Raw genomic sequence first — 43226 nt, 5'->3', positions numbered from 1 at the left:
CAATAATAAAGAAAGCTTTTTCCAATTCAGAAAAACTGCCTTACAGAGTTCTGATCAGCTTTTCAATTTCAATATTAACCGACTAGACAATCTAGTTAGACAGTCTTCAAAAGAAAAATTAAAGACTGCAAGTGAGACAATCAACTTTATCCATCGAATTGAATCGGGTGAGATTACGATAAAAGCTGCGGCGGAAGAACTTAAGATTTCCGAACGAACGATGTACCGAAGGATCGAAAGCTTCAACAAAAACGAACAGCATATTGCTTCTGTTATACCCAATATACCAGGTAGGGGAAACCGAACTGTTCGGCTATCCGATGAAGTTCAAATCATAATCAAAGAAGTCATCAATGAACACTATCTCACTCATACGGCAATTCTCACCGCAGAGGTATTTAGAAGGGCAAAAAACAGGTGTATCGCAGAAAATGAGGACCCGCCGTCAAAGACCACCATATACGACAGAGTCAATGCTTTACCCCCTGTTTTACAAGCATTCAAACGTGTTAGTGCAAAACATGCGTATCAAATAGACATATTAATAAACGACGATAAAGATTTGGATCTGCCCTTTAGCAGGCCAACTCGTTTCCTCCAGTACTGCCATATTGATCACACCCAAATAGACGTTTTCACAGTTGATGGTAAAAAGCCGTGGTTGACCGCTATTAGGGATGCATATACGCATAAGTGGCTTGGCGCATTCCTGTCCTATAACAACCCTAGTTACCTAAGCGTCATGATGTGTATTCGAAGTATGGTTGTTCAGTTTGGACTACTGCCAGAATACATTTATGTCGACGGTGGGAAAGATTTGACTTGCACAAGCTTTGAAACGTTCTGTGCGTTGTACGGAATTATAATTGCGTCAAGAGAAGGACAACCAAGAAAAGGTGGAATAATAGAACGAGGATTTGGGCTTCTAAACACTACTTTTTTTCATAATCTTGAAGGCAACAATAAAGCGGCTAAGAATGTTCGACAGCTCGATGGAAAATCGCAACCCCAAAGCAATTCAATCTGGTCATTGGATGATCTTAAATCTTTGCTTAACACCGCATTTACCAGCTACAACGAAAACCAAGCTCAAGTTGGTAAGCTCACGGCACTAGATTTAGAAGAAATGTCGATAAGAAACTTTGGAATCAAACCAAAGTGCCAGCAAAAAATGACAGACGAGTTTTATTACTCAACCTTACCTCTTGTAGATACTCACGATAACAAATTATCGGCTAAAAAATCAAAATACGTCAGATACAACAAGATGGATTATTTCTCTAATGAGTTTCACAAGATCAGCAAAGTCTCGACTCGATATGATGCGAAATGGGATCCAGAGGACTATCGATATATCTATCTCTTTATCAAGGGAAAATGGGAACCTGCTAAAACTCGAAAGAGGCACATAAGCAAAATATTATCCTCAACGACTGAATCGGTGCTTCTAGAACGGACAGAAAACCAAAGAGCTAGATCTGAAAATGATCACAAGATTTCTAAGGACATAGAAGAAACAAAAGCGAAGCTTTCAGGTAACAAAAAGTTAGTTCAAAACACCCCGAAAATCAAACCCAAGGAGGTAGAAGCGCTACCAGAGTTAATTGAAGACAGTATTTCGGATGACCCTTGGAATATCCCTATTCCAACTTCAAAACGACGATGAGAGGGACATAATATGTATCATAATCAAGCTGCATTTCCAGAAGAACTCCTTCAACAGGACAAAGAAAACCGCGTTGACTACTTTTCCGAGGGCTTTTTACTAGACCACCCGAAATTCGATCAGATACTCAATGACGTCATTAGTCGTTTATTTGATTTTAAGAAGTACCCGATTATCAAAATAACCGGACCAACTGGAGCTGGTAAATCTGTGGTGTGTAAGGAATCCTTAATCACTTGCTTCAATAAGTCTGCTTCGTCAATGAAAATTGGCGATTTACCGGCTATCTATGTCGAGGTTCCTGCACTAGGTGATGTAACAAAATTTCCTTGGAAAATGATGTACAAGGAAATACTCGAAGCACTGATGCACCCTCCAGTAGATTTGCTTAAACAGGCTAAGCACTCAGACCAGTCAAAGAATTCACCAAATGTATTCTCTTTAAAATCGCTTAGTGAAGACGAACTCAGACAACGAGTTATTGAGCGCATCAGGGAAATGAATGTGCAAGTCATCATTCTTGACGAGATTCAACACATGTTTGTCTATACCGAAGCGAACGTTAAGCACAACCTGGATGTATTGAAGAGCCTTACAAATATTTCCAAATGCCAATTCATTTTAGTTGGGACCTACGAAGGAATCGAAAAAATCCATTGGAACGGCCAAAACTCCCGCCGAAGCACAAACCTACATTTTCGACACCATGACTTATCTGACAGCATTAAATCAAAAGAAATAGCAGCTGAAGAGTACAATGGATTTCTTACCGCTTATTCCGGACTTCTGGCACATGTGCCGTTCCATCTAAGTACCGAGTTACTAGCTGAAAACAATATTGATGAAGCTTACGTCCGCTGTGCCGGATGTATTGGAATCTTAAAAGAGATGATAGAGCGTGCGATTGATTCGATGTCAATAACCTCCACGCTAACCCCATCACTTCTGTTTGAGCACAGCATAAGCAGTGATGATATCGAAACTATCTGGGATGAAATTAAAACTGGAGAGGCAATGTTAGAACGGACGTCGTTCAGTGATATACGGAACCGGATTGGTATGAAAAAAAGGAAACCTGGGAAGAAAACCAATAAACCAGTCGGAGTGCGAGACCCTAAGAGGGATCCCATATGCTGAGACTTAGCCATTTCGAAATTTCGGCCGCTCGAGGTAATAACCCTCAATTATTCTACTTGGATGAACGCCGAGAAACAGGTTGCGAATCAAACACTTCGCGCTTGAGTAGAATCGCCTTCAAATACAACATCCCGCCTACGGCGCTCTACGAACACTACTTCAATGAAGGAAGATCAAAGCGAAGCCGGGAGTTTTTCAACTTCGAAATCGCATCCCAAATTAACTCATGCACCCATGAGACAATTGAATTTGAGAGAAAGCTGAATCGAATGTGTGGAATTGAGAGGGAAAAATTTTATTCATATAGCTATTTGCACTCTGTCATTGATCCCAAATCTCATGGACTCATCGCAAAACACAAGAAATGGTGTTCTAGGTGCTACTCAAACAGAAGAAGCAAGTTTGGCAGCGAAGATGAAAGTGGATGTTTCGATGATCTTTACTGGTCTCTAGATCATGTACAACATTGTATGGTGCATGGACAAAAACTCAGCACCAAATGTCCGTCCTGCCATCGAACACAGCCTTATGTTTCGACGTCCACTGAGCTTGGCTATTGCCATTATTGCCAGGAATTCCTAGGAGACAAATATGAAGCTTCTATTGATCTGGATCTACTTGATAATTTCAAGACGATGTTCACCATGTTTTATGTCCATACGTACGATGAATATCAGTTAAAAAGCGAGCAATTTATAGCCAATATGAAAGCCCTTCGCGAAGCTTACCCTGAGGCAACCAGTAAGTACATCGCGGATACTATTGGTGTAAACGAAAGAACTGTTAGAGCTTGGATCAGTGGGGAGAAGCGACCCCAAATTGAGAATTTATTTGCTATCCAGCGCGCATTGACGCTTTTTGGTCCCCATCAGCTCTTTTACCCGACGAATATATTCATGAAAAAAATCATTTTAAACAAAGGATTGTGCTTAAAATTCAATCAACTTTCGAAATTTGGCGTAATTGTTCTGAAAGACCAGATTAAAGCTTACTTACAGGATATGGCGGCAGGAAAAATAGAACCTACTAGCCGAGAGGCTATTGCAGAACACTTTAAAATCGACAAAAACTATTTGTATCGGCACCACAAAATACTTTGTGAACAGGTCTCCCAAGTATACAACGACCACAACCTCATTTTGAGGGAGAAGCTGGAGACTGACTTAAGTTACCAAATTGAAAGAGCTGTTTCGGATCTAATGTCTAAACAACGAGAACCTAGCATAGAAGCAATCATTCGATACTTCCCTCCGAGTTTAATTGACGAAATAAATGATAAATTTACATTAGATCAAATGGCTATCCGCATTCAAAAAGCGGTAGACAATCAATCAAGAAAAAGAAAAGCTAAGTCTAAAAACAGTAAATATAAAAGAATCGGTAATATGGCTTTTGCTTAGGCAAAAAAAATCAAGCATAAGCTGTCAAAAACAGCTAAGTGCTTGATTTTATTAGAAAGCCCTTAGCCGGTGTCAGGCATAAGTTGTCAATTTTGCCAACTTATGCCCTAAACGACACGGCGTGAGGGCTATTTTGTGTTTTATGGTGGAGGCGGCGGGAATCGAACCCGCGTCCGCAAATCCGCCACTCGCGGTCCTACATGTTTAGTCACTTCTTTAGTTTACCCTTGCCGTTACCGAAGGACAGGTGCGACTCGGGGAGCCAGGGATATAAGTTGTCGGCGATCCGGCCTTGGCAACCTTTTCGCTTATCCTGAATGTTTAACGATCAGTAGGCCCGTTCAGGCACAAACCAGTGATCGCCGGGTAACTAAGACCCAGTTTAGCATTACTTACTTAAGTAGTTTCCTAATTAAGCAGCCAACGCGTAGTTGTCATCATTTGCAACTATAAGTTTGCAGCTTTGGTTTAACGTAATTCGCTACCATTACGACATGCACCTGGAGCTTTGTAATCCGCGTCGAAGCCAGGTCGCCCCCTTTAAACTATTTGCACTGCACTGGCTGCGTTGTTGATTTTCACTTCACTCGGTCATATACCAAAGTACATGCCCTTGCTCGCTTCAAATCACGCCTTGCCAGTACGTCCTCCATAACGCTTAAACACTTAATTGCATAAACATTACTGAGAGCAGAATTCGTTAAGGCACTCTTTCGAGTGTGGCTGGGATTAAAATCACCATTCCCCTTTAATTGGGCGTTACGGCCAAATTTCAAGGGCGGCAGAGTATATCAATGCACGAGCTAAAATCCTACTACGGTCGCTTTTATTTTAAAGGGCGTGGTTATGTTGTTGGGCTATAGGGGCAGTTGCGCAAGGTATTCAAGTGTTGGTTCACCCGTTCCGGCCTTTGACGCGGCTCTGCAGCCTGCCATTTTTTACTCATGACACGTCAATTCACGTTGCTGTAGCTGAACGCGGCATAATCTGCGCTGCATCAAACCACCCGAAAACGATGAGGCTAGACTGAAACTAACCCTTAACGGAGGCATTCATATGTCGCTGTTTTCAGACTTACCCCTCACCAGTGCGGCCGTGCGGCGGTTGTTCCGGCATCAACTGCATTTACAGCCGATCCGCCCCACGCTGCCTCATGCGTTAAAAAGCAAGGTCGCGCTGTACTTGCACATTCCCTTTTGCGAGTCGCTCTGCACTTACTGCACCTTTCACCGGGTGTTGTTCAGTGAACCGTTAGCGAGGGCTTACTTCGCAGCCTTGCGCGAAGACATACGTCAGGCGCACGCGGCCGGTTGGCAGGTAAGCGAGGTGTATATCGGTGGCGGTACCCCAACGGTGTTGGTGGATGAGCTTTGCACAACATTAACGTTGTGCCAAACACTGTTTGCACCAAAGGTGATGTCGGTAGAAACCAACCCAAACCATCTGGTGCCGGCTACGTTAACCGCTTTGCGCGCGGCCGGTGTAAACCGGCTGTCGGTGGGTGTACAAAGTTTGGATAACACCCTGCTGCGCGCTATGAACCGATTTGAGGCCTATGGTTCGGCAGAAGACATTCTGCCCCGCCTGGCGTTAGCGAACGCTTACTTTGACACCTTCAATGTGGATATGATCTTCAACTTACCTGGGCAGTCCGTTGCCAGCTTGCAACAGGATGCGCTTGCGTTGCTAGAGGCAGATATCAAACAGATCAGCTGGTATCCGTTAATGCCTACACGGCAAAAAACTTCGTTGTTGCGGGAATCCATGGGGGCTTATCAACTCAAAGGAGAACACAAAAAATACCAGCAATTGTGCCGGGTGCTGGGCCACCGGTATACCCTGAGCAGTGCTTGGTGTTTTAACCGCAATACGGTGAATGCACACGATGAATACGTAACGCAGAACGAACATTATCTGGGCCTGGGCAGTGGCGCCTTCAGTTATGTGAACCACCAATTGTTGGTGAACGACTTTAATATTGAACGCTATATAGAAACGGTACAGGCTGGCGGTAACCGGTTGGTGGCGGGGCAACATTTTACGCCAGCCCAGGCACTGAGTTACCGCATGTTGTTGCAATTGTTTAGCTTACAGGTGGCGGCCGTAGCACCGGTAGACAGGCGATTGCGGAAACTATGGAGCGCCGATATCGCCGCACTAAAAACAGCGAGAATGATTCAAGTTGCAGATGATGCGTATGTGGTTACCGAGCAAGGGCGTTACCTTGCGCTGGCATTAATGCGTGAATTTTACGTGGCGGTGAATACACTACGTGAACAGATGCGTGAACTGCAGGCATCGGAACAGCGGATACTGCTACAGGAAGTTGAATGAACAAACCTATTGCGTGTGACATACAGGACCACTTTGAGCATGTGTGCGTGTTGGCCTTACCCGTTCGGCTAACGCGGATTGGTGGCGAACGCATCCAGGGCATAGCGGCAACGCTGCGCAAGGTTGAGGGCGACGAATGCCTTGTATTGCGTGTCCACGGCGGTGAGCGAACGGTGCCGCTGCAGCAGGTCGCGACCCTGCGTTACCCACACTCCCAAGGCGATGAAGAGATGGACGGCCAGCGCTGGCGCGTCATCCGGTTGCGTTAATCAGAAACAAAACCGACAGGCAAAAAAAAGCCACCCGAGGGCGGCGAGCTGCTACTTCTCTAACAACAGGGATAAGAAACACATCTGGCTAACTGTTCGCCGGTGAATGGCTGTACACCGAGCGAGATCCAAACAATGCTATAAGTTGAACCGGTTGGCAAAAAAACTGGATAAAATTCAATCAGAATTGCCTTTTTGAGTGATTTTTCGACACGTCCTTGACGAATATCGCCAAACCCACGCCAGAGTCGATGGGAAATTGGCGGTATTTGATCACCAAATCCACCGGCAGGTCAGCCAGCCGCCGAGCTGGTTTACAAACTCATATAAATATCCTCAGGTGTCATACTAATCATTGCGAAAGCAAGGGTTATGGGTCCAACGAACTCAGTTGATGACTTCCCTCGCTCAAATACCTGATCTAAGACTCACAGGGCTCTGTGTTCATGCGGATTTTGTGTGATGAACAGCACATTGTACGGATACCCCGGAAGCGCCCGAAATCCGGGGTTTAGAGTCAATTTTTTGATCATCGCATTTGTGCCCCCAAAACATCGTTGAAATAACCTGAATCCGTCAACTTTCCCACGAATTATCACGCCATATACGCCAAAAACAGCTGTCTCGGCACATTTTTGTCACAACAAAGTACGAATTGAACCCCATCACACGTTTATTTCAGCGCCCTGCGTACCATTTGCTCAACTTTTAACCAAAACGCAGGTAGCACAGAACATGAAATTTCTTCCTTTAATTGTTTTTTCACTTTCATTCGTTGCATTGACAGGATGTCAGATCGAAATAACACCTATCGGCCAGGAAGAAATCATCGTGGATGATAAGGGTCCAACCACCGACAATGGAACGGTTACCGACAATAGTGGTGACACTGGAACCGATACCGGCACGGACACTGGACGCGATACCGGCACGGACACTGGAACAGTAGCCACCAGCGTTACCTTGTATTGGTCCATGCCACAGGAACGCGTTAACGGCGAGTCAATGACCTCAAACGACATTGGCGGTTATGAAATCCGTTATAAGACGGATACCGATGACACTTACCAAACGGTTCAGCTAAATAACCCGGCGCTCGACCAATATATTATCGACGGCTTGACGGATGCGACTCTGTACCAGTTTGAGGTGGCTGCGTACGACGCCGATGGTATTTACAGCGACTTTGTGGTCGCGGCAGCTAATTAAGTCAACGTTTCTAAATTTTTTAAAGACGGAGCCTTCGGGTTCCGTTTTTTTTGCTTTGGTGTTTTTCAAGGCCACTGTAAAAAAAAGAGCCTCTCATGCCTTTCGCTCATCGCACCTGGCTAAAATTTTACGAACACTCTTTGTTCCAAAAAGAAATCTAAAAGATAAACGACACAGTAAATTGGAAAACACATACGCCAATAATTTGATGCAGTGGACCCAGTTCACATTTCATTGTGTCTGCGCCTTTATTACGTCAACGCTTAAGTGCAGATGAGAACTCACCGTGTCAAAAAAAACTTTTTAAACACAATTTTGTGACAACTCAGTACAGCTTGAACCCAGTCACACGAAAAAAAAACCTCCCACACTACCATGCGCAAAACTTCTTAATGCAACACACAGGCGTAACTGGAATGAAAATCCTTAATCTCATTGCAATCTCTTTTTTCATGATCACGTTGACCGGATGCCAACTCGAAACACTTTCATCAGACAATGGCACTGTCGAAACAGATGAGAAAGGAAAGGGTAACGGGAAGGAAACCGGCAGTGGTAACGGCAACGGCAACGGAAAAGGCAACACCGGCACAGATACTGGCACAGATACCGGCACAGATACTGGCACAGATACCGGCACAGATACTGGCACTGATACTGGCACTGATACTGGCACAGATACCGGCACAGATACTGGCACTGATACTGGCACTGATACTGGCACTGATACTGGCACTGATACTGGCACGATGTTTACCAGCGTCACCTTGTATTGGTCTTTACCGCAGCAACGTATGAATGGTGAACTGATGACCATGAACGACATTGGTGGTTATGAGATCCGTTACAAGACGGATGTCGAAGCAACGTATCAAACGGTTCAATTAAACGATCCAGCTGTTTCCCAATATGTTATCGATGGTTTGACCGACGCTACGCAGTATCAGTTTGAAGTCGCGGTGTATGACGCCGACGGTATCTACAGTGACTTTGTCGTTGCGGCGGCGAACTGATAAACCAACTAAAACAAGCCAAGAAACGAAATGGAATTGTCGGTTCCATTTTTTGGTATGTAACGTTGCGAAATTTGATTTCTATTATGAGAAAAGCGACTCCATCACAATCCCATTGTTGATCAGTTCCGCTTCAAAAATTTTGACATCATTATCTTAATTACCAGTCATATTATTGTTAAAACTATTTCCTAAAAATGTGATTCAATTTTCTAAAAATTGCTACTGAGTCACATAAACGCTTGCATCACCAATTGACACAAACCCTTTTTTTCTTTCGCCGAGCGGTAAATGAGCTGGCAATCACAGAGTTATAAATTCAATTATTTTTTTGATCACAGGTTGAATTCCATCACATGAAAAAAACAAATTGCTCTATACCATCCGCCTACCCTTAAGACACACGAGAGCAACGAACACCTTTATGAACATTCTCCACCTTGTGGCAGCGGCTTTATTAGCGAGCCTTTTAACCGGCTGTCAGATCGAGGTGTTACCGTTAGATCAGGATGATAATGTTAATGTCGACGGAACAGACAACACGACAAACACAGAGACTGACACTAACAATGAGAATACAGACCCGGACAATGGTGACACAGGTCCGGGCGAGGGAAACGACAATGGCGATAGCGGTACCGGCGATGGTGATAGCGGTACCGGCGATGGTGATAGCGGAACCGGCGATGGCGATAGCGGAACCGGCGATGGTGATAGCGGTACCGGCGATGGCGATAGCGGAACCGGCGATGGTGATAGCGGAACCGGCGATGGCGATAGCGGAACCGGCGATGGTGATAGCGGTACCGGCGATGGCGATAGCGGAACCGGCGATGGTGATAGCGGAACCGGCGATGGTGATAGCGGTACCGGCGATGGCGATAGCGGAACCGGCGATGGTGATAGCGGAACCGGCGATGGTGATAGCGGTACCGGCGAGATAAAAACATCCGTCACGCTGTATTGGTCAACACCTTTTCAACGAATGAATGGGGAACCACTAAACACAATTGATATTTCGGGTTACGAAATACGTTATCGCAAAACATCTGACACCGAGTTCAAACATGTGTTTATTGATAATGCCGCAACAGAGCAATACCAGTTCACCGGTTTGGATAATGCGTTGATGTATCAATTTGAATTAGCCGTGGTCGATAAAAACGGCATTTACAGTGAGTTCATTACTGCAGTGGAATAAAAGACAAAAAGCCAGCAGATCCGCTGGCTTTTTTGGTTTTGATTGTTCAGCTATTTCAACCAGATCTGCTTGGCGTTGACAAATTCCAGTATGCCATGCGGGCCGAGTTCGCGGCCAAAACCCGAACGTTTAATGCCACCACTGGGCAACCTTGGGTCGGTTTTTACAATGCCATTGACCGATACCTGACCGGCATCGATTCGCCACGCGAGCTGTTCCGCCCGGTCAACATCCGCGCTCCAGATAGCCGCACCCAGACCATAATCAGAGTCATTCGCCAAGGTTATGGCGTGCGCACTGTCTTCAGCTTTAATCACTACCATCACTGGACCAAACACTTCTTCTGCGAAGGCACACATACCTGGCTGTACATCGGCTAGCAGAGTGACAGGATAATAAAAACCGGGACCGGGAACAGGTTCGCCGCCCAATAAACAACGCGCGCCTTGCTCGCGAGTTTCGGTCACCTGGCGATGCAGGTTATCGCGCAGATCCGCCCGCGCGATAGGACCAATGTCGGTGTCCGGGTTGTTAGGATCCCCAACCTTCAGTTTCGCCAACCGTTGCCCCAGTTTCTCGACAAACGCATCATAGACCGGTGCCTCCACAATAATGCGCTTAGCGGCAATGCACGACTGCCCTGCATTAATGGTTCGGGACAGTGTCGCGACGTCGGCCGCGGTATCCAGGTCGGCATCCTGCAGCACAACGAAAGGGTCTGAACCGCCCAGTTCCAACACAGAGTGTTTGATTTCCGACGCAGCCACGGCAGCCACAATACCGCCAGCTTTGGCGGAACCGGTAAAGGAAACGGCCTGAATAGCCGGGTGCCGGATGGCGTGCTCAACATCCTGCGTAACCACCGGCAGGTTGACGACAATGTCGTCCGGCGCACCCGCCTTGCGGAATAGATTGGCAATCGCTTCGGCGCAACCTGGCACATGCGGGTCATGTTTCATCACACAGGTATTACCCGCCATCAGCGCCGGTGCCAAATAACGAAAGGCAATCCACAACGGGGCATTCCAGGGCAACACACCCAGTAAGACGCCCAAAGGTTGATGCCGTACATAACTGCGGCTGGCGTCAGAGGCCAACACTTGGTCCGCCAAATACCCTTCGGCGTGACTAGCATAATGTTCGGCGCACCAGGCCGATTTTTCCACTTCCGGACCGGCTTCTTTGACTGGCTTGCCCATTTCATCGGTCATCAGTTTGCCGAGTTCCGCTTTCTGCGCGCGCAGTTGCTCGGCAACTCGGTTAAGAACAACCGCCCGTTCGCGCAACGGCGTGCCGCGCCAAGCCAGAAAAGCTTTCTGGGCACGTTCGATGTGCGTGTCGATATCGGGTCGGCTCAACACGGCGTAGCGTTTGAGTAACTCCCCATTGCTTGGGTTAATTGCATTCAACATAAATAGCTCCTCACATCGGTTCAGGCTTCGGTAACCTTTTTTGTTTTGGGTGATCGGTTAGGCGACGATTTTGCCGTCGTCTCCGCTCGTGACGCTGCCGTTTCTGCCGAGGTTTTTGTTTGAGCGTCGGTAACCGTTGCCGTGATTTCGGTCACCCGTTCGCTGTTAGCCTTCCGGTTGGGGTGTACGGTGAAGTCTTTCTCCAGTGAAAAGAAGCTTTTAATGCCACTGTCTGTGACGTAAATGGTGTCAGAAATACCACAGGTTTTATCACCGTCGATGCCCCACATCCAGGGAATAATGTGGAAAGTCATGCCCTCGCGCAGAATAGTAGAGTCACCCTGTTTCAAACTGCAGATGTAACCTTCGTCCCAACTGGGTGGAAACGCGATACCAATCGAATAACCAGAACGGGTGACCAGCCGAGCGCCAACATCGTTATGCGAAATGATGTTACGCACCAGGTTATCGACATCAGACACGGTCATGCCCGGCTGCACATAGTCGTGTAACGAGGCCAGCGCCACCTTCATCAGCTCCTGCGCTTTGTACATAGAATCGGTCAGAGTCCCATTTACAGCAGTGCGCATCATGGCAGTATGATAACGACGATAACAGCCACCCACTTCCAGAAACACATGTTCGCCGGGCAACACTTCGCGCCCCTCCCAGGTGGCATGGCCGATCATCGTCCTCGGCCCTGAGGTCACATAAGGCATAACGGCCGGGGCTTCGCCACCGGCTTTAAACATGGCCGCGCTGATTTCCGCGGCAATGTCATTTTCGGTTACACCGGCGTGCGCAATCGCCAGACCGGCTTTCATTCCCGCTTCGGTTGCCAAGGCAGCTTTTTTCATTAATTCAATTTCAACTGGCGACTTGCAGATACGCCCCTCTTCCACAATGCCAAAGCAATCGAGTAGCTTGGCGCGCACCAGTGTGGTGTGAATGAAATCTTGCTGGTAAGCCGGGAAAAAGTAGCTGTTCCGTTCGTAGCCAATGCGTTTGTCATCTAGGTGAAATTCCCGCAAGGCATCCACCAGCATCTGAATCGCATCCCCGGTGTCCGGGTAGGGTCGTGTGCGTTCTACCCAGGTTCGGTGAATCACGTTGGACTCTTCCATGGCGCGAGTGATCATGAACGGTTCTTGTTCCAGCGGCACAATCAAAGCCTGGAAAAACGAATAACCCGTGGTTTGATAATCGGTCAGGTACATAATGTTTTCCGGGTCGGTGATCACCACGGCGTCGAGGCAACGAGCTTCAATCCGTTGGCGTAACTCTGCAATCCGGCGTTCATACTCTTCCGGTGCAAAGGTCATATCGTCTCGTTTTTTCATAAGGCCCCCAATACTTCTCGCGTCGCGTTAATCACAATATTCATGCCTTCGTTTAAATCGGCATCGTCGATGGTCAGCGGCGGTATCAATTTAATGACCCGACCACCGGTGCCACATGCACCCAGCAACAAGCCGGATTCAAAACAATTTGCGACTATTTGTTTGGCTTTAGTACCGTCGCCAATATCGATACCCTGAATCATGCCTTTGCCACGAACTTGCACGCCGTCCATCTGCGCCAGCTCGCGCAGCATTTCCTGCATCACGTTCGTCTTGCGGGCGACTTCGTTCATCAGGTCCGGGTTAGTGAAATACTTCAATGCTTCGGTTCCAGCAACGAACGACAAACTTTGCCCACGGAAAGTGCCGGTGTGTTCGCCGGGTGACCATTGCTGATCGTGTTCTGGTTTCACCAGATTCATGGCCAGCGGTGTACCCCAACCACCCAGCCCTTTGGCGAGGCAGATGATATCCGGGTCGATATCCAGGTCATCGAAACTGAAGAAAGAACCGGTGCGCCCCATACCTACCTGAATTTCATCGACAATGAACAGTGCGCCTAATTCTTTGGCAAGTGCCTGAACATCGTGTAACCATGTTTTATCAGCGACATTAACGCCGCCTTCGGCCTGAATCACTTCCAATAAAAAAGCAGCTGGCTTTTCCAGCCCGGAAGACGAATCCAGATATTGCGCACGCAACGCACGCAACTGTGAACGACCACAGCCCAACTCGCAGTTCAGACACGGCGTGTCGCAACCGAAAGGTTGATGAGAAACATGATTCAATGGCACACCGGAAGCACCGCGGAAATATTCATTCGCAGTAGCGGCGAGTGACCCTAAGGTCATACCATGAAAGGCGTGGTTAAATGCAACGATATTCGTCCGCCCGGTAACGCGACGAGCGAGTTTCATGGCTGCCTCTACTGCGTTGGTACCGGTCGGTCCAACAAACTGCATCACATGTGGCATATTGCGAGGCTTGAGAATGACGTCGGTAAAGGTTTCCATGAAGGTTCGCTTGGCGGTCGTGCTCATATCCAAACTGTGCGTCACACCATTGTTCTGAATGTATTTCACCACGGTGCTGGTCATGCGAGGGTTGTTGTGACCAAAATTCAACACGCCGGCGCCGGCAAAAAAGTCGATGTACTCTTTGCCGTTTTCGTCGGTTTGCCTGGCGTTCAACGCGGTATCAAATACCGTTGGGTAAACACGGCTGTAGGCGCGCAGGTTCGATTCACGTTGATCAAAAATACTCATGCATTTCCTCCCATGCAGACATCGGTCTGCGGTTGTGTTTGACCAAAGGGTGGTGTTTTTACACCCGCGAGTTGCGCGTACCAACGCACAACTTTTTCCAGCAATCGGTCATTGAAATCGTAATAAGCGCTGTGACAGGGGTGAGCGTTCTGCTCGCCGTCATTGGCGCCAATCAGGGCGAAAGCACCGGGTCTCTGTTCCAGGTAATAGCTGAAATCTTCCGATGCCATGATCGGCAACGCGACGTCGCTGCCGAGCGACTGCTCACCAAACTCACGTTGCCAGGCGTGTCTGGCATGGCTTGCCTGGCGGGCATGATTGATGGTGGCGTTGTAACGCGGTTGTATTCGCACATCACAACTCACATCGTAGGTTCGTGCGGTGTCTTTACAGATTTGTATAATCCAGGCGTTGACCTGTTGCTTAGTGTCTGTGTCCGGTACCCGGATGGAACCACGCAACGTTGCCGTTTCAGGAATAACAGTAAGGCCACTGGGCGCGTCAATCGAGGTAACACTGACCACAACTGGTTGTTGCGGGGATGATCGCCGACTGACAATCTGCTGTAGGTTCAAGGTCATGGCTGCGGCAGCCAACACCGGGTCCCGACACGACTCTGGTTGGCTGGCGTGACCTCCGGTACCGTTAAGGATGACCTCGAACGTTCCATTGCCGCACATCACGATGGAATCCGGGCACACAAATTGACCAAAATCGATGGCAGGCCAGTTGTGCCAACCGTACACTTCGTCGACCTGATCCAGCGCGCCGTCGGTGATCATTTCACGCGCGCCGTGCCCACCTTCTTCTGCCGGTTGAAACAATAAGGTAACCGGGCCGGGTAACGCCGCCTCACATTTTTTTAACCAACGAGCGCTCGCTAACAGTGCAGCGGTGTGCCCATCGTGCCCGCAGGCGTGCATCACGCCATCCTGGTCTGAAGCCCAGTTTGCACCGGATTTTTCGTGAATGGGCAGTGCATCCATATCGCCGCGCAGGGCCAAATGGGTTCCCGGTGCGTTTGGTGCCAACCACGCAACCGTGCCCGTTCCAGCACAGGGACGCCACGAAATATCAAGCTCCGTTAAGACTTGGCGAATACGCGCAGCGGTTGCGGTCTCCTGCCAGGCCAGTTCAGGATGGCGATGTAACTCATGCCGAACCTGGCGCGCAAACACCAGTGTGTCATGCCAAAAATTTTGCATAAATCCTGTTTCACTTCGGGTAGCTACGCACCACGCAAAAACGGCGACAGCTTTTGGGGCTGACCGTTTAGCAGCGTGCGAATAGCTGGAATGACAGATGTTGTGGTGCGTTCACCACGCGTTTTGAATCAGTGCGGAACGCGCTGAGGAGACATGAATTCAGGATTCAGTGATGACACTGAATTTTTGGGAATCGCGGTAAAAGTGCGGATGGTTGGTTCCATGACGTTATCCTCCTGGCTGCTTAGTTTGAACAAACAGACTGTTGGTTGACCGTGCTTGGAATACGACGACTAACAAGGGTAGATCTCGTAACCGATGCTGACTGCGACGAACACAAAGCTATCCAGCAATAATGATTCACCTTGGCACAGGGTTCTCATTTTTGCAAATTCAGTAAAACCATGCATATCGCGTTCCGGTCTTGGCAAAATCACAACTTTTGCCACGCGCCTGGGGTTTCCCGGGCCGCGATTTTTTATCGCTACCGGTAGGGTGACCGCTGTGGGCGAACCACCATCTCGCTGACACAGGTTTGCACCGGCATGTTAATAGCCAGGCTGACCATGGCAGCGATGTCTTCCGTTTGGATCATTTTTTCCGGGTCGAGTCGTTCCAGGTTCGATAATGGACTGAACACAAACCCAGGGTGCAGTAACGTCACGGAGACACCGTCTTCACGAACTTCCTCAAACAACGCTTTGCAGAAACCTTCCAACCCATGGCGTCCCGCACAGTGTGCCGCCATACGGCTCATGCCTATTTTTGCGTACATTCCGGCGATAAACAGATAACTGCCCTGCTGTTGTTTCAATACCGGTAACGTTAAGCCAACCAAGCGCATCGGCGCATGCAGAATTACGGCCAGCGTACGTTGCCACTCTTCCAGAGCATCTGGGCCACTGTCGACCGACTTACCGCCACCGGCCGTCCAGACTACGGCCGAGAACCCGCTTTGAGAATTCGCCCACTCCGCGAGTTGAGTCACGCCGGTCGGGTCACTTAAATCTGCGCTGAACGTTGTACAAACGCCGCCCCCCTGTTCTACAGCTTGCTTCGTAGCTTGGAGTTTGCCGTCGTCTCGGCCGTGGGCCAGGATTTGCCAGCCATCTTTAGCCAATTGAGTGGAAATAGCGCGGCCGATGCCGCCACTGGCCCCGACGACCAGTGCACTGTGTGTTTCCATAAACGCCTCCGATTACGGCTTAAGGGTCATCAGAGTTTAGCCCGGATTTTTCACTATCATGCTCAAATTCACTCTGTATCCCAAAGCAGGCATGACATTCAGACCCATGGACTTCGGGTAGCAAAATCATGATGAACAGATCAGTGTCTGAAAAATCCAAAGCAAAAAAAAGCGAAGCACGGTATCGCGGCTTCGCTTTCTTATTTCAACAGTAACGGTTGTTAACGGTTACCCTGCTTGAGAATACGCTGCTTGTTCAAGCCCCATTCTTTTTCTTTCATGGCGGCGCGTTTATCGTGCAGTTGCTTTCCTTTCACCAGCGCCACTTCGGCTTTGATCTTGTTACCCTTCCAGTATACCGCCAGGCACACTGCCGAATAGCCAGTTTGCTTGGCTTCACGCTCCATCTTATCGATTTCGCGGCGGTGCAATAGCAGTTTACGGGTCCGTGACGGATCTGCGATAACATGCGTCGACGCCGTATTCAACGGGGTCACATGCGCGCCAATCAAGAAGGCTTCTTCGTTTTTGAAGATGATATAGCTGTCAACCAGCTGCAGTTTTCCGGCGCGGAGACTTTTCACTTCCCAGCCCATTAACGCAAGACCGGCTTCGAACTTATCGACAATGTGATAGTCGTGACGGGCTTTCTTATTCTGGGCGATGGTGCCACCAGCGGTGGACTTGGATTTCTTTGCTTTACTCATGGCGGCGATTATAAGGGATTTTTAATCTGGTGCACGCGAAACTTCGACCATTGCCCGATAATAACCCTTTGAAATATCGGTTATTATTGCCCAGTCTTTGCTCGCGTTGCCTTTCGGGCATATCCTTTAGCCCGTCATCGTCAGGAAGTGTATTGTGCTCGGTATCTTTGTCTTAATTCTGTATTGGTTTGCCGGATCGGCACTGGTCGCCTGGGCTGACTGGCCTATTCCGGGCAGTGTCGTGGGTTTGCTTGGGCTTTGGTTAACCCTGGTTATTTATGGCAGCGTGCCCGATTGGCTGAAACAACCGTCCAGTCTGCTGCTGCGCTACCTTACCCTGTTGTTTGTGCCCGCAGGTGTTGGTTTGATTGAGCATTGGGCTCGGTTGCAGGAAAACGGCCTGCAGATTCTCGTCATCATCGCAGCCAGCAGCCTATTAGCCGCTTTAGCGATGGTCGCCATCTTTAAACTGGCGCGGGTCAAATAACACATGAGCTTCGAGATTCGCACATTACTGGCGATTAGCGCGACACTGGGCATCTATCTGTTAGCCGAACAGATTTACATCAAATTGCGGCGTTCACCTCTGGTTCACCCGGTGCTGCTCAGCATTTTCACCCTGATGGGATTGTTAACTTTGCTGGGCTGGGATTACCCAACTTACCAACAAGACACCCTGTTTATTCATTTTCTGTTAGGCCCAGCCACCGTGGCACTGGCCATTCCACTCTACGAGCAGATGGCTTTGATCAAGAAGATGATGTTCCCGTTGTTAATTTCGTGTCTGGTGGGCGCCATCGTGGCTGCATTCAGTGCTGCGTTGCTCAGTGCCGTTTGGACGGGAGAAGAATTACTGAGCCTGAGCCTGATTGCGAAATCCATCACCACCCCCATCGCGATGGACATTTCTGCAGTATCGGGCGGCAGCCCGTCGCTAACGGCGGGTATGGTATTACTCACTGGGGCCATTGGTTGCCTGTTGATACCGATAACCCTGAGATTATTGCGCGTGCAGAACGATGCCGTGCATGGTTTTGTTATTGGCCTAACCGCTCATGGTTTTGGCACCGCGCAGGCGTTTGAGAAATCGGTGACTTGTGGTGCGTTTGCCGGCTTGGCGATGAGCCTGACCGGCGTCTTGAGCGCGTTTGTCTTACCCATCACGCCCCTGGCGGATTGGGTGCAGGTAATCGTGCGTTAACCTTTTTTCTTCAGCATCAAGCCCGCGCGCTGTCCTACTGGCACTTGTCGATTTGGGAACACGATGTATTCTGGTTCAGCTCCGACCCGGTATTCGGTCTCGCCGTCTTGCCAAATGCGTGTACCGGGCGCAAAATCCGTAAAGTTTGCGACATCGTCAGCAACATCGAACACCCAGTTGTCACTGGTTTTTATAACGGAATGACACACTTCAAATTCGTCAACAGAATCGGCATGCTCGGCATTGAGCGGCTTGCCTTCGATCAATCCACGCAATGCCTGATCAATGCCGTTAAAACGGCTCAGATCATTTTCACCAAAGGGTTTTACTTTGCCTAACTCCAACGTAAAACTCTCTGCACCATGCTTCAGTGAGGTGAACGAGCTGAAGGTGTTGGCTTCTTTCTGTTGCAGCAGCACGGTATCGATATCAGCGCAGGCCAGGAATGATTTTTGTTCCGCTGGTAACTCACGCCCCGGCACAAAGGGGTACAAACCAAAACGTTCCCGCGCGCTGTCGCGTATCGCGGTGTGGCAATCGTAATGGTAACGTTGTTTGACTGTTACCGGTTCTTCGGCAAAGAAATTCGCGACGTAAGCTTCCAGTTTCGCTGCGCGTTTCACCTCTTTCAGCGACAGGTCCTGTTGCTGCCAATCGCCACAAAATAACCGGTTCATGTTCACGTCCACAAAACGCTCTGCGGCGATCATGGACCAAGGGTTGCCTAAGATAAACAGCACCCGTTGAGCACACTTAGCGTCTTCCGCAAGAAGGTCGTCAATGATCTGCGACACAATCTCAATCGGCGCTGTTTCATTGCCGTGCACACCGCAAGAGATCACTAACGAGGTATCACAGGCGGTATTCGGTTCAAACTTAATAACACCGACATCCAGAAACGTCACTTCTGTTCCGGCAGACAAGATATCGTGGCGGGGCTCCAACGTTTCATCGGCACAGGCCATGGTGTGTTTGATAATGTTTTTATGGGGTGAAAAAAAGAAAGAATTCATCATGGTGTTCAGATTCTATAACTGTTGGATAGGACGTGCCGAAAGAATAGCAAATGAAAATAAAGCCAGTTAAAACTGGCTTTATGAAAAAGAGCAATACGTTAACGCGGTTGCAAATGCCCGAGCAGTCGTTTTTCCAATTGCTTAAATACGGCGAGAATTGCAAAGGTCAAACTCAGGTAAATCAGACCGATCGAAATAAAAGCTTCAAACGGCGCGTAGTATCGTGCATACACATCACGCGCGGCTCCGAGCAGATCGATAATGGTCACCGTAGAGGCAATCGCGCTGGCATGAAGCATAAAAATAACTTCGTTGGAATAAGCCGGAATGGCACGCCGAAACGCACTGGGCAATACGATGCGTTTCATCCGTTTGCCCCAACTCATGCCATAGGCTTTCGCTGCTTCAATTTCGCCGCGCGGCGTTGCTTCAATCGCGCCACGGAAAATTTCAGTTGTATATGCTGCCGTGTTCAGTGCAAAGGCAATTAAACAGGGGTAATAGGCGCGCTTTAAAATCACCCACCAGAAGCTTTCTTGAATGCCATCGATGAGCGTGACACCGTAATAAATCAGGTACAACTGGATCAACAAAGGCGTACCACGAAATACGTAAGTGAAACACCAGACCGGCCAATTAATAAACGGATTACTGGAGGTGCGCATAATGGCCAACGGAACAGCAAGTGAACCACCGATTAGCAAAGCGATGAACACCAGTTGCACGGTCATCACAAACCCATCCCAGTAATGCGCCCAAGTCCAAGGGTTGGAAAAAATTTCTGTAATTGATTCAATCATGACTTAACCCTTCACCACACCGGCACTGTAACGAACATTCAACTTGCGGAAGACAATGTCAGACAACGCAGCAAACAACAAAAACATCAGCGCTACGGGTAATAAAAACTTGAACGGCTGACCGGTTGTTTTTGCGGCCTCAGTGGCTAAGCGGACCATATCCGCCAAACCAATAACACTGACCAGCGCCGTCGTTTTTAACAACACCTGCCAGTTATTGGCGATGCCCGGAATGGCATGACGCATCATTTGCGGAAACAGAATACGTTTAAAAATCTGCCAACCGCTCATGCCATACGCCTTGCCTGCTTCGATCTGACCAACATCCACTGATAAAAACGCACCGCGAAACGTTTCGGTCATGTAAGCACCGAAAATAAAACCGATGGTTAACACACCGGAGATGAATTCATTGAACGAAAAGAAAATGTCGATGCGCCCATCAGTGGCATCATAGAGGCGTTCAAATATGGCGTTGACCATAATTTGGCCACCATAAAACAACAGCATCATCCAAACCAGATCTGGAATACCGCGGATAATTGTGGTGTAGCCAGTTGCTATGCCCTTCGCAAGACGATTGTGGGAAAGTTTACCCAACGCCCCAAGCAAGCCCAGAAAAAAAGCCAGCAGTAACGACAGTACCGCTAATTCAATGGTTAAAATTGCACCACCAAAGATAGATGGACCATAGCCTTCGAAATCAAACATCAGGTAGTCTCTTGTTGTTTTAATTAGATTCGCTTTGTATTCACTGAGCTTTCAGCGCATAGAGAGCGGCACTAACAGAGGTTAAGTAAGAGGGGCGAAGCCCCTCTCGGATTCAGCTCACCGGACCCGGTGAGCGGGACATTCAAACCATTACAGTTTGATGTCGAAATCGAAGTAACGGTTCATAATTTCGTCATATTTACCGCTAGCTTTGATTTTTTCCAATGCTGCAGAAACTTTGTCTGCCAGTTCAGTGTCACGCTTACGGAATGCAGCGCCTACGCCTTCACCGAAAATACGCACAGGCTCTTTCACGAAATCACCCACTTGTTTGATGTCTGCGCTGTCGCCCAACATTTCCAGACCCACTGGTGCGTCAACAAACATAGCGTCTAAACGGCCACCTTTGATATCAACAACCATGTCATCTGCTGTGGTGTAACGAACGATTTCAGAATCCGCCAGGAATTCAGTCAGGTACGTGTCCTGGATGGTGGCACGCTGTACACCGATACGCTTGCCTTTGGCATTCGCAGGATCAAACGCACCAGGTGCGAAGAACGCAGATGGGGTAGTGTAGTATGGGGCAGAGAACAATACGCGCTTCTGACGTTCTTCGTTGATCGACATAGAAGAGAAGATCATGTCGTATTTACGCGCCAACAGACCAGGAATGATACCGTCCCAAGCTTGGATAACCCAATCACAATCTTTGCCAGTGATTTCTTTACAAACTTCATTGCCCAGTTCAATTTCGAAACCGGTCAAAGTACCGTCAGGTGCTTTGTATTCAAACGGAGGATAAGGGGCATCGACGCCGGCACGGATCGTATCCCAATCTTTCGCTTCAACAGCTGAGGTCAGTGCCAGAGCACCAGCGATAGCGACTAGTGTTTTTTTCATTTTCATTGCTCCATGTTGCAAAAAGTTGAGTGTTTCGATTGCTCTACTTGCTCATTTCTAATTATTAAGGTTACTGTGAGCAGATTGTGTTGACCTGTTCACAGTTCCCTGAATCCGCCTGACAGTGAGCATCAGACATCATTTTCTAAACCACCAAAAATTAATATTTCGGTGACAGAAACTGCTTCATTCGTTCAGAAGACGGGTTTTCGAACACTTTCTTCGGATCGCCCTGTTCTTCAATGCAACCTTCGTGCAAATAAAGGACATGGTTAGACACATCTTTGGCGAACGCCATTTCGTGCGTTACCACGATCATGGTCCGGCCTTCATCCGCCAGCCCATGCATCACCTTCAATACTTCACCAACCAGCTCCGGGTCCAGTGCGGATGTCGGTTCGTCGAACAGCATCACTTCCGGATTCATGGCCAACGCGCGCGCAATAGCCGCACGTTGTTGCTGACCACCCGACATATGCGCCGGGTAATAATCTTTTCGGTCGTACAGGCCAACACGATCCAAATGTTCTTTGGCACGCTCCATAGCTTCCGCTTTACTGATACCCAGAACATTTACCGGTGCTTCAATGATGTTTTCCATCACGGTCATGTGTGACCAGAGATTAAACCCCTGAAATACCATGGATAAACGTGAACGCATCTGTTCCACCTGACGATTATTCGCCGGTACCCGAATACCCCGCTTATCGGTTTTGAAATCTATCTTTTCACCATGAACCTGAATATCACCTGAAGTCGGGACTTCAAGCAAATTGATACAACGTAAGAAAGTTGATTTACCAGACCCAGAAGATCCGATCAATGAGATGACATCCCCTTTATGGGCTTCCAGTGAAATCCCTTTAAGCACTTCGTGCTCGCCGAATCGTTTGTGGATATCGCTTACGACCAAAGCGGCAGCGTCTTGTGACATGGAAGTTTCCTCATCTCTCTGGTCCGGTATTCATCTGGGAAATATGACAACCGGCTGGTTCTTGTAATTAGTGAGCTCATTCTGAACAACGAATAAGTTGAATGCAAAACATAATCCCACCCGCCATTTTTGCCAGTGCGACATATTCACATTTGTATGGAGGGCTATTCGTTACACCATTCACTCAACGCGTGACGGGCCTGACGGTAATAACCCAGCGCCATTATTGGAGTCTCGTAACGAAACTGTTTGTAGCCAAATGTCGGTAATTTCAACGATTTAAACCGAAAACTTAGAATTGCGGCTGAGTCTAGCCCTTAACTCCGCCGCGTTTCAAGCATTTTTGGGCGCATTGAAAAAGCTGCACCAACAGACAACATAGATTGCGCAATTAATGTTCATCCGCCCCAAATCGGCGCCAAATAGATCGTTTGGCAAACAATCGACACACCGTCACTGATAAAAAAATCAAAAATAGTCATACGCACTTCTTGCCAGCTATGAAGACCTGCTTTAAGGTAATTTGCCTATAGCAGGCAAACTGCAACACTGTATTGCCGTATAACAATAATTGCGTATGAAGTAGTTACGCGAGTCAAAACTCACTGACGTCGTTCCCTATCCGGTACGGCACAAAGGAGAATCATAATAATGAAGATCGGCCTAAAATTATTAGCCAGCGCTACTATGGCAGCAACACTTGCCACCGGCGCAGCTGCTGCAAATAAGACTTTTGTCTATTGTTCAGAAGCCAGCCCAGAAGGTTTTAACCCAGCCTTTTATACATCAGGAACATCTTTTGATGCTTCTTCGCGGCCAATGTTCAACCGGCTGGTTGAATTTGAACGTGGCGGAACCAGCATTGTGCCAGGTCTGGCCGAAAGCTGGAGCGTTTCTCCAGATGGTATGACCTACACCTTCAACCTGCGTAAGAACGTCAAGTTCCACCAGCGTAAAGACTTCCGCCCATCACGGGATTTTAATGCAGACGACGTTCTGTTCAGTATCAACCGACAGTTACTGGATAGCCATCCATACCATAATGTCAGTGGTCAGGAATACGCCTACTTTGGCTACATGGATATGGCAAACATCATCAAGAGCGTTGAAAAAGTTGATGATTACACCGTCAAGTTTCATCTGAACAGTGCCGATGCAACCTTCATAGCCAACATGGCGATGGATTTTGCATCAATCTTCTCTGCTGAACAGGCTGACATGTACATGAAAGCCGGAACCCCAGAACAATTGGATAAAATCCCCGTGGGAACAGGTCCATTCGTTTTGGCACAGTACAAGAAAGACTCTGTTATCCGTTATGTTGCGCACACTGCGTACTGGGAAGGCAAGTCTAAGATTGACCGATTGGTATTCTCGATTACACCAGACGCTAGCGTTCGTTATGCGAAACTGAAGAAAGGCGAATGTCACCACATGCCGTATCCGAACCCTTCGGATGTTGCAGCAATGAAGTCCGACTCAGACATTAACATTCTGCAGTCTAACGGTCTGAACGTAGGTTACCTTGCCTTCAATACGCAAAAAGCTCCTTTCGACAACCAATTGGTTCGTCAGGCGTTGAACATCGCGACCGACAAAGAAGCGATTCTCGACGCGGTTTACCAAGGTGCCGGTGAAGTAGCGAAAAACCCAATTCCACCAACCATGTGGTCTTACAACGATGATGTTGTCGACTACGAATACAACCCAGAAATGGCGAAGGAATTGTTAGCGGAAGCAGGCTTCCCGAATGGTTTCGAAACCGATCTGTGGGCAATGCCAGTACAGCGTCCATACAACCCGAACGCTAAACGTATGGCTGAGCTGATTCAGGAAGACTGGGCCAAAGTGGGCGTTAAAGCCAACATCGTTTCTTACGAATGGGGTGAATACCTTGATCGTACGCAGAAAGGCGAGCATGAAACCATGATGCTGGGCTGGACGGGCGACAACGGTGACCCAGACAACTTCATGTATGTTCTGTTGGGATGCCCAGCTGCAGAAAGCGGCGGCAACCGTGCTTTCTGGTGTGATGAAGAATTCAACGGCTTACTGGAGCAGGCGAAAACAACTGCCGATGTAGAAACCCGTACTGAACTTTATAAAGAAGCTCAGGTGATCTTCAAAGACCAGGCTCCTTGGATCACAATCGCTCACTCGGTTGTTTTCGAACCAGTGCGTAAAGAAGTGACTGGGTACAAGATGAGCCCATTCGGTCAACATGACTTTTACGCTGTCGATATCACAGAGTAATTAATAGTGTGTTGAAACTAAAGGCGGCCAACTGGCCGCCTGCTTTGTTTGAGTAAAACTGTCATACATCCATTATTGCAGTGGGTCATTCCCTCCAGTGACCTTGTTTCCGGCAAGTAACGGAACACTCAGAGCGCTAGTTTCCCCTCATTCCCATTAATTTAGCTCGTTATTCAGGTAGTCCGATGTTTCAATTTTTTATACGTCGTTTGGGCATGGTGATCCCAACCTTTATTGGCGTTTCATTACTGACGTTTTCACTTATTCATTTAATTCCTGGCGATCCCGTCACCGTTATGGGCGGCGAACGCGGGTTTTCCGAAGAACAACGGCAGGAAATAGAAGCCCTGCTGGGTTTAGACAAACCCCTATGGCAACAGTACATCCGCTATGTGGGTAATGTCGTACAGGGTGACCTGGGCACCTCCTTTATTACCCGTGAACCGGTTATGGACGAGTTTTTAACCCTGTTTCCGGCCACTATCGAATTATCCTTTTTTGCTGCGCTGTTTGCGTTCTGCGTCGGGTTACCTCTCGGCATCATCGCCGCGGTAAAACGAGGCAGTTTCTTTGACCATACCGTGATGACTATTTCACTGGCCGGGTATTCGATGCCCATTTTCTGGTGGGGTTTGTTGCTGATTCTGTTCATGTCTATTCAACTCGACATCACACCCGTTGCCGGTCGACTAGACGTGCTCTATTGGGTCGATGAAGTGACAGGTTTTATGATTATCGACGCTTGGTTGTCCGGTGAGGAAGGCGCCGTTCGCTCTGCACTGTCCCATCTGTTTTTACCTTCCATTGTATTAGGCACCATTCCCATGGCCGTGATTGCCCGAATGACACGTTCTTCCATGCTGGAAGTACTGGGCGAAGATTACATACGAACAGCACGTGCAAAGGGCTTGTCGAAGTTCCGGGTGGTCATGAAACATGGTTTGCGCAATGCCTTGATTCCGGTAGTCACCGTGATTGGTTTGCAAGTCGGTACACTATTGAGCGGAGCGATTTTAACGGAAACCATTTTTGCCTGGCCCGGTATCGGCAAATGGTTAATCGAAGCCATTGGTCGCCGCGACTACCCGGTTGTTCAAGGTGGTTTATTGATTATTGCGACCATCATTATCATCGTGAATTTATTGGTTGACCTGACCTACGGCATCATTAATCCACGTGTTCGTCACAGCAAATAGGAGGCGATATGACACAGTCAAATATTACTGTTCAAGGGCCTCGCACCCCTTTGAATGAATTCTGGTTCTACTTCAAACAGAACCGTGGTGCCGTTATCGGGCTTGCTTATGTGAGCTTCATTGTCCTGTTGGCGGTGTTGGCAGACGTTTTAGCCCCGCACTCCCCAACCGATCAATTCCGGGAATTCATTTTGACCCCACCGGCCTTTTCCGAAGGTGGTTCATCCCAATTCCTGTTGGGCACAGACGGCGTCGGCCGGGATATTCTGTCTCGCTTGATGCACGGCGCGCGACTGTCACTGCTCATTGGTTTGTTTATTGTCAGCATTTCACTGATTATGGGTATCAGCCTTGGCTTATTTGCAGGCTATTTTGGTGGGTTCCTGGATACGGCCATTATGCGTATCAGTGACATTTTGCAATCCCTGCCTGCACTGCTGTTAGCCATTGGTATTGTCGCTGTGCTCGGTCCCAGTATTGTCAATGCGGGACTGGCGTTAAGCCTGGTTTACCTGCCTCATTACATTCGACTCACCCGAGCCTCCGTGTTGGCAGAAAAAAACCGTGACTACGTGATCTCTTCGCGAGTTGCCGGGGCTCGCTCAATGCGTTTGATGTTTATTACCATTCTACCGAACTGCCTGGCACCACTGATCGTGCAGGCCACACTCGGATTCTCCAATGCCATTCTGGACATGGCCGCCCTGGGCTTTTTGGGCCTAGGTGCACAACCGCCATTGCCGGAGTGGGGCACGATGCTCGCCACCGCAAAAGAGTTTATCCAGAGCGCATGGTGGGTTGTCACCTTCCCTGGCTTAATGATTTTAACCACGGTGCTGGCGTTCAACTTAATGGGCGACGGCTTGCGTGACGCGCTTGACCCGAAACTGAAGCAATAGGAGACTGATGTGAGTTTATTATCTGTAAAAAATCTGTCGGTCACCTTTGGCACCGGCGAAAACCCGTTCCGCGCAGTTGATCGTTTGAGTTACGACGTCAACGCCGGTGAAGTTCTCGGTATTGTCGGTGAGTCTGGCTCGGGAAAATCCGTCAGTTCTCTGGCTCTGATGGGGTTGATCGATTTCCCCGGCAAAGTCATGGCCGACACACTCGATTTTGAAGGCAACAAACTGCTGGAAATGAGCGATAAAGCACGCCGAAAAATTACCGGTGACGACATCGCCATGATCTTTCAGGACCCGATGACGGCCCTGAATCCATGTTTTACGGTAGGCAACCAGATCATGGAAGCCATTGAAGTGCATCAGGGTGGCAGCCGCAAAGAACGAAAAGCCAAGGCGATAGATCTGCTTCGTCAGGTTGGTATTCCGGCACCGGAAGAGCGCATTAATGTGTATCCACATCAGCTATCCGGTGGTATGAGCCAACGCGTGATGATTGCGATGGCGATCGCCTGTGACCCGAAACTGCTGATCGCCGACGAGCCAACTACGGCCTTGGACGTGACCATTCAGGCGCAAATCATCGACTTGCTACTCGACCTGCAAAAACAGAAAAACATGGGCCTGATATTGATCACCCATGATTTGGCGTTAGTTTCCGAAGCTGCTGATCGAGTTGTGGTTATGTACGCGGGTCAGGTTGTGGAAACCGGTCCCGCTGCCGAAATTTTTGCCAACCCGCAACATCCCTACACCGAAGCGCTAATGAAAAGTTTGCCGGAATCGGCTGCAGGTAAAGAACGTTTGGATGCGTTGGCTGGTGTGGTGCCGGGTGCGAACGACCGACCGAACGGCTGCTTGCTGAACCCGCGTTGCCCTTACGTGATGGATAAATGCCGAGAGCAGGAGCCTGAACTCATTGCCACCGACAGCCACGCTGTGCGCTGCTTTAAACCGCTGTTGAAACAGGAGGATGCAGCCTGATGACTGCACAGGAAAAAAATATCGTATTGCGCGGTGAAGGTCTTAAACAACATTACGAAGTCAGCCAGGGCTTTCTGAAACCCAAAGGTATTGTAAAAGCGGTTGATGGTGTGAGCTTCGAAGTAGCGGCGGGTAAAACACTGGCCGTGGTGGGTGAATCCGGCTGTGGTAAATCGACCTTAGCGCGCCAGCTGACCATGATTGAAACCCCCACCGCAGGCTCCATTGAATTCAATGGAAAGAACTTGCTTGCCTTAACCGGCGATGCAAAAAAAGAAGCCCGCCAACGGATACAGATCATTTTCCAGAACCCTTATGGCTCGTTGAATCCACGGAAAAAAGTCGGCCATATTTTGGAAGAACCGTTGGTTATTAACAGCGAAATGACACCACCAGACCGAAAAGAACGTGCGTTGTATCTACTCGAAAAGGTCGGTCTAAAAGCGGAACATTATGACCGATACCCACACATGTTTTCCGGCGGGCAACGTCAACGTATTGCCATCGCCCGCGGTTTGATGATGAATCCAAAAGTGGTGGTTGCCGACGAGCCCGTGTCCGCACTCGATGTGTCTGTGCAGGCGCAGGTATTGAATCTGATGATGGACATTCAGAAGGAATTTGGTCTGGCATACATCTTCATCTCACACGATTTATCCGTTGTGGAACACATCGCGGATGAGGTGTTGGTGATGTATTTGGGGCGTGTAGTGGAGCAAGGACCGACGGAGCAGATCTTCAAAAATCCTAAGCATCCCTATACTCGCGCACTGTTGTCGTCGACCCCGAGAATCAAACCGGAACAGCGCATCGAAAAAATTCGCTTACCGGGTGAACTCCCGTCGCCGATGAATCCGCCATTGGGATGCGCTTTTCACGGCCGCTGCAAGTACGCCAATGATCAATGCCGACATATTACACCGGAGTTGATCGCAAAAGAGGACGGTTCAAAAATCCGCTGTTTTGCCTACGAAGAAGGCCGGTTGGACTATTGATGATTCCGCGTTGACAAAAAAATCCCGCTGTTGCGGGATTTTTTTTGGCGAAGATTCAGACTTTAAACTGCAGTTCTTACCAGTAAAGTGTCGATTACCCGCTTATTTTTTTACGGCTTTGACTTCCGGCATACGCAATTCTTGCGCAAGTTTGTCCAAGACACCGTTGACGTACTTATGGGCTTCATTGGCACCAAAAATCTTCGACAACTCGACGCCTTCGTTAATAATAACTTTGTAAGGCACATCGATTCGGTGAATCAATTCATAGGTCCCCATACGCAGTATGGCCAACTCGACCGGCGTCATTTCTTTCGGGCTTCGGTCTGTATGCTTGGCAATGTGCTCATCTAATACGCTTTTAGACGCGGGTACGCCACGCAGTACTTCAGAAAAATACTCGCGGTCAACCTTGGTCATGTCGTTATCGACCAAAAATTCAGCTTCAATCTGCGTGATCGGTGACTCTGCGATATGCCATTGATACAGCGCCTGTAACGCCAGCTTACGCGCTTTACGACGCTGCGTCGGATTGGGTTTATTCATGGTCATTCGGATTTGCCCCCATTACCGATGTTACCCAACAGGTTAACCATTTCCAATGCCACTTCAGCGGCTTCTGCGCCCTTGTTGCCTGCTTTAGTGCCACTGCGCTCAATGGCCTGTTCGATAGAATCGACGGTCAGTACACCGAAGATAACCGGAATGTCCATCGTCAAGGCAACACTGTTTAAACCACCCGCGGCTTCTCCGGCTACATAATCGAAGTGCGGTGTACCACCACGAATCACAGCACCCAAGGCCACAATCGCGTCATAGTCACCCGAGTCAGCCAAACGTTGACACACCAGCGGTAATTCATAAGCACCTGGTGCTTTGACAAGGGTAATCTGATCATCAGAAATGCCATGACGTTTTAACGCATCGATTGCGCCGCTTTGAAGGTGGTCAACCACAAAACTGTTCCAACGGGTGACCACAATTGCGTAGCGGCCGTTATTGGCGGAAAAATCACCTTCAATCGTTTTAATAGTCATTTGCTTTCCTATTGTCTGAGTCTTAACCCTGCGGACAGGGCTGAAAAATAATTAGGCTTTGTTAGCGGTTTCAAGGTTCCACGAACTCGACCACTTCCAGGTCGAAACCGGATATCCCACCAAACCGAGTGGGCGAACTGAGTAAGCGCATTTTGCCGACGCCGAGATCACGCAGGATCTGAGAACCGGTACCGATGGTGTTGTAGGTTCCGTATTTGTCGACATTTGGGTTTTTCGGTTGTTTTTTGCGGCCACTTAACAAGCATAGCTCGGTTTCGACATCTATCGACTCCTGCACGTCCAGCAGTACGACCACGCCAGCGCCTTCTTCGGCGACCTTCGCCATGGCTTTATCTAGTGTCCAGCTGTTACGCCCCGGCACTTCTACGCCCAACAGGTCTTTCAATGTTGAAGTCACGTGTACCCGCACCAGCGTTGGTTCGCTTTCCTTAAACGGTGCGCCTTTGGTCAATGCCAAATGCGTGCCGCCGGTAATACTGTCGTGATAGGCACGCACTTCAAATTCGCCTGCCTTAGTGTGCAGTGTTGGCGCTTCAATTTCATTAATGGTGCGCTCATTCAGAATTCGGTAGTGAATAAGGTCAGCAATAGTGCCGATCTTCAGGTCGTGCTCTTTGGCGAACACTTGCAGATCAGGCAACCGGGCCATTGTGCCGTCTTCGTTCATGATTTCGACAATGGCGGCGGCAGGGATTAAACCAGCCATACGGGCCAGATCGCACCCTGCTTCGGTGTGACCAGCACGGCTAAGCACACCACCAGGCTGCGCTCGTAACGGAAATATATGCCCAGGCTGCACGATATCATCCGGGCTGGACTTAGGGTCCACCGCCACACGAATCGTCCGTGCACGATCCGCAGCGGAAATACCGGTGGTAACGCCTTCGCTGGCTTCAATAGACACCGTAAAAGGTGTGCCGTGGGAAGCTTGGTTGGCGTGTACCATGGGAGGCAAGCCCAAAAAATCACAGCGTTCACCGGTCAGAGTTAAGCAAATCAGACCGCGTGCTTTGGAGGCCATGAAGTTGATGATTTCCGGCGTCACCTTTTCGGCTGCGACGATTAAATCACCTTCATTTTCACGATCTTCATCATCCAGCAGGATGACCATTTTACCTTGACGGATGTCTTCGATGATTTCTTCAGTCGTATTCAGCGACACAGGCACACTCTCTATGGTTGCAATGAGTTTAGCTATTCTGGAAACAGCAGGGATTATGTAGGCAAAGCCACCAAAATCAAGCGTTTACGGCCAATATCCAACGAATATCCTGGCCAATAAAGCGGACATCCTGCGCTTTCAGTTCAATCGCCTCATTCAGCGCGCTTAAATTGAAGCCTAACAGCGGTCGGGTATTGGCGCCCAAAAACTTGGCCGCCTGATACAGAATAAATCGATTGACCAGACCCGATGCTGCGAAAGCTCCCGCCAACGTCGCACCGGCTTCGACCCAGAGATGGTTAAAACTCTGTGTGCCCGCCCAGTCCGCGAAAGCATGCAGATCGATACCATTGCCTTTCAGCGGTAACGCCTGCGTCAGGAATCCATGCTGTTGGTAGGCCTGAATTCGCTCAGCTGCCAATGCCGGGTCGTGAATCAGTATGGTGTCTCCAACGCTCTGGGTGATATCTGCATCTACAGGGGTACGACCAGATGGATCTAAAATTATGCGCACAGGTTGACGGGAGCAGTCTGGCAACCGGACATTCAGTTTTGGATTGTCCGCGAGCACCGTCCCCACGCCGGTAACGATCGCACAACTGCGGGCACGCCATTGCTGGACATCGGCTCGCGCTTCCGGCCCCGTAATCCATTGGCTCTCGCCATTGGCAAGAGCCGTAGCCCCATCCAGGCTGGAAGCCATTTTAACGGTGATAAAAGGCCGCCCCGTACGCATGCGTTGCAGAAACCCTCGGTTCAGGGCCTCGGCATCGGCTTCTAAAATACCTGCCGATGTAGTAATACCTGCGGCTCGCAACTTTGCGAGGCCTTTACCTGCGACCAGAGGGTTAGGGTCTGCCATGGCACAGACTACCCGGGCGACGCCTGCGGCAATTAAGGCATCAGCACAAGGAGGCGTTTTACCAAAATGACTACAGGGTTCCAACGTGACGTAAGCCGTTGCTCCCTTCGCGGCGTTTCCAGCCTCCGCCAGAGCATGTACTTCGGCGTGGGGAGTACCGGCTTTTTTATGATAGCCCTCCCCCACTAATTGATTGTTATTAACAATAACACAGCCAACATTGGGGTTTGGCGTTGTGGTGGTTTCCCCCAAGCGCGCCAACTGCAGAGCGCGGGCCATCCAGAATTCATCGCTGTATTCAGCCGTCACGAATCAGTCATCCTTTTCCAGACGGTCAATTTCACTGCGGAACTCATTCAAGTCTTTGAAACTGCGATAAACCGACGCAAAGCGCACATACGCAACCTGATCCAGTTGCTTGAGCTCTTCCATGACATACTCACCCAGCTTACGGGAATCCAGCTCTCGCTCACCTGTTGCCCGCAAAGCTTGCTTTACCCGCGTTATGGCCGCTTCTATATCATCAACGGAAACCGGGCGCTTCTCCAGAGCTCGCTGCAAGCCGGCTCTGAGCTTCACTTCATCAAACGGTTCCCGGTTGCCGTTTTGTTTGATGACTCTCGGCATCACCAGTTCAGCGGTTTCATAGGTGGTGAAACGCTCACCGCAGGCGTTACATTCCCGGCGACGGCGTACCTGTTCTCCTTCCGCCACCAGGCGGGAGTCAATGACTTTGGTGTCTTGAGCGTTACAGAAAGGACAATGCATGAGTATTTCCAGCAATACGAACTGCGCAGCAGTGTACTGTCAAACCCGGAAAATTGGAAAACCGTGATCGAATTTACGCCTGAAAAAAGCCTTTCTTGTGCCTTAAAAGAGCTTGACATTCGCAAGGCTCGGTAAAAATAGCGGTCTTAGATGAATCGGTTATACACATACTCAGATCTATTCGATTATCAAGTAGTAAAACAACATTTTTCTGAAATATTTTCCTTGATAATCAGCTAACACCCTGATTTATAAGGCTTTCAGCGAAGTCGGTTAGAAAGTGGGCAAAACCGAATAATGCAGGATACCTGTGGCATGGCGCAATCTACACAAAGGCTACCCCCAAAGTTATCCACAGCTTCTGTGGATGCCTGAGGGCTAGTCAGAGGCATGCAAGCCGACTGACAAGATGTGACCATTCAGCCACCGGTTAAAATTCGAAATGGCAAGCTTTTTCCGCGGGAAAACTGATCTGGCTCAGTCAAAAAGTGCCGTAAAAGGTCAGGTTAGCGAAAACCTTTTCGTTCAAAAGCTAGACCCTGTTCAATTTTTCCGCACCGATTATCTCTACAATAAGCACTCCTCAGTCAGTTGTATTAGTTTAGTCATGAGCAAATTAGTCATTGCAAACGCATTCGCGATTCCGCTTGCCTTAATCGCACTGTCAGCCTGCGGCCCTGAATCGAACTCTCGCTATGGTGATAAATTCTGGGACCCACAAGATACTTGGGATGAAGCCGCGGTGGTCTCTCAACCAGAAATGTCGATCGTTTACCGAGATGTTGGCGATGACCCTGACGAATGGGAAGGCTATGTGTCGGTGGATTTTTCCGACATCATCTTGCGCTATGAAGAGCCAGAAACCCCGGTAGGGTTGCTCTCATACCGAGTCGGTACAATGGATAAGGCCACGGTTACAAACTTTGTTCAAGCCGGTTCAACCGATGCCGACTCTAAGTTCTTTTATGACAGTACTGGCATGGCGGATTACCGTTTGAAACTGACCCAACCAGAGAATTACACCTTCTATCTCGACTTTGCAGTTCGCCAACCTAACGGCACACTAAGAACCTACAATTTCAGCTGGTCTGATATCGTACTGCCCGGTCCGGTGTTGCGCGATGATTATTGGGCCAACCGGATAAACGCACTGGTTGTTGATAATTGCGTATCCTGTCATGGCGGCAACAACGCGGATGCCAGCGCGGAATTCAACATGAACAACAACAGTGTCGCCAACTTGCGCACTTCATTCATAGCAGAAATCGACAACCCCACTGATGGGAAAGCGCTGCCCAGCTATCCTTTCAGTTCCGATCACTTTGGGGTTGGCGCAGCCTCGGCCATTGTGGATGAACAGCGCGATGATTTTAATGAATTCGTGAACACGCTGTTGGCACTTAAAGCGGATGGACAGACGATCACCAACAACATCGTTCTGAAAACCGTCGCAACCCCGACCTTGATGGAAAACGACCCTTACGAGTAAGGAACGCCTTCAGCACACCACGACATTCACTGCGAGACCGCCTTGGGCGGTCTCTTTGTATTTACTGACCATGTCTTCTCCGGTCTGGCGCATGGTTTCAATGCATTCGTCCAGTGAGACACAATGATCGCCAGGTTCATTAATCGCCATACGCGCTGCCTGTATCGCTTTTACGGCACCAAAGGCGTTACGTTCAATGCATGGCACCTGCACCAGGCCCGCGATAGGGTCGCAGGTCATGCCCAAATGATGCTCCATGGCGATTTCAGCGGCATGTTCAACCTGCTCCGGATTACCGCCCATAACGGCGGCCATACCCGCTGCGGCCATGGAACTGGCAACCCCAATTTCACCCTGGCAACCCATTTCCGCAGCCGATATAGAGGCGTTACGCTTATACAACCAACCGATCGCAGCACAGGTCAACAAAAAGGTACTGAGCCAATCTTCTGCCATACCTTCATGATGGTGTTCCAGATGCGCCATAACAGCGGGAATGACCCCTGCTGATCCGTTGGTCGGCGCGGTCACCACCCGTCCACCGGAGGCGTTTTCTTCATTTACGGCCAGCGCATAAACAGACACCCAATCGAGTGTCAGCAAATCATCTTTCAGGGTTCTTGCCCGTAATGATTTCGCCATCCGGCTGGCACGACGTTGAACACGAATGCCGCCCGGCAACGGACCTTCGGCAGCCATTCCGCGTTGCATGCATTGTTGCATGGCAGAGCAGATATCCCGTACCCAATCCTCCACGGCGTCCATGGAACCCTGCAGCCGACTCTCATTGCGCGCCACAATGTCGGCAATAGACAGGTTTTGCGCCAGACAATGGGCAATCAATTCTTCAGCATTGGCAAACGGGAACTCACGTAGATCTGGGAATTCTTGCAACAAATCACGCTGCGCGGAATTTTTGGCCAACTCGCTAGCGATGGCACCGCCACCCACGGAATACCAAGTCTGCGCAGCGAGTTCGATGCCATTGCTGTCCAGTGCGCAGAAACGCATGCCATTGGGGTGCTCGGGTAAAAACACATCGCCCAAAAAGCGAATGCATTCATCGACATTAAAACGAATGTGATGATCACCGGCGAGCAACAGCGTACTCTCGGCCTGGGTCACTCGGAATTGCCGTTCGGCTTCATCGGGGTCGATGGTGGCCGCGTCGAATCCAGCCAGCCCCAGAATCACGGCCTTGTCGGTTGCATGCCCGACACCGGTTAACGCCAACGAGCCATAAAGATTAACCCGGACATGCGTCACCTGGTTCAGCAAGCCCTGCTGCACTAGATGTTCAACAAATTTTCCGGCGGCACGCATCGGCCCTAGCGTATGAGAAGAGGAAGGACCAATACCGACTTTAAATAAATCCAAAACAGAAAAAGGTTGCACGTTGAATTCGCCATCCGTAAATGAGAACCACTAAGGTTGCCCAGCTAAGTCCGCTTCGCAACCTTCGCACGGCATAAATGATAGAAAACAGGTGGTCAGTTTCATTTACATGCTGTAAAACGCAGCGTTGATGGGCTGCGGTTGGAGCTAAGCAGTCTTGTCGATTCCATCTGGGCAAGTTTGCCCGAGCTGACTAAACTGCCCCGAAGAGCGTTTTTAACTATTTATTTGGAGGCCTCATGGCGGCTGTAACCTGTTTTGGCGAAGCATTAATCGATTTTCTGAATACCGGACATCAATCGGAAGGTCCCTTAAACATTCCCGATTTCCGACAGTTTCCCGGCGGCGCGCCCGCTAACGTTGCCGTTGCCATTGCCAAGCTTGGTGGGGATGCACGCTTTGCCGGTCAGGTCGGCGATGACACGTTCGGACATTTTCTAAAATCTTCACTGGAAGCGTACGAAGTCAATACAGACAACATGCAGATGCACCCGACGGCAAAAACAGCGTTGGCGTTTGTATTTTTGGATGACGATGGCGAACGCTCGTTTGAGTTTTTCCGCGAGCAAACAGCCGATGTCTTATTGTCGGAGCTGGACGTAAAAGACAAGTGGTTTATGGGAGCGGACATATTCCATTTTTGCTCCAACACCTTAACCGAACCCAATATAGCGAAAACCACTATGGCGGCCCTGGCCAAAGCCAAAAAACAGGGTTGCCTGGTGAGTTTTGACATTAACCTTCGTCATAACCTGTGGCCGAAAGGCAAGGCAGATATTAAGACCGTGACCGATTGTTTTGCCTCGGTTGACCTGATTAAAGTCTCGAAAGAAGAACTTGATTATCTGGAACCTGCCGGTGAACAGGCGTTTGTTAAGGCGGCTATTGAAGCGGGTGTGACTACCGTTCTGATCACCGACGGAGGCAACCCGATTAAAGTACTCGCCAAAGGTGTGTTCTCTGAAATCACACCACCGGTGACCAAGGTCGTCGATACCACCGCCGCCGGCGACGCCTTCACCGGTGGTTTTCTGTTTGCCCTGTCGGAACAAAGCGACATCCGCAGAGCCATTACCGATCAGAAAACTCTGGAAGAAATGGCCTTGTTCGCCAGTAAATGCGGTGCCTTTACTGTGGCTCGTCAGGGCGCATTCACCGCGTTGCCCAGTCTGGATGATCTGGAAGAACAAGCCGATGCCTGAGCTGACGACTCTTGTTTCCACCACAGAAGATGAACCCCGGCGCGAAAAACTGAACGCGTTATTTCGCGCCTATAACGACGAAAAATCCGTTTGGCACAAAGACATTCGTGCCACCAGGGGAGATCCTTTTGATGTGTACCTGGAGGACGAGAACGGCGAGTTAGTTGCCGGACTGTACGGTGAAAGCTATTGGCAATCGATGGAGATTGATCGCCTTTGGGTACACGAGGAATACCGCCATCAGGGTTTGGGTTCACAATTGCTAGGCAAGGCCATCGAGCACGCACAGACGAAACAGTGCCGGTTTATGCACTTAACCACTTTTAGTTTTCAGGCGCCGGATTTTTATCAGAAGCATGGTTTTAACGTGGTCGGGCAATTGTTGGATCTGCCACCGGGCTTCGCAAAATATTGGCTGCGTAAAGATCTGGAGTGAGTATGACGTCACCTTTGAATCTGGTGGTTGAACATCAGGCAGACGATGACAAACGTGATTTTATCTTAAAACAGGTACGCCAGTTCAACGATGAACAATCGACCTGGCATCAGGCGATTCGTGCAGAAGGTGGCCTGCCTTTGGACATTTATGCGGTTAAAGACGATCAACTCATCGGCGGCCTGATCAGCGAAACGTTCTGGGGTTGGCTGGCACTGGACTACCTGTGGGTAGCGCCTGTTCATCGTCGCAATGGGCTGGGCAGTCTGTTAGTGATGGAAGCTGAAACCCTGGCATTAGAGCGGCAGTGCAAGTGGGTGAAAGTGTCTACATTCAGTTTTCAGGCACCGGACTTTTATCACAAGCTCGGTTATGAAACGGTCGGCAAACTGATCGACTACCCGCCGGGTGAAACCATGCACTGGCTGCGCAAGAATCTTGCGAGTGAGCTGCGCTGAAGAGCCTGCGTGCGTTCACCGGCTTAACTGACGATGCACCACACCCGTCATGACACCTGTCATGACTTTCCCTTAGAAGGTTCCCAGAGCAACAGCCAACTCCTATGATGCGACTTCAGTTTGCTGGAGCCGATCATGATTCACGTCGACCAACTTTATTATCGCTATCCAGGCCAACACCACGACACTCTCAAGGGGCTCAGTTTTCAGGTCGCTCCGGGGGAAATGTTTGGTTTTCTCGGCCCCAGTGGTTCTGGAAAAAGTACCACGCAAAAGTTACTGATCGGTTTGTTGCACGGGCATCGCGGCAACGCACAGCTGTTTAATAAAGACATCGCACAGTGGCGCGCAGACATTTATCGCCGCATTGGTGTCGGTTTCGAACTGCCCAACCACTACAGCAAATTAACCGCGCTGGAAAACATGCATTTGTTTGCCAGTCTTTACGGTCTTTCAAAATCGCAAGCGACACCGCGTATTCAACAGCTGTTGGCAGACACCGGACTCAGTGATCAGGCACACCTGCGCACTGAGGAATTCTCCAAAGGCATGAAAATGCGTCTGAATTTTGCACGGGCGCTGTTGCCGAACCCCGACCTGTTATTCTTAGATGAACCCACATCCGGCCTTGACCCGGTGAACGCATCAAACATCCGAAACATGATTCGCCAGCACAAAGAACAGGGAAAAACGATCTTTCTGACCACTCATAATATGTACGACGCCGATGAGTTATGTGACCGGGTAGCGTTTATGGTCGATGGCGAATTGAAGAAAATTGATGCGCCTCGCCAAATGAAAAAACAGTTTGGTGAATCAACGGTTACCCTGGAACAGCGCAACGATGCCGGCCAACTTATTAGCGCCGACTTTCCGCTGCAACAGCTGGCCGATAACCCTGCGTTTTTGCAGCAGCTTGCGCGTTACCCGGTTGAAACACTGCATTCAAAAGAAGCGAGTTTGGAAGACGTATTTATAAAGGTCACCGGAGCACAACTGACATGAACAGTTTCGCGCTACTGTTGCTGACCGAATTTAAATTTCAATGGCGGCATGGTTTTGTTGCCGCTGCGATTATTGTGACCTTGATCTGGGCAGCATTATTGAGTTTGTTACCCGCAGAGCAGCGTCCTTTTTGGTTCTCTATTGTGGCGAGTATCGACGTCTCAGCAATTGGCTTACTGTTTGGTTATGGCTTGGGTATGTTAGACGGCAGTCAACACATATCACCCGCGTTACGTTTAACGCCCATCCGCAGTATCTGGTTGGCCTTGAGTCGTTTAATTGCATTGTCCGCACTGACCATTCTGACACTGAGCTTGCTGGCGGTTGTAATCATGCCTCTGCAACAAGCATTCGCGCTCTTCCCCGGCATTGTGCTGTGCGCCTTTTTTTTCAGTTCCGTCGGCATTACAGCCGCAAGGCGCCTGGCAAGTATCAATCAGTTTTTAATATTCTTTGCCCTGTCCGGTATGGTTTGGGCTGTGCCTATCCTCTATTTGGCAGGACTGCTCGAATCTCCCATCTGGGTTATGCTGCCATCCGGGGGCGCCACCGCACTGCTTAAATTTGGTGTGGAAAACACCCCGCTTGTGATGGGCGTGATAGCCTGCCTTGTTCAACTGTTGTGGACTGTAGTCTGCGTCTATTTCGGCGAGCGTTGGGCAGCGGTTAACTATGAACATCGCTTCGGAGGTCATTAATGATTGCGCTGATATTAAAAGCGGAACAACGTCGAATTATGAGTGACGCCTTTCTGCTGCTGATTCTGCTGTTAACGCCGCTGATTGCGATTCTGGTCAAGGTCTATTGGCCGGTACTGGATGCGACATTTCCAAACTGGCATATGGAACGGTTCACCACGGTCACCTCGATTTTCATCGCGTTGCTAACGCCGATGATGCTCGGCCTGGTGTTGGGTTTCAATCTGTTGACGGATCGCGAACAGGGCATGCTCACTGTCGTTCGTACCACACCGGCAGGGTTGCCTCAATACTTGCTGATCCGCTCATCAGGCTATCTGCTGCTGTCGTTGATCATAACGCCGGTTCTGCACGAGTTACTTGGCTTTGTGGAGCTGGCTTGGTGGCAGCTGGCCGCGATCACGGTAGCGGCGCTGGTGCTACTGCCCTTTTCCGCGTTATTGCTGTTGAGTTTTGCCCATAACCTGGTGGAAGGTTTCGCCATTATGAAAGGCACGGGGTTTCTGATTAGCGTCCCTGTCATTCTGGCCTTATTTGTACCCGCGCCCTGGTACTGGCTCGCGGCACCGCTACCCACCTGGTGGACTTTATGGGGTTACATAGAATTAGCCAACCAAAACCTGATGGGTCTGGTTTGGCTGGCCTTGGGCATGGTGATGCAAATCGGTTTGTCCGCTTGGCTATGGCGCCGCCTAATGCGCGCAACCAATTGACAACAGGATTTTTAATACTTTTGCCAGTGATTATTTTCCAGAGCGCAAGACAGCCACTTTGAAACCACCGCCGACGTTACAGGCAGCTGTGGCGAAAACTGTCATCCAGGTTCAGCGGCAATATCAGTGTACTGAACTGACGCTGGTTTGCAGCGTTACATAAATTGGCTCTGGCGTTGGTGTCGTTCACCCATAGCGACTTGTATTCGGCATTCAACACTGGCTTACCGGACTCGATGAATGGCGTTAAGGTATCGCACTCGTCGTACTCAAAGCATTGTTCATTGACAGCAAAGTCGAAATAACTGACCAGTTCGGCAATTTGATCAAGGTCGTTCTTCAACCCTACCGCCAAACCGAGTGAATGTGCCTTATTCGCAACAAAGCGGTTGAACGCGAGCTGATCGGTCGCGGTGAGAGAGAATCCGGAATCGTTTTGGTAGGCATCCATATTATCCGGCTCGACACCATCGCACCCTTTCGTTTGGGCCAATTGCAGCCGGGATTCGATCACGGCCTGAACCGCCTCGGTGCGGATATCCCACCAACGCTCATCCGCCCAACCATCAAGCGTCTCACCCAGCGTCGACTCTGACAGATCAGAGACATCTTCGCGCCATTGTTCATAACTGCCTGCAGAGAAATAGCAAATTACCCAACGCCCTTGTGCTTGTAATTGCTGAATCTGTGCGGTTGAGGTATCAAAAAGATCAACATCGTACAGATCAACAGAGTAGGCAGTGTTCAATGAGCCGGTCAGTTGCCAATGCCAGGTGCTTTGTAGTGCAGGCTTTGACCATTGCCCCTGTGTTATCGGGGCAACATCGGCGCTTAAATTCATGCTGGGCTCTTCCAGCGTTGCGCAGGAGAGCAAAAAAGCAGTAAAACAAATGGTGGTAATAAGGCTATACTGTGACCGAGATTTAACCGTCATGATGAGTCCTTTCAGGCAACTGGCGTTCATACATGTTTTAACGCACAGGTCATTTAATGAAAATACTGATCCGCAATATCAATCGCGACACTACGGAAGAGGCACTGCGTGACCTTTTCGAAGCTTACGGCGCCGTTCAATACTGCACACTGATTATGGATGCCGAAACCGGCAAGCACAAAGGCTTTGGTTTTGTCGAAATGCCAAAAGCCGGTGACGCAAAGGCCGCGATTGTCAGTTTAAACAACACGCATCTCGACGGTTCCGTTCTGCGAGTCAAACGCGCCATACCAAAAGAGTTAGATACGTCGAACAATGACGAATGATCCATTACATGGCGTAACCCTGAAAGCGCTGGTCACCGAACTCGTCGACTTCTATGGCTTTGAGCAATTGGGCCAGCACATCAATATCCGCTGTTTTACGCACGACCCGAGTATTAACTCCAGTTTAAAAGTTTTGCGCAAAACACCGTGGGCCCGAGCCAAAGTAGAAGCTTTCTATATTGAACACCAGGCTCGTGCTGCGACCAACCCTTGGCTGAGTAACACGACGGCTAAGGGCAAGTGAAGTCAGCGTCCATCCGGTACAGCATTTCTATGACTCGCAAATGCTCCGACGAATTCGGTTGCCACTTGCGACCATCGGAATGACTGTAATTGCCGCCATTCGCTTCTGGCATCGTGTCAAAATTCGCTGCAGCGTGTGCAACGTAATAAAGATCTGAACTGTTCTGAATTTTGTCCCAGGTCTTCAACGCTGCAAAAGATGAATTATCCGGAACATCCGTATGGCAGCCGGTACAACCGTTAAAACTGCTTTGTACATTTGCAGCGAACCAGTTTTCATTTGCACCGGAACACTGATTTCCAACATTTACCGTGATGGCACGTTTTTCACTAACACCCTCTTTGGTCAGGGTGAGCTCTATTTCGTTGTCTCCGGCCTGTCCCAGAGTCACGTAGGTCAGCCGATAATTATCGTTTGTGTCCTGCCCGGAAAAGGGACCCGTCACAATGGCTGTCGCAGGCATATTGCCACCTTCCAACAACTCTCCGTTCAAACGCAATTCATACTGCGAAGCCACCGCACCTCGCATGGTTACGCGTACTGCAAGCGGGAAATCGCCATCTGGCGTACCACCTTTAAGCACGTTTAGCGAGGTGATTAGCTCACCGGCTTCCTGCTCATTATCGTCCGTGGCATCGGTTTTATCGTTGGTCACATCACCAGGGTCTACTTCCACGAAACAACCCTGAAGCAGCAAAGCCAACAATAAAATACTAAACCGAGTCATTCCAAACCCTCAAACAGACACAAATATTGCCATTATTGTCCTTAAACCAGACGTTATGTTCTGTGGCTTGCCGCTCAATTATGTACTGACCGTTTTCACGTTTTAGCACCTAAAACCGATAAATGTGACGTGGTGTGTCACTCTATCCCGATAAAACCGAACCGTGACGCGCTGTTGATTCTTCATTTACGACACAGGTTTCAGTTTTTTACCACTGCGCAGTGAGACACCTATCGCAAAACGACCGTTCACCTTTTGAAATTTCCCGACGAAACCGTAAAAATGGCGCGCTGTGCCAACGTGACAGTGGAAAAGCACTCTCTGACCGATGTTCACCTCGTTGATAAAACAAGGCGATCATCACGGCACCGACATACAAAGCAATATTAGGAAGGTATTGCGCGAACACTTTCAGTAAGGGAATCGAATGCACGAGACCGCCATAGTTCGTTGCCGCGTGGCCGCGGAATTTTTACCCGTTTTGCACTTCACCGGTCACGAAAAACTCAA

General features: G+C 49.3%; 43 protein-coding genes and 1 other RNA gene. 24 read left to right on the top strand and 20 right to left on the bottom strand.

What is annotated here, in order from left to right:
- The 3 genes from IYN85_RS24850 to IYN85_RS24840 form a co-directional block, all read left to right on the top strand.
- On the top strand, positions 1-1666 hold a 1666-nt coding region (locus IYN85_RS24850), incomplete at its 5' end, for a DDE-type integrase/transposase/recombinase (protein WP_196161682.1).
- Between the two features lie 12 nt (positions 1667-1678).
- Positions 1679-2803: a TniB family NTP-binding protein gene (locus IYN85_RS24845; protein ID WP_196161681.1), complete on the top strand. Its 1125-nt coding sequence runs from the start codon at positions 1679-1681 to the stop codon at positions 2801-2803.
- Entirely contained in the window at positions 2797-4203 is a 1407-nt protein-coding gene (locus tag IYN85_RS24840) for a TniQ family protein (RefSeq protein WP_196161680.1), read from the top strand. The genes IYN85_RS24845 and IYN85_RS24840 overlap by 7 nt, the downstream gene beginning before the upstream one ends.
- A 143-nt stretch (positions 4204-4346) precedes the next feature.
- Here the strand turns inward: IYN85_RS24840 and ssrA are convergent.
- Positions 4347-4742: a transfer-messenger RNA gene (gene ssrA / locus IYN85_RS24835) on the bottom strand.
- Positions 4743-5259: 517 nt separating this feature from the next.
- Here ssrA and IYN85_RS24830 point away from each other — a divergent pair.
- The 5 genes from IYN85_RS24830 (at position 5260) to IYN85_RS24810 (ending at position 10229) form a co-directional block, all read left to right on the top strand.
- Positions 5260-6537 (top strand): coproporphyrinogen III oxidase family protein, encoded by a 1278-nt coding sequence (locus IYN85_RS24830; RefSeq protein ID WP_196161679.1) that lies wholly within the window; start codon positions 5260-5262, stop codon positions 6535-6537.
- Positions 6534-6806 (top strand): Rho-binding antiterminator, encoded by a 273-nt coding sequence (locus IYN85_RS24825; RefSeq protein WP_196161678.1) that lies wholly within the window; start codon positions 6534-6536, stop codon positions 6804-6806. The genes IYN85_RS24830 and IYN85_RS24825 overlap by 4 nt, the downstream gene beginning before the upstream one ends.
- Positions 6807-7541: 735 nt before the next feature.
- Entirely contained in the window at positions 7542-8015 is a 474-nt protein-coding gene (locus IYN85_RS24820; protein WP_196161677.1) for a fibronectin type III domain-containing protein, read from the top strand.
- Positions 8016-8431: 416 nt separating this feature from the next.
- Complete coding sequence (locus IYN85_RS24815; protein ID WP_196161676.1) at positions 8432-9028, top strand: fibronectin type III domain-containing protein; 597 nt, start codon at positions 8432-8434, stop codon at positions 9026-9028.
- 424 nt (positions 9029-9452) lie between these two features.
- Positions 9453-10229, top strand: a complete 777-nt coding sequence (locus IYN85_RS24810) for a fibronectin type III domain-containing protein (RefSeq protein WP_196161675.1) — start codon at positions 9453-9455, stop codon at positions 10227-10229.
- A 50-nt stretch (positions 10230-10279) separates the two neighbouring features.
- Here the strand turns inward: IYN85_RS24810 and IYN85_RS24805 are convergent, their stop codons facing one another.
- The 6 genes from IYN85_RS24805 to smpB all read right to left on the bottom strand — a co-directional run bounded on the left by IYN85_RS24805 (position 10280) and on the right by smpB (position 17344).
- Complete coding sequence (locus tag IYN85_RS24805) at positions 10280-11641, bottom strand: NAD-dependent succinate-semialdehyde dehydrogenase (protein WP_196161674.1); 1362 nt, start codon at positions 11639-11641, stop codon at positions 10280-10282.
- Positions 11642-11661: 20 nt separating this feature from the next.
- The gene (gene doeA / locus IYN85_RS24800) at positions 11662-12981 is read right to left on the bottom strand and encodes an ectoine hydrolase (protein ID WP_196161673.1); all 1320 of its coding nucleotides are present in this window, start codon (positions 12979-12981) and stop codon (positions 11662-11664) included.
- On the bottom strand, positions 12978-14246 hold the full coding sequence (locus tag IYN85_RS24795) for an aspartate aminotransferase family protein (protein WP_196161672.1): 1269 nt from the start codon (positions 14244-14246) through the stop codon (positions 12978-12980). Before IYN85_RS24795 ends, doeA begins: the two co-directional genes overlap by 4 nt.
- Positions 14243-15451, bottom strand: a complete 1209-nt coding sequence (doeB2, locus tag IYN85_RS24790) for a N(2)-acetyl-L-2,4-diaminobutanoate deacetylase DoeB2 (protein WP_196161671.1) — start codon at positions 15449-15451, stop codon at positions 14243-14245. The genes IYN85_RS24795 and doeB2 overlap by 4 nt, the downstream gene beginning before the upstream one ends.
- 484 nt (positions 15452-15935) lie before the next feature.
- Complete coding sequence (locus tag IYN85_RS24785) at positions 15936-16637, bottom strand: SDR family oxidoreductase (protein ID WP_196161670.1); 702 nt, start codon at positions 16635-16637, stop codon at positions 15936-15938.
- 221 nt (positions 16638-16858) lie between these two features.
- Entirely contained in the window at positions 16859-17344 is a 486-nt protein-coding gene (smpB, locus tag IYN85_RS24780) for an SsrA-binding protein SmpB (protein ID WP_196161669.1), read from the bottom strand.
- A gap of 154 nt (positions 17345-17498) precedes the next feature.
- Between smpB and IYN85_RS24775 the strand changes: the two genes are divergently transcribed.
- Both IYN85_RS24775 and IYN85_RS24770 read left to right on the top strand, forming a co-directional pair.
- Positions 17499-17831, top strand: coding sequence for a CidA/LrgA family protein (locus IYN85_RS24775; protein ID WP_196161668.1), 333 nt, complete (start codon positions 17499-17501; stop codon positions 17829-17831).
- A 3-nt stretch (positions 17832-17834) separates the two neighbouring features.
- Positions 17835-18545, top strand: coding sequence for an LrgB family protein (locus IYN85_RS24770; RefSeq protein WP_196161667.1), 711 nt, complete (start codon positions 17835-17837; stop codon positions 18543-18545).
- Here IYN85_RS24770 and astE read toward each other — a convergent pair.
- From astE to IYN85_RS24745, 5 genes are all read right to left on the bottom strand, one after another.
- Positions 18542-19561, bottom strand: a complete 1020-nt coding sequence (astE, locus tag IYN85_RS24765; protein WP_196161666.1) for a succinylglutamate desuccinylase — start codon at positions 19559-19561, stop codon at positions 18542-18544. The two genes, IYN85_RS24770 and astE, sit on opposite strands and share 4 nt — an antisense overlap.
- 98 nt (positions 19562-19659) lie before the next feature.
- Positions 19660-20361 (bottom strand): ABC transporter permease, encoded by a 702-nt coding sequence (locus IYN85_RS24760; RefSeq protein ID WP_196161665.1) that lies wholly within the window; start codon positions 20359-20361, stop codon positions 19660-19662.
- A gap of 3 nt (positions 20362-20364) precedes the next feature.
- The gene (locus IYN85_RS24755; RefSeq protein ID WP_196161664.1) at positions 20365-21072 is read right to left on the bottom strand and encodes an ABC transporter permease; all 708 of its coding nucleotides are present in this window, start codon (positions 21070-21072) and stop codon (positions 20365-20367) included.
- A 150-nt stretch (positions 21073-21222) separates the two neighbouring features.
- The gene (locus IYN85_RS24750; RefSeq protein ID WP_196161663.1) at positions 21223-21975 is read right to left on the bottom strand and encodes a transporter substrate-binding domain-containing protein; all 753 of its coding nucleotides are present in this window, start codon (positions 21973-21975) and stop codon (positions 21223-21225) included.
- Between the two features lie 160 nt (positions 21976-22135).
- The gene (locus IYN85_RS24745) at positions 22136-22909 is read right to left on the bottom strand and encodes an ABC transporter ATP-binding protein (protein ID WP_196161662.1); all 774 of its coding nucleotides are present in this window, start codon (positions 22907-22909) and stop codon (positions 22136-22138) included.
- A gap of 651 nt (positions 22910-23560) precedes the next feature.
- On the opposite strand from IYN85_RS24745, the gene IYN85_RS24740 reads away from it, so the two are divergent.
- The 5 genes from IYN85_RS24740 (at position 23561) to IYN85_RS24720 (ending at position 29239) form a co-directional block, all read left to right on the top strand.
- Positions 23561-25162: an ABC transporter substrate-binding protein gene (locus IYN85_RS24740; RefSeq protein WP_196161661.1), complete on the top strand. Its 1602-nt coding sequence runs from the start codon at positions 23561-23563 to the stop codon at positions 25160-25162.
- 185 nt (positions 25163-25347) lie between these two features.
- Positions 25348-26358 carry an ABC transporter permease subunit gene (locus IYN85_RS24735; protein ID WP_196161660.1) on the top strand — a complete coding sequence of 337 codons (1011 nt, stop codon included), beginning with the start codon at positions 25348-25350 and terminating at the stop codon, positions 26356-26358.
- Positions 26359-26366: 8 nt separating this feature from the next.
- Complete coding sequence (gene dppC / locus IYN85_RS24730) at positions 26367-27257, top strand: dipeptide ABC transporter permease DppC (RefSeq protein ID WP_196161659.1); 891 nt, start codon at positions 26367-26369, stop codon at positions 27255-27257.
- A gap of 9 nt (positions 27258-27266) precedes the next feature.
- A complete protein-coding gene (dppD, locus tag IYN85_RS24725; protein ID WP_196161658.1) occupies positions 27267-28244 on the top strand; it encodes a dipeptide ABC transporter ATP-binding protein in 978 nt (325 codons plus the stop codon).
- Entirely contained in the window at positions 28244-29239 is a 996-nt protein-coding gene (locus IYN85_RS24720; RefSeq protein WP_196161657.1) for a dipeptide ABC transporter ATP-binding protein, read from the top strand. Before dppD ends, IYN85_RS24720 begins: the two co-directional genes overlap by 1 nt.
- 102 nt (positions 29240-29341) lie before the next feature.
- Here IYN85_RS24720 and nusB read toward each other — a convergent pair whose 3' ends face one another.
- The 5 genes from nusB to nrdR form a co-directional block, all read right to left on the bottom strand.
- Positions 29342-29791, bottom strand: a complete 450-nt coding sequence (gene nusB, locus IYN85_RS24715) for a transcription antitermination factor NusB (protein ID WP_196161656.1) — start codon at positions 29789-29791, stop codon at positions 29342-29344.
- A complete protein-coding gene (ribE, locus tag IYN85_RS24710; RefSeq protein WP_196161655.1) occupies positions 29788-30276 on the bottom strand; it encodes a 6,7-dimethyl-8-ribityllumazine synthase in 489 nt (162 codons plus the stop codon). The genes nusB and ribE overlap by 4 nt, the downstream gene beginning before the upstream one ends.
- A 70-nt stretch (positions 30277-30346) precedes the next feature.
- Positions 30347-31459, bottom strand: coding sequence for a bifunctional 3,4-dihydroxy-2-butanone-4-phosphate synthase/GTP cyclohydrolase II (gene ribBA, locus IYN85_RS24705; protein ID WP_196161654.1), 1113 nt, complete (start codon positions 31457-31459; stop codon positions 30347-30349).
- A gap of 76 nt (positions 31460-31535) precedes the next feature.
- Positions 31536-32630, bottom strand: a complete 1095-nt coding sequence (gene ribD, locus IYN85_RS24700; protein WP_370592246.1) for a bifunctional diaminohydroxyphosphoribosylaminopyrimidine deaminase/5-amino-6-(5-phosphoribosylamino)uracil reductase RibD — start codon at positions 32628-32630, stop codon at positions 31536-31538.
- A 3-nt stretch (positions 32631-32633) separates the two neighbouring features.
- Entirely contained in the window at positions 32634-33089 is a 456-nt protein-coding gene (nrdR, locus tag IYN85_RS24695) for a transcriptional regulator NrdR (protein WP_196161653.1), read from the bottom strand.
- A 607-nt stretch (positions 33090-33696) separates the two neighbouring features.
- Here nrdR and IYN85_RS24690 point away from each other — a divergent pair.
- On the top strand, positions 33697-34578 hold the full coding sequence (locus tag IYN85_RS24690; protein ID WP_196161652.1) for a hypothetical protein: 882 nt from the start codon (positions 33697-33699) through the stop codon (positions 34576-34578).
- Positions 34579-34587: 9 nt separating this feature from the next.
- Here IYN85_RS24690 and IYN85_RS24685 read toward each other — a convergent pair whose 3' ends face one another.
- A complete protein-coding gene (locus IYN85_RS24685; protein ID WP_196161651.1) occupies positions 34588-35973 on the bottom strand; it encodes an L-serine ammonia-lyase in 1386 nt (461 codons plus the stop codon).
- A 239-nt stretch (positions 35974-36212) separates the two neighbouring features.
- Between IYN85_RS24685 and IYN85_RS24680 the strand changes: the two genes are divergently transcribed.
- From IYN85_RS24680 to IYN85_RS24655, 6 genes are all read left to right on the top strand, one after another.
- Positions 36213-37175, top strand: a complete 963-nt coding sequence (locus IYN85_RS24680; protein WP_196161650.1) for a carbohydrate kinase — start codon at positions 36213-36215, stop codon at positions 37173-37175.
- Positions 37168-37611, top strand: a complete 444-nt coding sequence (locus IYN85_RS24675) for a GNAT family N-acetyltransferase (RefSeq protein WP_196161649.1) — start codon at positions 37168-37170, stop codon at positions 37609-37611. The genes IYN85_RS24680 and IYN85_RS24675 overlap by 8 nt, the downstream gene beginning before the upstream one ends.
- Positions 37612-37613: 2 nt before the next feature.
- The gene (locus IYN85_RS24670; protein ID WP_196161648.1) at positions 37614-38069 is read left to right on the top strand and encodes a GNAT family N-acetyltransferase; all 456 of its coding nucleotides are present in this window, start codon (positions 37614-37616) and stop codon (positions 38067-38069) included.
- A 135-nt stretch (positions 38070-38204) separates the two neighbouring features.
- Complete coding sequence (locus tag IYN85_RS24665; RefSeq protein WP_196161647.1) at positions 38205-39074, top strand: ABC transporter ATP-binding protein; 870 nt, start codon at positions 38205-38207, stop codon at positions 39072-39074.
- Positions 39071-39772 carry a hypothetical protein gene (locus IYN85_RS24660; protein ID WP_196161646.1) on the top strand — a complete coding sequence of 234 codons (702 nt, stop codon included), beginning with the start codon at positions 39071-39073 and terminating at the stop codon, positions 39770-39772. Before IYN85_RS24665 ends, IYN85_RS24660 begins: the two co-directional genes overlap by 4 nt.
- Positions 39772-40485 carry a hypothetical protein gene (locus IYN85_RS24655; RefSeq protein WP_196161645.1) on the top strand — a complete coding sequence of 238 codons (714 nt, stop codon included), beginning with the start codon at positions 39772-39774 and terminating at the stop codon, positions 40483-40485. The genes IYN85_RS24660 and IYN85_RS24655 overlap by 1 nt, the downstream gene beginning before the upstream one ends.
- A 76-nt stretch (positions 40486-40561) precedes the next feature.
- Here IYN85_RS24655 and IYN85_RS24650 read toward each other — a convergent pair whose 3' ends face one another.
- Positions 40562-41419, bottom strand: coding sequence for an endo alpha-1,4 polygalactosaminidase (locus IYN85_RS24650; RefSeq protein ID WP_196161644.1), 858 nt, complete (start codon positions 41417-41419; stop codon positions 40562-40564).
- 56 nt (positions 41420-41475) lie between these two features.
- Here IYN85_RS24650 and IYN85_RS24645 point away from each other — a divergent pair, with 56 nt between their 5' ends.
- The gene (locus IYN85_RS24645) at positions 41476-41745 is read left to right on the top strand and encodes an RNA-binding protein (protein ID WP_196161643.1); all 270 of its coding nucleotides are present in this window, start codon (positions 41476-41478) and stop codon (positions 41743-41745) included.
- The gene (locus tag IYN85_RS24640; RefSeq protein WP_196161642.1) at positions 41735-41989 is read left to right on the top strand and encodes a VF530 family DNA-binding protein; all 255 of its coding nucleotides are present in this window, start codon (positions 41735-41737) and stop codon (positions 41987-41989) included. The genes IYN85_RS24645 and IYN85_RS24640 overlap by 11 nt, the downstream gene beginning before the upstream one ends.
- On the opposite strand, the gene IYN85_RS24635 is transcribed toward IYN85_RS24640, so the two are convergent.
- Positions 41976-42716, bottom strand: coding sequence for a hypothetical protein (locus tag IYN85_RS24635; protein ID WP_196161641.1), 741 nt, complete (start codon positions 42714-42716; stop codon positions 41976-41978). The genes IYN85_RS24640 and IYN85_RS24635 overlap by 14 nt on opposite strands.
- Between the last annotated feature and the right edge of the window lie 510 nt (positions 42717-43226).

Source organism: Reinekea sp. G2M2-21, from assembly GCF_015687175.1.
Lineage (GTDB): Bacteria > Pseudomonadota > Gammaproteobacteria > Pseudomonadales > Natronospirillaceae > Reinekea.
Note: the sequence above shows the minus strand (reverse complement) of the source record. Positions and strands in the feature narration are given on the sequence as shown.

Bases quoted from the DNA above. Each gene is read 5' to 3' on its own strand.
- dppC (WP_196161659.1), top strand. From the start codon at position 26,367: ATGACACAGTCAAATATTACTGTTCAAGGGCCTCGCACCCCTTTGAAT.
- IYN85_RS24810 (WP_196161675.1), top strand. From the start codon at position 9,453: ATGAACATTCTCCACCTTGTGGCAGCGGCTTTATTAGCGAGCCTTTTA.
- IYN85_RS24740 (WP_196161661.1), top strand. From the start codon at position 23,561: ATGAAGATCGGCCTAAAATTATTAGCCAGCGCTACTATGGCAGCAACA.
- doeA (WP_196161673.1), bottom strand. From the start codon at position 12,981: ATGAAAAAACGAGACGATATGACCTTTGCACCGGAAGAGTATGAACGC.
- IYN85_RS24825 (WP_196161678.1), top strand. From the start codon at position 6,534: ATGAACAAACCTATTGCGTGTGACATACAGGACCACTTTGAGCATGTG.
- IYN85_RS24680 (WP_196161650.1), top strand. From the start codon at position 36,213: ATGGCGGCTGTAACCTGTTTTGGCGAAGCATTAATCGATTTTCTGAAT.
- IYN85_RS24785 (WP_196161670.1), bottom strand. From the start codon at position 16,637: ATGGAAACACACAGTGCACTGGTCGTCGGGGCCAGTGGCGGCATCGGC.
- IYN85_RS24845 (WP_196161681.1), top strand. From the start codon at position 1,679: ATGTATCATAATCAAGCTGCATTTCCAGAAGAACTCCTTCAACAGGAC.
- IYN85_RS24670 (WP_196161648.1), top strand. From the start codon at position 37,614: ATGACGTCACCTTTGAATCTGGTGGTTGAACATCAGGCAGACGATGAC.
- IYN85_RS24640 (WP_196161642.1), top strand. From the start codon at position 41,735: ATGACGAATGATCCATTACATGGCGTAACCCTGAAAGCGCTGGTCACC.
- IYN85_RS24795 (WP_196161672.1), bottom strand. From the start codon at position 14,246: ATGAGTATTTTTGATCAACGTGAATCGAACCTGCGCGCCTACAGCCGT.
- IYN85_RS24770 (WP_196161667.1), top strand. From the start codon at position 17,835: ATGAGCTTCGAGATTCGCACATTACTGGCGATTAGCGCGACACTGGGC.
- IYN85_RS24665 (WP_196161647.1), top strand. From the start codon at position 38,205: ATGATTCACGTCGACCAACTTTATTATCGCTATCCAGGCCAACACCAC.
- ribE (WP_196161655.1), bottom strand. From the start codon at position 30,276: ATGACTATTAAAACGATTGAAGGTGATTTTTCCGCCAATAACGGCCGC.
- astE (WP_196161666.1), bottom strand. From the start codon at position 19,561: ATGATGAATTCTTTCTTTTTTTCACCCCATAAAAACATTATCAAACAC.
- IYN85_RS24720 (WP_196161657.1), top strand. From the start codon at position 28,244: ATGACTGCACAGGAAAAAAATATCGTATTGCGCGGTGAAGGTCTTAAA.
- IYN85_RS24675 (WP_196161649.1), top strand. From the start codon at position 37,168: ATGCCTGAGCTGACGACTCTTGTTTCCACCACAGAAGATGAACCCCGG.
- IYN85_RS24660 (WP_196161646.1), top strand. From the start codon at position 39,071: ATGAACAGTTTCGCGCTACTGTTGCTGACCGAATTTAAATTTCAATGG.
- IYN85_RS24750 (WP_196161663.1), bottom strand. From the start codon at position 21,975: ATGAAAAAAACACTAGTCGCTATCGCTGGTGCTCTGGCACTGACCTCA.
- IYN85_RS24755 (WP_196161664.1), bottom strand. From the start codon at position 21,072: ATGTTTGATTTCGAAGGCTATGGTCCATCTATCTTTGGTGGTGCAATT.
- IYN85_RS24645 (WP_196161643.1), top strand. From the start codon at position 41,476: ATGAAAATACTGATCCGCAATATCAATCGCGACACTACGGAAGAGGCA.
- nrdR (WP_196161653.1), bottom strand. From the start codon at position 33,089: ATGCATTGTCCTTTCTGTAACGCTCAAGACACCAAAGTCATTGACTCC.
- IYN85_RS24735 (WP_196161660.1), top strand. From the start codon at position 25,348: ATGTTTCAATTTTTTATACGTCGTTTGGGCATGGTGATCCCAACCTTT.
- IYN85_RS24655 (WP_196161645.1), top strand. From the start codon at position 39,772: ATGATTGCGCTGATATTAAAAGCGGAACAACGTCGAATTATGAGTGAC.
- nusB (WP_196161656.1), bottom strand. From the start codon at position 29,791: ATGACCATGAATAAACCCAATCCGACGCAGCGTCGTAAAGCGCGTAAG.
- doeB2 (WP_196161671.1), bottom strand. From the start codon at position 15,451: ATGCAAAATTTTTGGCATGACACACTGGTGTTTGCGCGCCAGGTTCGG.
- IYN85_RS24840 (WP_196161680.1), top strand. From the start codon at position 2,797: ATGCTGAGACTTAGCCATTTCGAAATTTCGGCCGCTCGAGGTAATAAC.
- IYN85_RS24760 (WP_196161665.1), bottom strand. From the start codon at position 20,361: ATGATTGAATCAATTACAGAAATTTTTTCCAACCCTTGGACTTGGGCG.
- IYN85_RS24805 (WP_196161674.1), bottom strand. From the start codon at position 11,641: ATGTTGAATGCAATTAACCCAAGCAATGGGGAGTTACTCAAACGCTAC.
- IYN85_RS24745 (WP_196161662.1), bottom strand. From the start codon at position 22,909: ATGTCACAAGACGCTGCCGCTTTGGTCGTAAGCGATATCCACAAACGA.
- IYN85_RS24820 (WP_196161677.1), top strand. From the start codon at position 7,542: ATGAAATTTCTTCCTTTAATTGTTTTTTCACTTTCATTCGTTGCATTG.
- IYN85_RS24650 (WP_196161644.1), bottom strand. From the start codon at position 41,419: ATGACGGTTAAATCTCGGTCACAGTATAGCCTTATTACCACCATTTGT.
- IYN85_RS24690 (WP_196161652.1), top strand. From the start codon at position 33,697: ATGAGCAAATTAGTCATTGCAAACGCATTCGCGATTCCGCTTGCCTTA.
- IYN85_RS24635 (WP_196161641.1), bottom strand. From the start codon at position 42,716: ATGACTCGGTTTAGTATTTTATTGTTGGCTTTGCTGCTTCAGGGTTGT.
- smpB (WP_196161669.1), bottom strand. From the start codon at position 17,344: ATGAGTAAAGCAAAGAAATCCAAGTCCACCGCTGGTGGCACCATCGCC.
- IYN85_RS24830 (WP_196161679.1), top strand. From the start codon at position 5,260: ATGTCGCTGTTTTCAGACTTACCCCTCACCAGTGCGGCCGTGCGGCGG.
- IYN85_RS24815 (WP_196161676.1), top strand. From the start codon at position 8,432: ATGAAAATCCTTAATCTCATTGCAATCTCTTTTTTCATGATCACGTTG.